The organism is Rhodanobacter aciditrophus (genome assembly GCF_050026795.1).
Classification (GTDB): Bacteria; Pseudomonadota; Gammaproteobacteria; order Xanthomonadales; family Rhodanobacteraceae; genus Rhodanobacter_A.
Map to the genome: position 1 here is coordinate 54,210 of NZ_JALBWP010000007.1, position 55,846 is coordinate 110,055.

50 protein-coding genes, 2 tRNA genes, 1 other RNA gene and 1 pseudogene (1 of these 54 running past the window's edge) are annotated in these 55,846 nt (G+C 70.2%); 37 read left to right on the plus strand and 17 right to left on the minus strand.

Annotated features, from left to right (window positions below):
* Positions 1-688 precede the first annotated feature (688 nt).
* Positions 689-1,072, plus strand: a complete 384-nt coding sequence (locus tag ACQGNW_RS00780) for a carboxypeptidase-like regulatory domain-containing protein (protein ID WP_426661161.1) — start codon at positions 689-691, stop codon at positions 1,070-1,072.
* 126 nt (positions 1,073-1,198) lie between these two features.
* Here ACQGNW_RS00780 and ACQGNW_RS00785 read toward each other — a convergent pair whose 3' ends face one another.
* Positions 1,199-2,038: an NAD-dependent protein deacetylase gene (locus ACQGNW_RS00785; RefSeq protein WP_426661162.1), complete on the minus strand. Its 840-nt coding sequence runs from the start codon at positions 2,036-2,038 to the stop codon at positions 1,199-1,201.
* 108 nt (positions 2,039-2,146) lie between these two features.
* Positions 2,147-3,214, minus strand: coding sequence for an NAD(P)-dependent alcohol dehydrogenase (locus tag ACQGNW_RS00790; protein ID WP_426661163.1), 1,068 nt, complete (start codon positions 3,212-3,214; stop codon positions 2,147-2,149).
* A gap of 126 nt (positions 3,215-3,340) precedes the next feature.
* On the opposite strand from ACQGNW_RS00790, the gene ACQGNW_RS00795 reads away from it, so the two are divergent.
* The 4 genes from ACQGNW_RS00795 (at position 3,341) to bla (ending at position 7,094) form a co-directional block, all read left to right on the plus strand.
* Positions 3,341-4,045 (plus strand): glutathione S-transferase N-terminal domain-containing protein, encoded by a 705-nt coding sequence (locus tag ACQGNW_RS00795; protein ID WP_426661164.1) that lies wholly within the window; start codon positions 3,341-3,343, stop codon positions 4,043-4,045.
* 29 nt (positions 4,046-4,074) lie between these two features.
* A complete protein-coding gene (locus tag ACQGNW_RS00800; RefSeq protein ID WP_426661165.1) occupies positions 4,075-5,103 on the plus strand; it encodes an SDR family oxidoreductase in 1,029 nt (342 codons plus the stop codon).
* Positions 5,104-5,251: 148 nt separating this feature from the next.
* The gene (locus ACQGNW_RS00805) at positions 5,252-6,082 is read left to right on the plus strand and encodes a methyltransferase domain-containing protein (RefSeq protein WP_426661166.1); all 831 of its coding nucleotides are present in this window, start codon (positions 5,252-5,254) and stop codon (positions 6,080-6,082) included.
* A 139-nt stretch (positions 6,083-6,221) separates the two neighbouring features.
* Entirely contained in the window at positions 6,222-7,094 is an 873-nt protein-coding gene (bla, locus tag ACQGNW_RS00810; RefSeq protein WP_426661167.1) for a class A beta-lactamase, read from the plus strand.
* Positions 7,095-7,774: 680 nt separating this feature from the next.
* On the opposite strand, the gene ACQGNW_RS00815 is transcribed toward bla, so the two are convergent.
* Complete coding sequence (locus ACQGNW_RS00815) at positions 7,775-9,976, minus strand: penicillin acylase family protein (protein ID WP_426661168.1); 2,202 nt, start codon at positions 9,974-9,976, stop codon at positions 7,775-7,777.
* 299 nt (positions 9,977-10,275) lie between these two features.
* On the opposite strand from ACQGNW_RS00815, the gene ACQGNW_RS00820 reads away from it, so the two are divergent.
* The gene (locus ACQGNW_RS00820) at positions 10,276-11,052 is read left to right on the plus strand and encodes an iron-containing redox enzyme family protein (RefSeq protein WP_426661169.1); all 777 of its coding nucleotides are present in this window, start codon (positions 10,276-10,278) and stop codon (positions 11,050-11,052) included.
* Positions 11,053-11,127: 75 nt separating this feature from the next.
* Positions 11,128-13,866 carry a putative bifunctional diguanylate cyclase/phosphodiesterase gene (locus tag ACQGNW_RS00825; RefSeq protein WP_426661170.1) on the plus strand — a complete coding sequence of 913 codons (2,739 nt, stop codon included), beginning with the start codon at positions 11,128-11,130 and terminating at the stop codon, positions 13,864-13,866.
* Positions 13,867-13,878: 12 nt separating this feature from the next.
* Here ACQGNW_RS00825 and msrA read toward each other — a convergent pair whose 3' ends face one another.
* Complete coding sequence (msrA, locus tag ACQGNW_RS00830; protein WP_426661171.1) at positions 13,879-14,559, minus strand: peptide-methionine (S)-S-oxide reductase MsrA; 681 nt, start codon at positions 14,557-14,559, stop codon at positions 13,879-13,881.
* Positions 14,560-14,666: 107 nt separating this feature from the next.
* Here msrA and ACQGNW_RS00835 point away from each other — a divergent pair, with 107 nt between their 5' ends.
* A complete protein-coding gene (locus ACQGNW_RS00835; protein WP_426661172.1) occupies positions 14,667-15,509 on the plus strand; it encodes an arylamine N-acetyltransferase family protein in 843 nt (280 codons plus the stop codon).
* 28 nt (positions 15,510-15,537) lie between these two features.
* On the opposite strand, the gene ACQGNW_RS00840 is transcribed toward ACQGNW_RS00835, so the two are convergent.
* The 4 genes and pseudogenes from ACQGNW_RS00840 to ACQGNW_RS00855 form a co-directional block, all read right to left on the minus strand.
* Positions 15,538-15,765 (minus strand): RNA-binding S4 domain-containing protein, encoded by a 228-nt coding sequence (locus ACQGNW_RS00840; protein WP_426661348.1) that lies wholly within the window; start codon positions 15,763-15,765, stop codon positions 15,538-15,540.
* 45 nt (positions 15,766-15,810) lie between these two features.
* Positions 15,811-16,197, minus strand: a pseudogene (locus ACQGNW_RS00845) (barstar family protein); the annotation flags it as partial.
* Positions 16,194-16,607, minus strand: a complete 414-nt coding sequence (locus ACQGNW_RS00850) for a guanyl-specific ribonuclease (RefSeq protein ID WP_426661173.1) — start codon at positions 16,605-16,607, stop codon at positions 16,194-16,196. The pseudogene ACQGNW_RS00845 and the gene ACQGNW_RS00850, both read right to left, overlap by 4 nt.
* A gap of 259 nt (positions 16,608-16,866) precedes the next feature.
* Entirely contained in the window at positions 16,867-17,646 is a 780-nt protein-coding gene (locus ACQGNW_RS00855; protein WP_426661174.1) for a phosphatase PAP2 family protein, read from the minus strand.
* 126 nt (positions 17,647-17,772) lie between these two features.
* On the opposite strand from ACQGNW_RS00855, the gene ACQGNW_RS00860 reads away from it, so the two are divergent.
* The 3 genes from ACQGNW_RS00860 to ACQGNW_RS00870 all read left to right on the plus strand — a co-directional run bounded on the left by ACQGNW_RS00860 (position 17,773) and on the right by ACQGNW_RS00870 (position 21,768).
* Positions 17,773-19,422, plus strand: coding sequence for a serine hydrolase (locus ACQGNW_RS00860; RefSeq protein ID WP_426661349.1), 1,650 nt, complete (start codon positions 17,773-17,775; stop codon positions 19,420-19,422).
* 63 nt (positions 19,423-19,485) lie between these two features.
* Complete coding sequence (locus tag ACQGNW_RS00865; protein ID WP_426661175.1) at positions 19,486-21,132, plus strand: alpha/beta hydrolase; 1,647 nt, start codon at positions 19,486-19,488, stop codon at positions 21,130-21,132.
* Between the two features lie 135 nt (positions 21,133-21,267).
* Positions 21,268-21,768, plus strand: coding sequence for a DUF3761 domain-containing protein (locus ACQGNW_RS00870; RefSeq protein ID WP_426661176.1), 501 nt, complete (start codon positions 21,268-21,270; stop codon positions 21,766-21,768).
* Positions 21,769-21,939: 171 nt separating this feature from the next.
* Here the strand turns inward: ACQGNW_RS00870 and ACQGNW_RS00875 are convergent, their stop codons facing one another.
* The 3 genes from ACQGNW_RS00875 to ACQGNW_RS00885 all read right to left on the minus strand — a co-directional run bounded on the left by ACQGNW_RS00875 (position 21,940) and on the right by ACQGNW_RS00885 (position 25,714).
* The gene (locus ACQGNW_RS00875; protein WP_426661177.1) at positions 21,940-22,359 is read right to left on the minus strand and encodes a VOC family protein; all 420 of its coding nucleotides are present in this window, start codon (positions 22,357-22,359) and stop codon (positions 21,940-21,942) included.
* 80 nt (positions 22,360-22,439) lie between these two features.
* On the minus strand, positions 22,440-23,249 hold the full coding sequence (locus ACQGNW_RS00880; RefSeq protein ID WP_426661178.1) for a helix-turn-helix domain-containing protein: 810 nt from the start codon (positions 23,247-23,249) through the stop codon (positions 22,440-22,442).
* A gap of 20 nt (positions 23,250-23,269) precedes the next feature.
* Positions 23,270-25,714, minus strand: a complete 2,445-nt coding sequence (locus ACQGNW_RS00885; RefSeq protein WP_426661179.1) for a DUF3772 domain-containing protein — start codon at positions 25,712-25,714, stop codon at positions 23,270-23,272.
* Positions 25,715-25,910: 196 nt separating this feature from the next.
* On the opposite strand from ACQGNW_RS00885, the gene ACQGNW_RS00890 reads away from it, so the two are divergent.
* Positions 25,911-27,752 carry an ABC transporter ATP-binding protein gene (locus tag ACQGNW_RS00890; protein ID WP_426661350.1) on the plus strand — a complete coding sequence of 614 codons (1,842 nt, stop codon included), beginning with the start codon at positions 25,911-25,913 and terminating at the stop codon, positions 27,750-27,752.
* A gap of 95 nt (positions 27,753-27,847) precedes the next feature.
* On the opposite strand, the gene ACQGNW_RS00895 is transcribed toward ACQGNW_RS00890, so the two are convergent.
* Positions 27,848-28,903, minus strand: a complete 1,056-nt coding sequence (locus tag ACQGNW_RS00895) for a hypothetical protein (RefSeq protein WP_426661180.1) — start codon at positions 28,901-28,903, stop codon at positions 27,848-27,850.
* Positions 28,904-28,925: 22 nt separating this feature from the next.
* On the opposite strand from ACQGNW_RS00895, the gene ACQGNW_RS00900 reads away from it, so the two are divergent.
* On the plus strand, positions 28,926-29,813 hold the full coding sequence (locus ACQGNW_RS00900; RefSeq protein WP_426661351.1) for an AraC family transcriptional regulator: 888 nt from the start codon (positions 28,926-28,928) through the stop codon (positions 29,811-29,813).
* A gap of 104 nt (positions 29,814-29,917) precedes the next feature.
* Here the strand turns inward: ACQGNW_RS00900 and ald are convergent, their stop codons facing one another.
* A complete protein-coding gene (ald, locus tag ACQGNW_RS00905) occupies positions 29,918-31,036 on the minus strand; it encodes an alanine dehydrogenase (protein WP_426661181.1) in 1,119 nt (372 codons plus the stop codon).
* A 164-nt stretch (positions 31,037-31,200) separates the two neighbouring features.
* On the opposite strand from ald, the gene ACQGNW_RS00910 reads away from it, so the two are divergent.
* Positions 31,201-31,674 (plus strand): Lrp/AsnC family transcriptional regulator, encoded by a 474-nt coding sequence (locus ACQGNW_RS00910; protein ID WP_426661182.1) that lies wholly within the window; start codon positions 31,201-31,203, stop codon positions 31,672-31,674.
* A gap of 53 nt (positions 31,675-31,727) precedes the next feature.
* Here ACQGNW_RS00910 and ACQGNW_RS00915 read toward each other — a convergent pair whose 3' ends face one another.
* Positions 31,728-32,198: a cupin domain-containing protein gene (locus ACQGNW_RS00915; protein WP_426661183.1), complete on the minus strand. Its 471-nt coding sequence runs from the start codon at positions 32,196-32,198 to the stop codon at positions 31,728-31,730.
* A 26-nt stretch (positions 32,199-32,224) separates the two neighbouring features.
* A complete protein-coding gene (locus tag ACQGNW_RS00920) occupies positions 32,225-33,022 on the minus strand; it encodes an MBL fold metallo-hydrolase (protein ID WP_426661184.1) in 798 nt (265 codons plus the stop codon).
* Between the two features lie 87 nt (positions 33,023-33,109).
* On the opposite strand from ACQGNW_RS00920, the gene pdxR reads away from it, so the two are divergent.
* The 12 genes from pdxR (at position 33,110) to ACQGNW_RS00980 (ending at position 45,242) form a co-directional block, all read left to right on the plus strand.
* Positions 33,110-34,567: a MocR-like pyridoxine biosynthesis transcription factor PdxR gene (gene pdxR, locus ACQGNW_RS00925; RefSeq protein ID WP_426661185.1), complete on the plus strand. Its 1,458-nt coding sequence runs from the start codon at positions 33,110-33,112 to the stop codon at positions 34,565-34,567.
* Between the two features lie 71 nt (positions 34,568-34,638).
* Positions 34,639-35,061 carry a MerR family transcriptional regulator gene (locus ACQGNW_RS00930; RefSeq protein WP_426661186.1) on the plus strand — a complete coding sequence of 141 codons (423 nt, stop codon included), beginning with the start codon at positions 34,639-34,641 and terminating at the stop codon, positions 35,059-35,061.
* Positions 35,061-37,661: a heavy metal translocating P-type ATPase gene (locus ACQGNW_RS00935; RefSeq protein ID WP_426661187.1), complete on the plus strand. Its 2,601-nt coding sequence runs from the start codon at positions 35,061-35,063 to the stop codon at positions 37,659-37,661. The genes ACQGNW_RS00930 and ACQGNW_RS00935 overlap by 1 nt, the downstream gene beginning before the upstream one ends.
* A 100-nt stretch (positions 37,662-37,761) precedes the next feature.
* The gene (locus ACQGNW_RS00940) at positions 37,762-37,896 is read left to right on the plus strand and encodes a hypothetical protein (RefSeq protein ID WP_426661188.1); all 135 of its coding nucleotides are present in this window, start codon (positions 37,762-37,764) and stop codon (positions 37,894-37,896) included.
* A gap of 10 nt (positions 37,897-37,906) precedes the next feature.
* The gene (locus ACQGNW_RS00945) at positions 37,907-38,071 is read left to right on the plus strand and encodes a hypothetical protein (protein ID WP_426661189.1); all 165 of its coding nucleotides are present in this window, start codon (positions 37,907-37,909) and stop codon (positions 38,069-38,071) included.
* A gap of 64 nt (positions 38,072-38,135) precedes the next feature.
* Entirely contained in the window at positions 38,136-39,425 is a 1,290-nt protein-coding gene (folC, locus tag ACQGNW_RS00950; protein WP_426661352.1) for a bifunctional tetrahydrofolate synthase/dihydrofolate synthase, read from the plus strand.
* A gap of 129 nt (positions 39,426-39,554) precedes the next feature.
* A complete protein-coding gene (locus tag ACQGNW_RS00955) occupies positions 39,555-40,634 on the plus strand; it encodes an SPOR domain-containing protein (protein WP_426661190.1) in 1,080 nt (359 codons plus the stop codon).
* Between the two features lie 25 nt (positions 40,635-40,659).
* A complete protein-coding gene (locus ACQGNW_RS00960) occupies positions 40,660-41,325 on the plus strand; it encodes a CvpA family protein (RefSeq protein ID WP_426661191.1) in 666 nt (221 codons plus the stop codon).
* Positions 41,326-41,338: 13 nt separating this feature from the next.
* Positions 41,339-42,814, plus strand: coding sequence for an amidophosphoribosyltransferase (gene purF, locus ACQGNW_RS00965; RefSeq protein ID WP_426661193.1), 1,476 nt, complete (start codon positions 41,339-41,341; stop codon positions 42,812-42,814).
* A 61-nt stretch (positions 42,815-42,875) separates the two neighbouring features.
* Positions 42,876-43,685, plus strand: coding sequence for a ferritin-like domain-containing protein (locus ACQGNW_RS00970; RefSeq protein WP_426661194.1), 810 nt, complete (start codon positions 42,876-42,878; stop codon positions 43,683-43,685).
* 164 nt (positions 43,686-43,849) lie between these two features.
* The gene (locus ACQGNW_RS00975) at positions 43,850-44,245 is read left to right on the plus strand and encodes a carboxypeptidase-like regulatory domain-containing protein (protein WP_426661195.1); all 396 of its coding nucleotides are present in this window, start codon (positions 43,850-43,852) and stop codon (positions 44,243-44,245) included.
* Between the two features lie 451 nt (positions 44,246-44,696).
* On the plus strand, positions 44,697-45,242 hold the full coding sequence (locus ACQGNW_RS00980; RefSeq protein WP_426661196.1) for a DUF3887 domain-containing protein: 546 nt from the start codon (positions 44,697-44,699) through the stop codon (positions 45,240-45,242).
* A gap of 111 nt (positions 45,243-45,353) precedes the next feature.
* On the opposite strand, the gene ACQGNW_RS00985 is transcribed toward ACQGNW_RS00980, so the two are convergent.
* A tRNA-Pro gene (locus ACQGNW_RS00985) sits at positions 45,354-45,430 on the minus strand.
* Positions 45,431-45,592: 162 nt separating this feature from the next.
* Between ACQGNW_RS00985 and hisS the strand changes: the two genes are divergently transcribed.
* The 3 genes from hisS to ACQGNW_RS01000 are packed head-to-tail and all read left to right on the plus strand — an operon-like array spanning position 45,593 to position 49,439.
* Positions 45,593-47,065 carry a histidine--tRNA ligase gene (gene hisS, locus ACQGNW_RS00990; RefSeq protein WP_426661197.1) on the plus strand — a complete coding sequence of 491 codons (1,473 nt, stop codon included), beginning with the start codon at positions 45,593-45,595 and terminating at the stop codon, positions 47,063-47,065.
* Between the two features lie 23 nt (positions 47,066-47,088).
* On the plus strand, positions 47,089-49,026 hold the full coding sequence (locus ACQGNW_RS00995) for an HAL/PAL/TAL family ammonia-lyase (RefSeq protein WP_426661198.1): 1,938 nt from the start codon (positions 47,089-47,091) through the stop codon (positions 49,024-49,026).
* A gap of 14 nt (positions 49,027-49,040) precedes the next feature.
* A complete protein-coding gene (locus ACQGNW_RS01000) occupies positions 49,041-49,439 on the plus strand; it encodes a DUF6165 family protein (RefSeq protein ID WP_426661199.1) in 399 nt (132 codons plus the stop codon).
* Positions 49,440-49,472: 33 nt separating this feature from the next.
* Here ACQGNW_RS01000 and ACQGNW_RS01005 read toward each other — a convergent pair whose 3' ends face one another.
* A complete protein-coding gene (locus ACQGNW_RS01005; protein ID WP_426661200.1) occupies positions 49,473-50,516 on the minus strand; it encodes a glycosyltransferase family 9 protein in 1,044 nt (347 codons plus the stop codon).
* Between the two features lie 60 nt (positions 50,517-50,576).
* On the opposite strand from ACQGNW_RS01005, the gene ACQGNW_RS01010 reads away from it, so the two are divergent.
* The 8 genes from ACQGNW_RS01010 to ACQGNW_RS01045 form a co-directional block, all read left to right on the plus strand.
* Complete coding sequence (locus tag ACQGNW_RS01010) at positions 50,577-51,284, plus strand: 3-deoxy-D-manno-octulosonic acid kinase (protein ID WP_426661201.1); 708 nt, start codon at positions 50,577-50,579, stop codon at positions 51,282-51,284.
* On the plus strand, positions 51,281-52,039 hold the full coding sequence (locus ACQGNW_RS01015) for an MBL fold metallo-hydrolase (RefSeq protein ID WP_426661202.1): 759 nt from the start codon (positions 51,281-51,283) through the stop codon (positions 52,037-52,039). The genes ACQGNW_RS01010 and ACQGNW_RS01015 overlap by 4 nt, the downstream gene beginning before the upstream one ends.
* A 284-nt stretch (positions 52,040-52,323) precedes the next feature.
* Positions 52,324-52,416: transfer RNA gene (locus ACQGNW_RS01020), tRNA-Ser, on the plus strand.
* An 82-nt stretch (positions 52,417-52,498) separates the two neighbouring features.
* Positions 52,499-52,595: signal recognition particle sRNA small type (ffs, locus tag ACQGNW_RS01025), an RNA gene on the plus strand.
* 209 nt (positions 52,596-52,804) lie between these two features.
* Positions 52,805-54,469, plus strand: coding sequence for a DNA polymerase III subunit gamma/tau (gene dnaX, locus ACQGNW_RS01030; protein WP_426661203.1), 1,665 nt, complete (start codon positions 52,805-52,807; stop codon positions 54,467-54,469).
* A gap of 16 nt (positions 54,470-54,485) precedes the next feature.
* Positions 54,486-54,809, plus strand: coding sequence for a YbaB/EbfC family nucleoid-associated protein (locus tag ACQGNW_RS01035; RefSeq protein ID WP_426661204.1), 324 nt, complete (start codon positions 54,486-54,488; stop codon positions 54,807-54,809).
* Between the two features lie 87 nt (positions 54,810-54,896).
* The gene (recR, locus tag ACQGNW_RS01040) at positions 54,897-55,487 is read left to right on the plus strand and encodes a recombination mediator RecR (protein WP_426661205.1); all 591 of its coding nucleotides are present in this window, start codon (positions 54,897-54,899) and stop codon (positions 55,485-55,487) included.
* Between the two features lie 204 nt (positions 55,488-55,691).
* On the plus strand, positions 55,692-55,846 hold the 5' end (the start) of the coding sequence (locus ACQGNW_RS01045) for a histidine triad nucleotide-binding protein (RefSeq protein ID WP_426661206.1). The gene runs 190 nt beyond the window's last position; 155 of the gene's 345 nt are visible here — the first part of the coding sequence; it begins with the start codon at positions 55,692-55,694; its stop codon lies beyond the right edge, outside the window.

Here is a 55,846-nt window from a genome sequence, read left to right on the forward strand (position 1 = left end):
GGTGGGGCGGGTCCTCATGATGGCGACGAACAGGCGGGCCGTGCATCGACACGGCGCGCGCAACGATTTTCCGGGCGGGCGCGTCGCGGTGGTGCGTGTCCGCGCCGCGTCCGCTGTCCGCTGCGAGTGTCCGCGGACGGATGGCTGCGGTGGGGCGATCACGTGGAAATGGCCTGGGAATGCGCTTTCCCGGGCCTCGGCCGCGTTGGCACGGTGCTTGCGATATCACTCTCGAAAGCTTCGTTTCCCCACTCGAGGAGAACCGCCATGAAATTCGAGACCCTGATGCTGCAGAGCCTGTTCACCGCGTGCATGCTGGTCTGCGTGCTGACCGTCGGCGGCATGCTGCTGGCGTGAGCGGACGGCAGCGGCGGCGCATCGCGCCGGCCGCTCTCGTCTTCGGCGCCTGATCTTCCGGGCGCATGCTTCCCTCCCGCGCTACGGTTGCCGATGTGCCATTCCGCATGCATGACCTCTTGCCCATGGGCGCGGATGTGTCGGGGCAGTAGTCTGCGCCCCGCCATCCGACGGAATGCGTTTGACGGATGGTCGCGGAGGATGCGCATCGGAAACACCCGGCACCTGCCGGTTGCGGACATTGCCGTCCGTCCCGTTTCACGGGCCTATCGCCAAACCCCTGGCAAGCCCGTGCTTTCCCCCACTGACATCCAATGGAAGTCCTCAAGTCATGAACAGCATTTTCTCGATCCACCCGGTTTCGCGTCGCCTCGCCAGGGGCCTGGTGCTGGCCGGCGTCGCCGGCGCATTCGCCTTGGCCGGGATTTCCACGGCCAGCGCGCAGTCCACCACCGGCTCGGTGTTCGGCAAGGCGCCGGCGGGCTATGCCGTTTCCGTCCACAGCAACACCACCGGCACCGGTCGCACGGTCCACGTGGATTCCACCGGCCGCTATTCCGCCAAGGCGCTGCCGGACGGCGTCTACACGGTCACGCTGAAGCAGGACGGCAAGGCCGTCGCCAGGCACCCGAACGTGCCGGTGACGGTGGGGCGCGGCGTCGAGGTGGATTTCGACTGCAGCAAGATCAACTGCGGCGGGAACGCGGACCAGTAATGCGATCCTGACGTCGGGACGGGTCGGCGTGCCGAGCGATGCGGCCGGCGGCCCGCCACCGGCACGATGCCGTCCGAGGAAAGGCCCGGTCGCCGCAAGGCGCCGGGCCTTTCTGCTGCGGCAGCTTCAGGTGCCGGTTGCGGCGGCCGCCGGCACGGGCGCGGACCGGTGCAGGAAGGCCAGCGCCTCCTCGCACGGCGCATCCACCTTCAGCGCGAGCAGCGCGTCGGCACGGGTGCGGCCCAGCGTGACGGCGGCGACGGGCCTGCCGGCCTGTGCGGCGGCGTGCGCGAAACGGTAGCCGGAGTACACCATCAGCGAGGAACCGACCACCAGCATCGCGTCGGCGTTGCGGCAGGCGCCCATCGCGGCGGCCACGCGTTCGCGCGGCACGTTCTCGCCGAAGAACACCACGTCGGGTTTCACGATGCCGCCGCAATGCGGGCAGGGCGGCACGTCGAAGCTGGCGAAGTCACGATGCTCCAGGTCGGCGTCGCCGTCCGGCGCATCGGCGGCGTCGAGTTGCGCCCAGGCAGGATTGCGTTCGACCAGCGCGAGCTGGAAATCCTGGCGCGGCGCGCGCCAGTCGCAGGCCATGCAGCGCACGGCGTCGAGCCGGCCGTGCAGGTCGACCACGCCGCTGTTGCCGGCGCGCTGGTGGAGGCCGTCCACGTTCTGCGTCACCAGCAGCTCGATCTTGCCCTGCCGTTCCAGCGCGGCCAGCGCGTGGTGCGTGGCGTTCGGCTGCGCGCGGCCAAAACGGCGCCAGCCCACCAGGCTGCGCGCCCAGTAGCGCTGGCGGGTGGCGCGCTCGCCCATGAAGGCGCTGTAGGTGACCGGCGGCGCGCGTTTCCACTGGCCGTCGCGGTCGCGGTAGTCGGGGATGCCGGAGGCGGTGCTGCAGCCCGCGCCGGTGAGCACGAACAGGCGCGGGTGGGCGGCGATGAAGGCTTGCAGCGGGGTCATGGGCAAGTGGCGGATGAGAGGTCGGGCCGGGTATCAACGATACTCCGTGCCCGGACCCTCATCCGGCGTCGCGCGCCACCTTCTCCCGGTGGGAGAAGGGGATGCACGTCAGGCAGCCTTGGCCTCCTGCTTCAGCGTGGCCATGTCGATCACGAAGCGGTACTTCACGTCACCCTTGAGCATGCGCTCGTAGGCCTGGTTGATGTCCTTCATCGCGATCGTCTCGATGTCGGAGACGATGCCGTGTTCGGCGCAGAAATCCAGCATCTCCTGTGTCTCGCGGATGCCGCCGATCGCGGAACCGGCGAGCCGGCGCCGCCCGAGGATCAGGTGGAACACGCTGGGCGACGGATGCGGCGTGGCGGGGGCGCCGACCAGGCACAGCGTGCCGTCGCGCTTGAGCAGGGTGATGAAGGCATCGAGATCGTGCGGCGCGGCCACGGTGTCGAGAATGAAGTCGAAGCTGCCGGCGTGCCGCGACATCTGGTCCGGGTCCTTCGAGATCACCACGTCGTCGGCGCCGAGGCGCCTGGCATCGGCCTGCTTGCCGGGCGAGGTGGTGAACAGCACCACGTGCGCGCCCATCGCGTGCGCCAGCTTCACACCCATGTGGCCGAGGCCGCCCAGGCCCACGATGCCCACCTTCTTGCCGGGGCCGGCGTTCCAGTGGCGCAGCGGCGAATACGTGGTGATGCCGGCGCACAGCAGCGGCGCCACGGCGGCGAGCTGCCCGGCCTCGTGGCCGACGCGCAGCACGAACTTCTCGTTCACCACGATGTTTTCGGAATAGCCGCCCCAGGTGTTCTCGCCGCCGAACACGGGGCCGTTGTAGGTGCCGGTGAAACCGTTCTCGCAGTACTGCTCCTCGCCGTCGGCGCAGGAGGCGCAGTGCTGGCAGCTGTCCACCATGCAGCCCACGCCCACGGTGTCGCCGGGCTTGAACTTCGTCACCTGCGCGCCGACCGCCGTCACGGTGCCCACGATCTCGTGGCCGGGCACGGAGGGGTAGAGCGTGTTCCGCCATTCGTTGCGCGCGGTGTGCAGATCGGAGTGGCACACGCCGCAATACAGGATGTCGATCCTGACGTCGTGCGGGCCTGGCTCGCGGCGTTCGATGCTGAGCGGCGCCAGCGGCTGGCTGGCGGAGGTGGCTCCGTAGGCGCGGGTCTGGGTCATGCGGATTCTCCGGGGATGGGGCGACGCAAGCGCTTGAGTCTACGCATTGCGGCGTGAAAGCAAAGCCATTGAAGCGCGCCGTGCCGATACCCATGTGCGAGAGATTGTCCCCACCGAGAGCCTGCCATGTCCGACCTGTCCACCTTCCCGATCGCGCGTCGCTGGCCTGCACAGCGTCCCGACCGCATCCAGCTGTATTCGCTCAACACGCCGAACGGCGTGAAGGTGTCGATCATGCTGGAGGAAACCGGGTTGCCCTACGAGGCGCACCTGGTGGACATCGGCAACGACGAGAGCCACGTTCCCGAATTCCTCGCGCTCAATCCCAACGGCAAGATCCCTGCGATCGTCGATCCCGATGGTCCGGACGGAAAACCGCTGGGCCTGTTCGAGTCGGGCGCGATCCTGATGTATCTGGCGGAGAAGAGCGGCAAGTTCCTGCCGGCCGATCCGGCGCGGCGCTGGGAGACGATCCAGTGGGTGTTCTTCCAGATGGCGTCGATCGGGCCGATGTTCGGCCAGGTGGGCTTCTTCCACAAATACGCCGGCCGCGAGTACGAGGACAAGCGTCCGCTGGCGCGCTACGTCAACGAGTCGAAGCGCCTGCTCGGCGTGCTGGACGAACGTCTCGCCGGGCGCGAGTGGATCATGGGCGACGAATACACCATCGCGGACATCGCCACGCTGGGTTGGGTGAACAACCTGATCACCTGGTACGAGGCGCGCGAGCTGGTGGAGTACGACCGCTACGGGCACGTCGATGCCTGGCTGCAGCGCGGCCTGGCACGAGCGGCGGTGCAGCGCGGCCTGAAGATTCCGTCCAGGGGCTGAGCGCCGCAAGCCGCAAGGGGAGAGCAGCGATGGGCAAGGTACTGGTGACGGGCGGCAGCGGCTTCATCGGCAGCCACTGCATCCTGCAGTTGCTGGCGGCGGGCCACGAGGTGCGCACCACGGTGCGCAGCCGGCAGCGCGAGGAGGCGGTGCGCGCGATGCTGCGGCAGGGCGGCGCCGAGGCGGGCGGACGGCTGTCGTTTGCCGAGGCCGACCTGGAGCGGGACGCCGGCTGGCCGGAGGCGGTGGCCGGTTGCGACTACGTGCTGCACGTGGCCTCGCCGTTTCCGCCCACGCTGCCGAAGCACGAGGACGAGCTGATCGTGCCGGCACGCGAAGGCGCCTTGCGCGTGCTGCGCGCGGCGCGCGACGCCGGCGTGCGCCGCGTGGTGCTCACCTCCTCGTTCGCCGCGGTCGGCTACGGCCATCCGCCGCAGGCGGCCGCGTTCGACGAAACCAGCTGGACCGACGCCGACGGCGCGGACGTGCAGCCCTACGCGAAGTCCAAGACGCTGGCGGAGCGTGCGGCCTGGGACTTCATCGCGCGCGAGGGCAGCGCGCTGGAATTGTCGGTGGTCAATCCGGTCGGCGTGTTCGGTCCGGTACTGGGCCCGGACTATTCCACCTCGATCCTGCTGGTGCAGCGCCTGCTGGACGGTGCCATGCCCGGTTGCCCGCAACTGCACTTCGGCGTGGTGGACGTGCGCGACGTGGCCGACCTGCACCTGCGCGCGATGACCGATCCCGCCGCGAAGGGCGAACGCTTCCTCGCCGTGTCCGGCGATTTCATGTCGATCCGCGACATCGCCCTGGTGCTCCGCCGGCGCCTGGGCGCGGCGGCGCGCAAGGTGCCCACGCGGCAGCTGCCGAACTGGCTGGTGCGGCTCGCCGCGCTGCGCGACCCGGCGGTGAAGCAGATCCTTCCGGAGCTCGGCAAGCGCAAGAACGCGACCGCCGCCAAGGCGCAGCGCGTGCTCGGCTGGTCGCCGCGTCCGAACGAGGACGCCGTGGTCGCCACCGCCGAGAGCCTGGTGCGGCTGGGCCTGCTGAAGGCATGAGCGGACGCGCACCACGCGCTGCGTCCGGCAGCGGGCAGCGGGGATTGCGCCTGCGACCACCGGCCGCCGTGCCATGCACGGCGAAACCGGGCGGCACCGGCAAGCGGCCGATGGCCGGGCGCGTGCGACGCGCAGGTGGGCGCGGCCGATGACTGACGCGTTGCAGGCCTTGATCGAGACGCTGGAGCGCGAACGCACGCTGGATGCGCCGGAGCGACTGCGCGAGCGCATCGAGGCGCTCGACCGGCTCGATGCGTTGATGCCGGATGGCGCGCTGGCGCTGCGCGCGCAGGCAGTCCGGCAACGGCTGGAGGCGGCCAATGCGCTGCAGTTCCAGGCCGTGCGTGCGGCGATCCGGCGCGGCCAGGGCCGCGATGCGCTGCGGCGATGGCGGCATGCGGGCGCCGCCGCCGCCATCCGCGCCGGCGACGGTTACGACTGGCGCGACGAGCTGGTCAGCGGCGTGCTGCCGTTCGGGGAGCCGGGCGAGGCATCGGCGCTGGCGCCGGAGATGGTGTTCTACCAGCCCACGCCGGCACGTCACGTGTTCGACCTGTTCGAGCGCCTGGCGTTGACCGGGGACGACGTGCTGGTCGACCTGGGCTCGGGCCTGGGCCACGTGCCCCTGCTCGCCGCGATCTGCACGCCGGCCCGCAGCATCGGCATCGAGATCGAGCCGGCCTACGTGGCGGGCGCGCGCGCCTGTGCACAGGCGCTGCGGCTGGCGAACGTGCATTTCGCGCAGGGTGATGCGCGCGAGGCGGACTTCGCCGTCGGCAGCGTGTTCTACCTGTACACGCCGTTCACCGGCACGGTCATGCGCAGCGTGCTGGACGCGCTGCGCAGCGAGGCCGGGCGGCGCGCGTTCCGCGTGTGCGGTTTCGGGCCCTGCACGGCGGTGCTGGCGGCCGAGCCCTGGCTGGCGTGCGACGACGGCCCGGCGCCCGGTCGCGTGGCGATCTTCCGCACGCGGTGCTGAGCGGGATTCGCGCGGGCCTCGCGGCGCAGGGCGTGGAGGCGTTGCCCGGGCTTCGCCATGCGGGCCACCCCGGAAAGCCCGGACGCGAAGGCAACATCGCAGGCCTGCCGCGCTGGCGGCGCAATGACCGGGGAATCCCATGGATCGACGCACCCTGCTGAAAACCGCCTTGCTGGGCGCCGCGGCGCTGGCCAGCCGTCCCGGGTTTGCCGGCCCCACGCGCGGCACGGATGCCGACGCCCGGCTGGCCGCGCTGGAACGGCGGCATGGCGGGCGGCTGGGCGTGGCCATCCTCGACACCGGCGACGGACGCCGCTTCGGCCATCGCGCGGACGAGCGTTTCCTGATGTGCAGCACGCACAAGCTGCTGACGGTGGGCGCTGTGCTGGCGCGGGTGGACCGCGGCGCCGAGCGGCTGGATCGGCGCGTGGTGTTCGGTCGCGACGCGGTGCTGTCCTGGGCGCCGGTGACCAGCAAGCGCGTGGGCGCGCCGGGCATGAGCGTGGCCGAATTGTGCGAGGCGGCGATCACGGTGAGCGACAACACGGCGGACAACCTGCTGCTGGACAGCCTCGGCGGCCCGCCAGCGGTGACCGCCTTCGCGCGACGACTGGGCGATCCGCTGACCCGGCTGGACCGCAGCGAACCGGAACTCAACGTCGGTGCGCCGGGCGACCTGCGCGACACCACCACGCCGAACGCCATGTTGGGCGACCTGCACGCGCTGCTGCTCGGCGGCGCGCTGGCTGCGGCGTCGCGCGACCGGTTGGCGGCATGGATGCGCGCCACCCGCACCGGTCTCGACAAGCTGCGCGCCGGCGTGCCGGGCGACTGGCAGGAGGGCGACAAGACCGGCAGCGGCGCCCACGGCGAAACCAACGACATTGCGATCTTCTGGCCGCCGCAACGCAAGCCGCTGCTGGTGACGGCCTACCTGGCGGGCTCGACGGCCGCTGCGGAGGCACGTGCCGCGGTGCTGGCCGAAGTGGGGCGGATCGCCGCGTCGGTCTGAGCGGGGGATTTCGGCTTGCCCGCGCGGTCACGGAGCCGGTGGCATGGCCGCCACCGGCAGCGCCGCCATTGCGCGGCGGCTGCGCCCGTCACCGTGATGTTAAACGCGTCTTCATGCGGCGACACCGGAATATCGACAAACGCCTGAGTAGGGTCGATACGCGAGCGCGGCATCACGGTTTCGCCGTGGAAGTGGAACGTGAGCTGCAGCAGCGCCGCAACGCCGCGCTCGCACCCGACCCCGCAACGGAGACCCACATATGAAATGTTCAGTCACGGCAGGGCTGTTGGTTGCGGCCGCGCTGGCACTGTCGGCGTGCGGCAAGGGCGGCGAGACGACGCCGCCCTCCCAGGCTCCCGGCAACGCGGCGAGCGCGCCGGCCCCGGCAGCGCCGCCACCGGCTTCGCCGGCCACCGCACCGACGCCCGCGGCGACCAGCGCGGCACCGCCGTCGGCATCGACCGCCGGAGGCGGGACGAATCCGCAGCAGTAGGGATATCCCGAAAATCCCCGGGCGCGCCCGTGCGGGCCATGGACGGTTCCTGCGCATGCACGCATGATCGTCGAAGGCGGCCGCATCCGGGCCGCCTTCGACGGTCATGGGAACCGGCAGGCGGCGGCTCTCCGAAGCGGTACCGGAAGACGGCGACGGAGACGGGGGGATCGGCGGGCGTGCCCGCTCACCCGCCGGGGTGGTACACGCGCTCGGTGTGGCCCTTGAGCTGGTCGGGCCAGAAATACACCGTGCGCAGGTTGCCGCTGGCGTAGCGTTCCGCCTCGTCGTCGAAGTGCGGCGAGCCGGGGTGGCCGCTCTCGCCGCCGGCGGTGACGGCGCGCGCGCTCACCCGCGGGCCGAATTCCACCACGGCGACGAAGCTGTTGCCGCTGGAGCCGTAGTACTTCTTCGTGCCGGGCCAGCGGTGCGCGCCGAACGAGGCCAGCGAGCCCCAGCGCGAGGACACGAACGGCACCGGAATGCTCGGCTTGCCGTCGTCGAAGTGCGGCTGGATCGCGTCGTCGAGGCGCTGGAAGCGGTTGATCTCGCCCCAGGCCACGCCCCAGCTGCCGAAGTCCTGCACGAGGCGGTCGACGGCTTCGTCCAGCGCGTGCAGGCGTTCCTGCGCACCGCCGTCGCGCGCCATGGTGTCGTAGGGCGAGACGCCGGCGGCCTTCGCCCTGGGCACGCTCTCGTCCCACAGCGTGTCGCCCCAGAACACCGCCAGCGAGGTGGGCATGGAGGCGATGCCCCAGCGACAGTTCCAGTGCCGCAGCAGTTCGACCGGGCCGGCCAGCTTCGCCTTCAGCGGATCGCCGGCGGGCAGCGCGTCGTAGTCCTTCGCGAGGATGGGAATCAGCTTGGCGAACTCGGGCAGGTAGGAGTCGAACGCGTCGGTGATCAGCTTTGCCTTGCTGAAGCCGCTGGCGCCGCTGAGCAGGCGCGTGGCGTGGATGCCGCGCGGGTTCTCGCCGAACGTGTCCATGTAGCGCGGGAAGTCGGCCTGTTTCGGGCTGTACTTGCCGGCGGCGGAATACGGCCAGTCGTTGGTGTTCATCGCCCAGCCGTTCGGCGGGTTCACCGCCTGCGGCAACTGGTCGAGCGGCGTGAGGCCGTGCCAGTCGGTGGCCGGGTCGCTGCCGTCCACGGGTTTCGTGTAGTCGAAGCGGTTGTCGCGCTTCGGCACGAACTGCGGCATCAGGAACGCGATCTCGCCCTTGTCGTCGGCGAACAGCGTGTTGTTGGACGAGTTGGCCTTGAGCTCGGCCACCTTCATGTAGCTCGCGTAGTCGTGCGCCCTGGTGCGCAGCCAGCTCTGCTCCAGCGCGGCGACGGGCTTGTCCATCAGCGCCTCGGCGATCCACTTGCCGTTTTCGCGCTTCACGATGGGGCCGTGGTGGGTGAAGTACGCGGTAAAGCGGCGCGTCTTCAGCGTGCCGTCAGCCGCACGGTAGCGCACGGCGATCGCGCGTTCGGTCACCGGCCGCAGCGCCTTGCCGTAGCGGTAATACGGCTTGCCGCCCTGGTGCACGATGGTCTCGGCGAACTCGTCCACCGCGTCGAGGCCGGTGGAGGTGTGCATCCAGCCGATGTGCCTGTTGAAGCCCTGGTAGACGAAGAACTGGCCCCAGGTCACCGCGCCGTAGACGTCCAGCCCGGCGTCGCTGGACATCTGCAGCTCGGAGCGGAAGTAGAACGAGGTGTGCGGGTTGATCCACAGCAGCGCGTGGCCGTCGGTGGTGAGCTTCGGCGCGATCGCGATGCCGTTCGAGCCGGTGGGCTCGGCCCAGCTCGGCGGGTTCGCCTGCGCGAGCTGCGGATGCGCGTCGCCGTAGAACGCGGCGAGGTCCTTCAGCGAGACACGCTCGATGTCGCCGCCGATGCTGCCCTCGGTGAAGGACAGCGCCATCCACGGCACGAAGTGCGCGATCACCTTCGGGTGCACGTCCGGGTGGGTGGCGAGGTACCAGTTGAGGCCGTCGGCCCAGGCGTCCATCAGCTTCCGCAACCAGGCGGGACTCTGCGCATAGAGCTGCTTCAGCGTCGCCGGATCGGTCCACAGCTGCTGGCGCAGGTCCTGCCAGATCGCGGCCTCGCCCTCGGCCTGCGCGGTCCAGCCAAGCGCGGTGAGGTAGTTCGTCTCCACGCGGTCGAAGTCGTCCTCGGCCTGGGCGTAGGCCATGCCGAACACCGCGTCGGCATCCGTCTTGCCGTGCACGTGGGCGATGCCCCAGTCGTCGCGCGTGATCGTCACCGCCTGGGCTTCGTGCTGCAGGCGCGTGCGGTCGACGACCTGCGCCGGTGCCGCGGCGGCGAAGCCCAGGGCGAGCAGGGCCAGCCAGGGGCGGGCGCGATACAGCGCGGAAGTCGGATGGCGTGCGGACATGCGGGTTCCCCGTAGCGTGGCCCGGACGACGCGGGGCTGTACCGGCTGCGTCGGGGCGGGCAGGTTGACGGGGCATCTTGCGTTGAACCGTCCGATCCGGCAAGGCGACTCATGGCCTGGCAACGCGGTTGCCTCCTGCGCGCGGCGCCCGTCGAACGCGTGACAATCGCACTTCAGCCACGAGGGATCCCGTCGCCGCACGGCGATGGAAAACGGCCGGTTTGCGGGCGCCCGGCCCCGGAGTCGACCGTCGAGCGGCAATCCATGGCCGGGCATCACGACCGACGAAGGAGATTCGCATGTATACCCGTTTTGAACGTACCGGCGCGCTGACCGAACTGGGCAGCTACCCGCAGTGGGCGCAGGACATGGTGGCCGATTGCGAGCAGGCGAAACAGGGCGTGCTCGGCCACGAGCTGTGGGCGCGGATGAGCGAGGCGCGCCTCGATCCGCTGTCCACGCGCAACTTCATGGTGGGGGTGTGGCCGGTGATCGAGCGCTTTCCGGCCTACATGGCCCTCAACCTGCTGAAGACCCGTTACGGCCGCAGCCCCGGCGACAACCTCGCCCGGCGCTGGCTGGTGCGCAACATCCGCGTCGAGCAGAACCACGCCGAGTACTGGTTGAACTGGGCCGAGGGCGCGGGGGTGGCGCAGGAGGCGGTGACGATGGGCAGGCCGCCGGCGGGAAGCCAGGTGCTGGCCTCGTGGTGCGAGGAGGTGAGCCGCAGCGGCGACCTCGCGGCGGGCATCGCTGCCACCAACTATGCGGTGGAGGGGGCCACCGGCGAATGGTCGCAGCGGATCTACGCCAGCACGGCCTACGCGGAAAGCCTGCCGGAGGAAGGGCGGGGCAAGAGCCTGCGTTGGCTTCAGCTTCACGCCGCCTATGACGATACTCATCCCTGGGAGGCGCTGGAGATCGTCTGCACCCTGGCCGGCACGACGCCGAGCGCGGATCAGGTCCGCCATCTGGAGGAATGCGTGCGCCGCAGCTACACGAGCATGTGCATCACGCTGGACCATTGCATCGAGCAGCAGGGCAGATCGGGCATGCGGGTGGAGGCTGCGGCTTGATTCTGAAGTCAATGGAGCGGGTGGGCCGGGGCGTTCTGGCGCACTTGTTGCTTTAGAATCTGCATGATGCGAAGCATGATTTCCAGTCAGCGAAGATCATTGTCGCAGCACCTGTTGCCGCTGGCGATTGCGCTGGCGTTCGTGATCGGCCTGATCCTGACCCTGACGTGGGGTGCCTTGCAGATCCAGGTCACTCTCGCCGGTTTCCTCAACGGCGAGAGTGTCTGGTCCAAGGCGCAGAAGCAGGCAGTGATCGACCTCGAGGTCTACGCCCGCACCGGCCGCGCCGAAACGCTGGCCGACTACCGGAAGAACATGGCGGTGCTCGCCTCGGACCGCTGGGCCCGCGACGCCATCGCCAGTGGCCATTTCGATCACGCCAGGGTCCGGCAGGCGTTTCGCGATGCGCATGTGATACCGGAAGCGATCGACGGCATGATTTTCATGCTGCACTACTTTTCGTCGGCGCCCTACATGAGCAAGGCCCTCGCGGCCTGGTATTCGACCGATGCCACGGTCGACGGACTGGACCGCATCGCCGAGGAATTGCAGCAGGCCCATGCCGACGGCAGCATGACGCCCGCCATGGCTTCCGCGGCACGCGAGCGCATCGCGGAAGCCAATCGTTTCATCGAGCCGCGCAGCAACCTGTTCTCCTCCCAGATCGCGGACGGCGCGGCCTGGATCGGCACCATGCTGTTCCTGACCGTGCTGGTGGCGGCGCTGGCCGCCTCGCTGCTGTGGTTGCGCATGGCGCGCCGCATCCTGCACGGCATACGCGGCAGCGAGGAGCGCTACCGCCTGCTGTTCGACAGCGCGAATGACGCGATCGTGATGGTCGACGAAGCCCGTGGCCACATCCTCGAGGCGAACCACACGGCCCGGGACTGGATCGGCTGCACCAGGGGACAGCTCGAAGGGCGCAGTTTCGACGCGATCTTCGTCGGCGGGTCGCAGCCGCAGGCCAGGCGCGGCGCGGTCGGCATGCTGCTGACCGACGACGGCAGGCAGCACCCGGTGGAGATCGAGAGCAGCCTCGTCACCTGGGGCGGCCGCCAGGTGCGGCAGGCGATCATGCGCGACGTCTCCGAACGCGTGACGATGGAGCGCGAACGACGGGTGGCCGCCGAGGCGCTGGCCGGCATCGCCGAGGGCGTGATCATCGCCGACGCCGAGCGCCGCGTGGTTTCGGTCAATACCGCGCATGTCGAGATCACCGGTTTCGATGCGCAGGCGCTGCTGGGGCGGCGTTTCGACGAGATGCGCCGCATGCCCGACGGCGAGCCGCTGCCGGAATCCATCTGGATCAGCCTCGCGGGCGGCCGCCACTGGAACGGCGAGGTGCAGAGCCGGCGCCGGGACGGCAGCGTCTATCCCGAACAGCTCAGCATCAGTGCGATCCGCGACGCGCAGCATCGCGTGCTGCACTATGTGGCAGTGTTCAGCAACATGCAGGCCGCCAAGGCGCAGCGGCAGCGGCTGGAATACATGGCCACGCACGATCCGCTGACCGGCCTGGCGAACCGGGTCGCGTTCGAGCGCCACTGCAGTGCAGCGATCGCCGCCGCTTCGCGCGCGCGCACCGCGGTGGCGGTGCTGTTCATCGACCTGGACGCATTCAAGATCATCAACGACAGCTACAGCCATGCGCTGGGCGACCGCGTCCTGCAGAAGATCGCCGAGCGGATCGGCCGGCAGCTTTCCGGCAACGACATGGCGGGGCGCATCGGCGGCGACGAATTCACCGTGCTGCTGGACCGGCTGGAGCTGCGCGAGGATGCCGGCATCGTCGCCGAGCGCCTGCTGGCCAGCCTGGCCGAGCCGATCATGGTGGAGGAGTGCGAGGTCGTGCTGAGCGCCAGCATCGGCATCGCCGGCTACCCGCTGGACGGCGGCGACGCGACCACGCTGATCGCGAACGCCGACGCCGCGATGTACGCGGCCAAGAGCAGCGAGCGCAACACGCTGCGCTTCTACACGCCGATCATGCAGGCCGACGCGCGCCAGCGCCTGCAACTGGTGTCCGAGCTGCGCCGCGCGCTGGCCAACCACGAATTCAGCCTGCGCTACCAGCCCAGCATGGACCTGCGCAGTGGCCGCATCGTGGCGGTGGAGGCGTTGTTGCGCTGGCAGCATCCGGAGCGCGGCGAGCTGCCGCCGGGCGAATTCGTCACGGTGGCCGAGAGCCTCGGCCTGATCCGCCGCATCGACGAATGGGTGCTGCGCACCGTCTGCGCGCAGATCAGCGAGTGGGACCGTGCCGGCATGCCGCCGATCCGCGTGGCGGTGAACGTGTCCGCCCGCTGGCTGACCCATCCCGCCTTCGTCGAGGGGCTGGGCCGGGCGCTGCGCGAACACCAGGTCGCCCCGCAGCGCATGGTGCTGGAGATCACCGAAGGCGCCATGCTGGGATTGGGCGACGATACCGAGCGCACCATGCGCGCGCTGCACGACCTGGGCATCGAGGTGGCGATCGACGATTTCGGCACCGGCTACTCCTCGATGGCCTACCTGAAGCTGCCGGCGGTGAGCTGGCTGAAGATCGACCGTTCGTTCGTCACCGGCCTGCCGCACGGTGCCAACGACGTGGCTATCGTGGAGGCGATGCTGGCGATGGCGCGCAGCCTCGGCCTGAGCACGATCGCCGAGGGCATCGAGCACGAGGCGCAGCACGAATTCCTGCTGAAGGCCGGTTGCGACGAGGGGCAGGGGTACCTGTACTCGTACCCGCTGCCGCCGGCCGCGCTCGAGCGCATGTTCAACCCGCGCCCCACGCCGGTGCGGCTGAGCCTGGTGCCGCCCAAGAAGCAGTGAGCCGGTCCGCGGCTAGCGGGAATACAGCACCGGGAACCACAGCCGCAGGTTGGCGACCTTGGGCGCGTCGTAGATCGCGATGTAGGGCTGGTCCGGGTGGCGGCTGGCGTAATCCTGGTGCCAGCTTTCCGCGGGATAGAAGGCCGCGAGCGGCGCCAGCTGGGTGACGATGGGTGAGGCGTAGATGCGGGCCTTGCCGAGCTGGGCGAGATAGGCGGCGGCGATGCGCTGCTGTTCGGCGCTGGTGTAGAAGATCACCGAGCGGTACTGCGTGCCGCTGTCCGGCCCCTGCCGGTCGAGTTCGGTGGGGTTGGCGGCGACGGAAAAGAATACCTGCAGCAGCTGGCCGTAGCTGACCTCGGACGGGTCGAACAGCACCTTCACCGATTCGGCATGGCCGGTATCGCCCTCGCTGACCTGGTCGTAATGCGCGGTGGCGGCGCTGCCGCCGCTGTAGCCGGCCCAGGTCCTGCGCACGCCCTTGACGTGTTCGAACACGTCCTGCACGCCCCAGAAGCAGCCGCCTGCGAACACCGCGACCTGCTCGCCGTGCGTGGCGGCGCGGGGCGCGTCCACGACGGGGGCCGGCAGCCTGGTGGCGGCCGCGGCCGCGGGCGGCAGCGCGCAGGCGCCGAGCAGGCCCAGGGCGAGTGCGGTACCGAGGGGGCGGAGGGAGCGGCGGCAGGCGGACATGGCGGACCTCGCGGTGATGTTCCAGTGGCCATTCGCCGGCGGAGCCGGACCGGTTACCTGCGCGTCGTGCGCGGTGTTACCGTGCCACCTTTGCAGCGGAGCCCCGCATGTCCCACGCGATCGACCTGGATGCCTACCTGCGGCGCATCGACCACCGCGGCGCGGTCGCGCCGGATCTGCCGACGCTGCGCGCGCTGGCGGTGGCGCATGCGGCGGCGATCCCGTTCGAGAACCTCGATCCGTTGTGCGGTGTGCCGGTGCGGCTGGAGCCGGACGCGCTCGAGCGCAAGCTGTTGCACGAGGGCCGCGGCGGCTACTGCTTCGAGCAGAACCTGCTGTTCGCCGCCGCGCTGCGCGCGGTGGGCTTTGCCGTGCACGGCCTGATCGCGCGCGTGCTGTGGAACCAGCCCGAGGATGCGGTCACCGCGCAGACCCACATGCTGCTCAAGGTGGAGGCGCGTGGCGAATGCTGGCTGGCCGACGTGGGCTTCGGCAGCATGACCCTGGCCGGCGCCTTGCGGCTGGAGCCGGGCGTGGCGCAGGACACCGCGCTGGAGCCGTTCCGCCTGCTGGAGGACGGCGGCGAATGGCGCATGCAGGCCTGCGTGCGCGGCGACTGGCTGACGCTGTACCGCTTCGACCTGCAGCCACGCGAGTTCGTCGACTACGTGGTGGCGAACCACTACGTCTCCACGCACCCGGCCTCGACCTTCGTGCAGCAGCTGGTCGCCGCGCGGACCGTCGGCGACCGCCGGCTGACCTTGCGTGGTCGCGAGTTCACCGTGCGCCGGCCGGGCATGGAACCCGAACGGCGCACGCTGCGCGACGGCGCGGAAACCTGCCGGGTGCTGGAGCGGGAGTTCGGCCTGCGGCTGCCGGACCGCGCGGCGCTGCTGCGGCGGCTGGACGCGCTGGCAGCGGACGGGCAGGCACGGCCCGTCCGCGCGTAGGCACGCAGGGGGTGCCCCTGCGGAGGGCTCAGGCGGCGCCCACCACGCGTATCTCTACGTCGTCGAGGCGCACCACCTGGCCTGCGTGGATCTTGCAGGTCTTGCGCAGCTCCACCACGCCGTCCACCGTCACCGCGCCGCTGGCGACCAGGTGCTTGCCCGCGCCGCCGCTGTCGCACAGGCCGACCAGCTTCAGCAGGTGGTCGAGTTTGACGTGGTCGCGGTCGAGTTCGAAGCGGATGGTTTGCTTGCTCATGCGTGGCCGGGGGGGCACCAGGTCGGGCAGGGTGAGGAAGGCGAAGAACGGACGGTCCGCATCCTGCGCGAAGGTGGCGGCGTCGTCCAGCACGCCGAGCAGCGTGTCGAAGTCGCGGCCGGCGCCGCGGTGCAGCTCGTCGATGTGCTCGAACAGCAGCACGTGGCCCCAGGCAGGCAGCCAGCCGAGGTCGCGCAGGCAGTCGGCCAGCGCATCCCAGTTGTGGCCGAAGTCGGCCGGCAACGACAGCGAGGCGGCAAGACGCCGCAGCAGTTCGGGCTTGCCGCGGCAGCCGGCGAGGTCGGTGCGGCAGACCGCCAGTTGCTCGCGGGAGGCGGTGGTGGCGAGGCGCGCGAGGTCGGCGTCGCCCACGAAATACACGCCGTTCTGGCTGGGGCGGGTGAGGTCGGGGTCGAGCGGTTGCGCGTTCATCGGTGCAGCGTGAAGCGGCGGAAGCTGCGGTAGTGGTCGTCGGTGTAGTAGTACGCCGCGGGCGGTGTGCCGCCGGTGATGATGCGTCGCGTGCCGCGGTTGCGCGCGCCCGGCGTTTCCACCGTGTACTCGTGGTAGTAGCCGCGCGGCTCGCGCGGCAGCTGGCCTTCGTAGTTGCCGAACACCACGCCATCCTGGCGGTACGGGAACGGGCCGCCGCGCGCGACCAGCGCCAGCGTGTCGCGTGCCTCGGGCGGCAGGAAGGCGGGCAGGGAACCATCGGCGCCATCGCGGGCCGCGGTGACGGGAGCCGCCGTGGAGCGGTCCGGAACGAAGCGCTGCGCCGGCCAGCCCCAGACGAGCGCGATCGCGAGAATCGCGAGCGCGAGCAGCGGCTTCCATGAACGCATGCGGGTCACCGGCGGTGGGCGGGAGGCGAGTCTAGCATTCGCCTCCGCAGCCGGCCCCGGTCGGGCGCGCGGCGACGGGTGTCCGGAACCTCGCGGGCACCGGCAAGCCGCGGGCGCTGACGGCCAGCGGGGGCGCAACGGGGCGGTGGCCGGCGCCGGCATGGTTGGCGGTGTTCCGGATGTGCTTCGTCGCCGCCTCTGCCATGCGGGCCGCGCCGGCATCTGGCCTCGGTGCGCGGCGCTGCCGCGGACGGGGCGGCTATCGCGGCTGGGCTCCTCGACGCAGCAGCTCGGCCAGCGCGACGCCGATCACCAGCCAGCAGGCACCCAGCGCATAGCCGGCCAGCACGTCGGAGAGGTAATGCGCCTGCAGCACCAGGCGGCTGATGCCCACCACGACCACCAGCGCCACCGCGGCGGCGACGGCGTCGCGGTGGTGGCGGGGCGGCAAGTGGCGCAGCAGCAGGTAGGCCAGCATGCCGAAGAACACCATGCTCATCGAGACGTGGCCGCTGGGGAAGCTGTAGCCGGTGTCCACGACGAAGGCGTGGCCGTCGAAGGGGCGGGTGCGCTTCACGAAATGCTTCGCCGCCTCGCCGCACGCCGCGGTACCGCCCAGCGCCACGCACCACGGCACGAACAGCCGCCAGTTGCGGCGCAGCGCAAGCCACAGCGCCACCACCGCACCGGCGACCGCCAGCAGCGCGGGCCTGCCAAGATGGGTGACGATGGCGAGCGCCTGCATGAAGGCCGGCGGCAGCCGCCCGTGCAGTGCCTGCGCCAGTGCCGCGTCGAAGCGCACCAGGGCGGTCTGCGCCCACACTGCCCACAGCAGCAGCGCGAACAGCGCGCCGAACACCGCCGTGAGGATCGCCGCGCCGCGCGGGCGCAATGCGAGATAGCCGGCTCTGCCGGTGGCGGCCAGCCGGCGGCGCCGCGCCAGGCGCCAGCCGAGGTCGCCGCCGAGCAGGGCGAGGATCAGCAGCGATGCCCACAACACCACGATGTGCCGGCCGATCCACAAGGACAGGAGTTCCATGCAGCGCGCTCCATTCGCATCCGGTCAAGAGGCGAAGCTTGCCGGATGGCGGGCATGACTTCCAGCGCTGGCCCGGTGGCGGGCAATGGCGCGATAGTGGCAGGGTTCACCTGCGTGGAGATCGTGATGTTCCAGCGAAGCCTGTCCTTGCGGCTGGCCGTCTGCGCCGGCCTGCTCGCCTTCGGCACGGCCGCCGGCGCGCAGACCGCACCGGCACCCGCCCGGCCCTCGGCCGCCCTCCCGGTTGCGGCGGCGCTGCCGGCGCAGCTGCAGGATTTCGACGCCTACATGGCCGACACCCTGAAGACCTTCAAGGTGCCGGGCATCGCGGTGGCCATCGTCAAGGACGGCAAGGTGGTGCTGGCCAGGGGCTATGGCGTGCGCGAGCTGGGCCAGCCGGCGAAGGTGGACGCGGACACGCTGTTCGCGATCGCCTCCAACACCAAGGCGTTCACCGCGGCGGCGCTGCAGATGCTGGCCGACGAGGGCAAGCTGGACATGGACGCGCGGGTGATCGACTACCTGCCCGGGTTCCGCATGAGCGATCCCTACGTGACGCACGAGATGCGCGTGCGCGACCTGCTGGCGCACCGCAGCGGCCTCAGCCTCGGTGCGGGCGACCTGCTGTACTGGCCGCCGACCAGCTACACCACCGCGGACGTGGTGAAGCGCCTCGCCAGGGTGCCGATCAAGAACGGCTTCCGTGGCCACTATGCCTACGACAACATCCTGTTCGCAGTGGCGACGCGGGTGATCGAGAAGGTCTCCGGCCAGAGCTACGCCGACTTCGTGCGCGAGCACATCTTCAAGCCGGTGGGCATGGACGAGTCGCTGATCGACTGCACCTACCTGAAGCCCGGCATGGACGTGGCCACCGGCCATGCGCCCTATGACTTCAAGGACGTGAAGCCGGTGCCGCCGATGGCGTGGCTGAACGACCCCGGCGCGGGCGGCATCTACGCCAGCGTGAACGACCTCGCCAGGTGGATGAACGTGCAGCTCGCCGGCGGCAGGCTGCCCGACGGCAAGCAGCTGTTCTCGGAAAAGAGCCACCGCGAGATGTGGTCGATGCTGACGCCGATCCCGATCGGCAAGCCGCCGATTCCGGAACTGGCGCCACTGGTGCCGCAGTTCTCCGGCTACGGCGAAGGCTGGTTCCTGTCCGACTACCGCGGCCAGAAACTGGTCTGGCACACCGGCGGCTGGCCCGGTTTCGTCTCGCGCCTCACCCTGGTTCCGGGGCAGCACCTGGGCGTGGTGGTGCTGACCAACCAGCAGTCGGGCGCGGCCTTCAACGCGGTCACCTATCGCGTGCTCGATGCGTACTTGAACGCCGCACACAAGACCGACTGGGTGGCGGTGTACGACAAGGCGGTGAAGACGGCCGAGGCCAAGGCCGACGACAGCTGGGCGAAGCATGAGGCCGTGCGCGACAAGAATGCCAAGCCGTCGCTGCCGCTGTCCGGCTACGCCGGCACCTACCGCGATCCCTGGTACGGCGACATCGTGGTCAGCAACGAAGGTGGCAGGCTGCGCCTGCGTTTCAGCCACACGCGGCAGCTGGTGGGCACCATGACGCCGTGGCAGCACGACACCTTCATCGTGCGCTGGGACGACCGCTCGCTCAATGCCGACGCCTTCGTCAACTTCGCGCTGGACGACGACGGCCACGTGCGCGAGATGCGCATGAAACCGATCTCGCCGCTGACCGACTTCAGCTTCGACTTCCAGGACCTGCGGCCGGTGCCGGTGAAGGCCACCGACGGGCAGGATTGAGCCTTGAAGCCCCTCTCCGGCAAGCGGAAGAGGGGGACAGACAGCCAACCCAAGGGGATCACCATGCGTCCAAGTCGTCCCGTCGCCGCCGCGCTGCTCGCTTGCGGCCTGTTGTTCTCCGGCATCGCGCTCGCGCGCGACGCCGCACCGGTCGCGCCTGCGCACCGTTTCTTCCATGTGCAACTGGGCGATGCCGAGACGCAGCCGGTGTCCGGCCGCCTGCTGCTGTTCGCGATCGACGCCAGGAGCGCCGAGGCCGCGGCAAGGCGGCACGCCGGCGACGGCAAGGTGGAGGAGGTGGACACCAGCCCGTTCTTTCCCACCAAGACCGCGGTGGCCGCGCGCGAAGTGAGCCGGCTGGCGCCGGGGCAGACGATCGACATCGACGCCGACGGCACCGCGTTCCCGCAGGGCTGGTCGCAGCTGCCGCCAGGCGACTACTACGTGCAGGCCGTGCTGGACGTGCACCACGACTACAACTACTCCGGCCGCGACGCCGGCGACCTGGTGAGCCCGGTGGTGAGGGTGCACCTGCCCACCGCGAGCATTCCCGACATCGACCTCGATCGCACCTTGCCCGCGACCGATCCGTGGCAGCTGGGGCGCTGGGCGACGCCGTCCATGCGGGCGGCGCTGCCCGCGGCGCGCGCGCACGAACACGACATCGATTTCGCCAGCCCCGCGCTCACCGCGTTCTGGGGCCGGCCGATGCACATGCACGGCCGCGTGCTGCTGCCGCCGGACTACGACGCGAACGCCAAGGCCACCTATCCCACCGTGTACTTCACGCAGGGCTTCGGCGGCAGCAACGATCGCGTGATCGGTACGCTGGTCAGCGTCTACGCGGCGATGGCCAAGGGCGAGATGCCGCCGATGATCTGGGTGTTCCTCGACGAATCCAGCCCCACCGGCACCACCGAGTTCGCCGACTCGGTGAACAACGGCCCCTGGGGCACGGCGCTCACCACCGAGCTGATCCCGCAGCTGGAAAAGACCTACCGCATGGACGCGCGGCCCGACGGCCGCTTCCTGCAGGGCCATTCCTCCGGCGGCTGGGCCACGCTGTGGCTGCAGACGCGCTACCCGAAGGTGTTCGGCGGCACGTGGTCCACCTCGCCCGATCCCAGCGACTTCCACGATTTCACCGGCGTCGACCTGTATGCGCCGCACGCCAACGTTTACCGCAAGGGCGACGGCACGGCGTATCCGCTGGTGCGCGACAAGGGCAAGGTGCTGGCCACCTTCCAGCAGTTCGCCCGGCTGGAGCGCGTACTCGGCCCCTACGGCGGCCAGATGGCCTCGTTCGAGTGGGTGTTCTCGCCCAAGGGCAAGGACGGCCGCCCCGAGCCGATGTTCGACCGCGACACCGGCGATGTCGATCCTGCCGTGGTGGCGTACTGGCGCGACCACTACGACATCGCGCATCGCCTCGCGCAGCACTGGCCCGAGCTGAAGCCCGACCTCGACGGCAAGATCCACCTCTACGTGGGCACGGCCGACACGTTCTACCTGGACGGCGCCGCGCACAGGCTGAAGGCGGTGCTCGATGGCCTGCACGCGAAGTCCGACATCCGCTTCATCCGGGACCGCACCCATTTCGACCTGTACGTGATCGGCAAGGACCGGCAGGGCCTGCTGAAGCAGATCAGCTGGCAGATGTACGCCGTGGCGCGGCCGCATTCGGGGCTGAGGCCGCCGGTGCAGCCCTGACGCGGCAGCGCCGGCCGCCTTGATCGGCTTCGCATCGCATCGACACCGCTTTGCGCGATAGTCGGGCGCCCCGGCGCGGATCGTTCCGCGCCGGATTGCCACCCCGACCATCACCGCGCAGGAAGGAGTCTGATGATGAAAGCGTCCATCGTGTTTGCCCTGGCGTTCGGCTGCCTGCTGGCCATTCCGGCCGTGCAGGCGCAGCAGTCCGCCGCGCCCGCGGGTTCCACCGGCCAGTGCAAGGACGGCAGCTACACCAGCAACGCCACCAGGCGCGGCGCCTGCCGCGGCCACAAAGGCGTGAAGGAGTGGTATGCCGCCGACAGCGCTCCGGCCAAGGCAGCGAAGAAGTCGTCGAAGAAGGCGCCTGCCGCGGAGGCGGCAGCGCCGGCCGCCTCCGCACCCGCCGCGGCCCCGGCAGCTGCGCCGAAGAAGTCGATGACCTGGGCCAGGCCGGCCGCCACGGCGGCGCCGGGCGGCGGCCCCGGCATGGTCTGGGTCAACTCCGGCAGCAAGGTCTATCACTGCCCCGGCGACAAGTGGTACGGCAAGACCAGGCACGGCGAATACATGAGCGAGGCCGACGCCAAGGCCAAAGGCAACCACCCCGAGCACGGCAAGGCCTGCAAGCCGTAAGCAGGAGCGCCGCGCCGCCGTGCCGGTGGCGGGAACGCGAAGGCCGGCGCGAGCCGGCCTTCCTTCGTTCCGCGATGCCGATGCGTTGGCGATCCTCGGGCGGGCCGATGCGACAGGCAGGCGGGTACTGGCCGCCGGTCGGAGATCTGCCCGGACGGTGGCTGTCCGGGATCACCGCCAGGGATCGTAGCTGCCGAAGGACCACAGATGGCCTTCCGGATCGAGACAGCTGTAACCGGCGCCGCCGTAGTCCTTCTCCTCGTAGTCGTCCACGATGACGGCGCCGGCGGCCCTGGCGCGGTCATGGTGCGCCTTGCAGTCGTCCACGACCACATAGGTGCACTGGGTGTGCCGGCCGCCGATCGCATCGGGTTGCACCATGTGGCGGCCGAAGGCGTCGTCGCGCACGCTGCCCAGCATCAGCATGCCGTGGCCGTGCACGAGCTGGGCGTGCGCCACGCCGCCGGTGTCGTCGTCGTGCACCGCGTGCTTCGCGAACCCGAAGGCGCGACACAGCCAGTCGATCATGGCGTGGGCGTCGCGGTAGCGCAGACAGGGGATCAGGGTGCTGCCGTGGGTGGCGTGCGGCATGGCGGCGTGCTCCGTGGTGGTTGATGGCCGCATCGTATGTTCCGCCGGACCGGGCGGTCTTGTAGATTTTTCCGGCCGCGTCAGTCCAGCGGCAGGTGGTTCGGGTACGGTCCGCGCCGTGCCGCGAACTCGCCCGGCGTGACGCCTGCGAAGGCGCGGAACTCGTGGTTCAGGTGCGCCTGGTCACTGTAGCCACCGTCCGCGGCAACCTCGCTCCAGCGCAGTTCGGCCAGCGGATGCGCCTGCGCCACCACGGCGCGGAAACGCAGCAGGCGCGCGAACTGTTTCGGCGTCATGCCCACCTGCCGGCGGAAGCGCGTGCCGAAGCGGTGTGCCGACCAGCCACTGTCGCGCTGCAGTGCCCCGATGCGCGCGAGTTGCGGCGCTTGGGCCAGCGCGGCAACGGCATGGGCGATCACCGGATCGGTGGCGGGTTCGGCGCGCAGGCCACGCAGCCAGCCGTCGAGCAGGGCCAGCCGCTGCAGCGGCGCAGGTGTTTCCAGCAGGCGCTGGCGCAGACGGCGGGCGGAGGCGCCGAACAGTGCGTCGAGATCCACGTCGCGCCTGCCCAGTTCGCCGACGTCGACGCCGGTCAATGCGTATGCGCCGCCGGGGCGGAAAGTCAGACCCATCACGCGGACCTGTTCGGCCGTGTCGATGATCCAGCTGCGCAGGTAGGGGCCGCCGATGATGCTGCCGGATGCGCGCTCGCAGCCGCTGCCGTCGCGCCAGACGCGGGTCTCGTCCTCGTGCAGGTTGATGATCAGCGTGGTGCCGGGCACCGGCAGGATGCGCTCGTAGCCAAGCGCGGCCGGCGGCATGTCCCAGTCCCAGATCGTCTCGATCAGGGCGCCAAGCGGCGGTGCGGGGACGATGCTGTGCCAGCCCATTGGTCTGCACCGCGCCGCCGTCACGAGGCCTGGAACGGCACGGCGGGACTATCCTCGCCGAGCGGCCCCAGCGTGCGCACCACCATGCTCTGCGGCGTGGACAGCGGCAGCTGTGCCTCGCGCAGGCGGGCCAGGATGTCGAACAGGATGTCACTCTTCACCGCACCCACGTCGCGCGGACTGCGCACGTAGGAGGTGATGCTGAAGGTCATCGAGCTGGCGTTGACGTTGTCCAGCCGCACCACCGGCGGCGGCGTGCCCAGCGTGGACGGGTGCGCCTTCAGCGCGTCCAGCATCAGCTGCCGCGCGCGCGCGGCGTCGGTATCCAGCGGCATCGGCAGCAGGATGCGCACGCGGCCCTGCGCACTGGCGTGGGTCACGTTGCGCACGTTCTGCGTGATCAGCTGCGAGTTCGGCACGATCACGGTGGAGCGGTCCCACAGCTGGATCTCGGTGGCGCGCACGTTGATGCGGCGGATGTCGCCCTCGACCTCGCTGGACAGGCTCACCCAGTCGCCCACCTTCACCGGCCGCTCCACCAGCAGGATCAGGCCGGAGATGAAGTTCTGCACCACCGCCTGCAGGCCGAAGCCGATGCCCACCGACAGCGCACTGGCGATCCACGCGATGCTCTGCAGGCTCACGTTGAGCGCGGCCAGCGCCAGTGCGAACACCAGCACGCCGCCCAGGTAGCCGAGCAGGGTGACGAGGGAATCGCGCATGCCCGGGTCCATCGCGGTCTTGGGCAGCAGCTGCTCGCCCAGCCAGCGCTTGAGCATGCGCAGGGCCACCAGGCCCAGCACGAACACCGCGATCGCGCCGAGCACGGTGCCGGGGTCGATGGTCAGTTGCCCAAGCGTGTGTCCGCTGAACAGCTGCAGCGCACGCTGCGCCAGTTCGGTCGGACCGGCATTGAACGGCACCAGCACTAGCGCCAGCGCAGCCAGCGCCAGCAGCACCCGGGTGATGCCGGTGAGCACGGTGGCGGCCTGCTCCAGCGTGCCGGGGGCAAGATCGAAGCCGGCCTGCAGGTGGGCGCCGCTGCGGCCCTGCGGCGACAGCAGCGTCTCGAACAGGTCGCGCACCAGCTGCAGCAGCAGGTACAGGCCGGCGGCGACCAGGCCGGTCCACAGCATCTGTACCGCCACGAAAAACGCCAGCGCCACGAAGCCCAGGCACACCGCCAGCCAGCACAGCGCCACGCCCGTCGCGGCGGTGAAACTCAGCAGGCCCACCCACAGCGGCCGGCGTGCCTGGATGTCGCCCGTCGCGTCGGCTTCGCGGCGCGCGCGGCGCAGGTGCACCAGCAGCATGCCGATCAACGCACTGACCAGCAATGCCAGCAGCGCGTGCAGCAGCACGGTGGCCGGCAGGCTGGAGCCGATGCTGCGGATGACCCGCTCGGTGAGGCCGACCAGCAGCGCGACGCCGCCCAGCAACCAGGGGAACTGCCGCAGCCGCCGCGCCGCGATGTCCGACAGCGGCAGCAGCCGCCACGAGGCACGCCGCGCCGACAGCAGCGCGCTGCCCAGCCCCGCCATCAGCGCGGCGAAGCAGAACGCACGCACCGCCGACGCGGCCATCGCGTCCAGGTCCGCATCCAGCGTATCGTTCCAGTCGATGCCCAGGCGCACCAGTTGCGCGGCCAGCCCGATCACCAGCGTGGTGGACAGCGCCATCGCCAATGCCGTCGCACTGCGCCGCAGGCGGCCGTCGGGCAGCCTGCGCGTGGCGACGAACCGCCACAGGCGCTGCAGCACCGGGCGGCCGCCGGCGAGCAGCAGCGCGGCGGCGGCCAGGCACAGCAGCAGCGGCTGCCGGTTCGGCGGCTGCCAGGCATCGCCCCACGCCTCGGCCCAGCGCGCGGCTAGACGCCGGAAGCGGGCCAGGTCGTTCGGCAGCGCGTGCGCCTGGTCGACCCAGAACGCGTGGCCGAGCGGCGTGTCGGTGCGCGCCGCGAGGCGCGCCTGGAACTGGTCGTTGCGCAGGCCGGTGATCTGCGCCACCAGCTGCAGCGCGTCGAGGTTCAGCGATTTCGCCTGCACGATCTGTGCGTTGAGGCTCGCCTGCGCCTTGTCCAACTGGCGGCGCTGCGCGGCGACTTCCGGCGCTTCCGGTGGCGCGCCCTTGGCCGGCGGCGGTCCCAGCACGGTGATCTGCGCCTGCAGGGCCGTCATCTGCGGCGCCAGGCTGTCGGCCAGCTGGCGCGCCTGGTCCTGCACCTGCATCGCGCTGGTGCGCAGGTCGGCCAGCGGAGCGCCGGTCTTGTCCTTCTGCGCGTTCTTCAGCGCGGCCTTCACCGCATCGAGCTGGTCGCCCAGCTGCTGCAGGGTCTGCGCCGGCGTGGCAGCAGGGGTGGTGGGGTCCGCGTCGGCGCGTGCCCAGGCGGGGGCGGTGCCGAAGATCAGCAGGAGCGCCAGCAGGATGGCCGGCAGCGCCGGCGGGCGACGGGGCAGAGTAGGCATGGCCGGCATGATCGGAGCCGTGCCGCGGGCGGTCAATCGACGGGCCCGGCCGGGCATGGCTGGCGTTCAGCCGTGAAGCGCGCAGGCATGGGTGCCGATGGCGCGCGTGCCTGATGCTCCATGTCGTCCGTCACCTTGTGAACGCGCGGGTCCGCCACCAAGCTTGGTCTTTGGCTGGCGCGGCAGGTAGCCCATGATTTTCCGCTGGTTCGAGTCCCTGATCGACGCGTTCAAGGAACCGGTCGACAGCATGCCGCCGCCGTCGGTGTGGCGCTTCTACGCGTTCTACCTGCGCCAGGTGTGGCCGGTGTTCGCGGCGGCCATCGTGGTCGGCTTCCTGGTGGCGATCATCGAGGTGTCGCTGTTCGGCTTCGTCGGCCGCATCGTCGACCTTGCGAAAGGCGTGCCCGCGGCGGACTTCTTCCAAAGGCACGGGCGCGAGCTGCTGGGCATGGCGCTGGTGGCGCTGGTGGCGCGGCCGGTGTTCAACAGTCTGCACGACCTGCTGGTGAACCAGGCCATCGTGCCCAGCCTCACCACCCGCATCCGCTGGCAGAACCACCGCTACGTGATCCGCCAGAGCCTGGGTTTCTTCCAGAACGACTACGCCGGGCGCATTGCCAACCGCATCATGCAGACCGGCAGTGCGCTGCGCGAGTCGGCGGTGCAGATCGTCGACGCGATCTGGTACGTCACCATCTACACCGGCAGCGCCATCGCGCTGTTCGCCCATGCGGACTTCTGGCTGGCCGCACCGCTGGTGGTCTGGGTGTTCGCCTACGTCGGACTGTTGTGGTTCTTCATACCGCGCATCAAGCAGCGCTCGTGGAAGGCCTCCGAGGCGCGCTCGAAGCTGATGGGGCGGATCGTGGACGGCTACAGCAACGTGCTCACGCTGAAGCTGTTCGCGCACACCCGGCGCGAGGAGGCTTACGTGGCCGAGGCGATGGCCGAGCAGACCGGCAAGCTGCGCCGCATGACCCGCGTCACCACCACGCTGGACGCCAGCATCACCACGCTCAACGGCTTCCTGATCGCCGGCACCACGGCGCTGGCGCTGTGGCTGTGGAGCCGCGGTCACGTGACGGTGGGCGCGATCGCGCTGTCGACCGGGCTGGTGATCCGCATCAACAACATGTCGGGCTGGATCATGTGGGTGGTCAACGGCATCTTCGAGAACGTGGGCACGGTGCAGGACGGCATCACCACCATCGCGCAGCCGCGCGCTGTGCAGGACCGCGCGGGCGCGATGCCGCTGGAGGTGACCAACGGCGCCGTGCACTTCCACGACATCCATTTCCACTACGGCAAGAAGGGTGGCGTCATTTCCGGGCTGGAGCTGGCCGTGCGGCCGGGCGAGAAGATCGGCCTGGTGGGGCCGAGCGGCGCGGGCAAGTCCACCCTGGTGAACGTGCTGCTGCGCCTGTACGACCTCGAAGGCGGCCGCATCACCATCGACGGCCAGGACGTGGCGCAGGTGACCCAGGAGAGCCTGCGCTCGCAGATCGGCGTGGTGACGCAGGACACCTCGCTGCTGCACCGCTCGATCCGCGACAACATCCTCTACGGACGCCCCGACGCCAGCGATGCGCAGATCGCGGAGGCGGTGCGCAAGGCGCGTGCCGACGAGTTCGTCCCGACGCTGGTGGATGGCGAGGGACGCACCGGCTACGACGCGCTGGTCGGCGAGCGCGGTGTGAAGCTCAGCGGCGGCCAGCGCCAGCGCATCGCGATCGCCCGTGTGCTGCTGAAGGACGCGCCCATCCTGGTACTGGACGAGGCCACCAGCGCACTCGACTCCGAGGCCGAGGCGGCGATCCAGGAGAGCCTGGACCTCTTGATGCAGGGCAAGACGGTGATCGCGATCGCGCATCGGCTGTCCACCATCGCGCGCATGGACCGGCTGGTGGTGCTGGACAAGGGGCGCATTGTGGAAACCGGCACGCATGCCGAGCTGGTGGCACGCGAAGGCCTGTACGCGCGGCTGTGGAAGCGGCAGACCGGCGGTTTCGTGGCGGTGGAAGACGAGCCGGCCTGAGCGGGCGTGTGCACCCCGTCTGCCGCGACCGGGCGCCAACATCGCGCCTGGCAGGCGGCCTCATGGCCCCGGGGGCGCGGAGGAACGCGCCCGGCTCAGGCGATCAGCTCGCGGTGCGGATTGCGGCCGAACGGCGCCGGGTGGTCCAGGCGCAGGGCGGCTGCGACGTAGGCCCAGAGGCCTTCCGGCGACGAGGCGTGTTCGGGCGGCGAGCCGCCCGCTCCCTGTCGTCCGGCGGTGCCGGTCCTGACGTACTTGCCGATCACCGTCGCGGTGCCGCCCGGCGCGTGGTCCGAGCCAGGCAGCGTGCGGCTGAATTCGCCGGTCAGCAGTGTCACCACGTTGCGCCGCGGCAGGGCCATCACGCGGTCGAGGAACGTGATCAGCGATGGCGTGATGGGGGCCATGATGTCGCGCGCCAGCGTCCCGGTGTCGTCGTGGTGCGTGTCGAACTGCCGGTCAGGACGTCCCGTGTAGGCCGGTTGCGCGAAGATCACGCCGGCACCGGCATGGATCATCGATTCGATGCCGGCGAAGGTCGCCCGCTGGCTGTCGATGGCGGCGCTTCCGGCCGGCACGCCGTAGGCGCTGCGGATGGCGTCGAGTTGCCCGGTCGGCAAATGCCCGTGCGCGTCGTCGAGGCTGAGGCTGCGCTCCAGCGCGACACCGCCTTCCGCCGGCGGCGTCGCCGCGACGCCGACCGGCAGGCCAAGGCTGTTCACCACCACGCAGCGGGCCGCGGCGGCAGGCATGGCGGCGGCCATGCGCAGCAGCCGGCTGCGCGATGCGCTTTCCAGCACCGCCGCACGGGCATCCGCGTGCGGGTAGAGGCCATGCCGGAAGTCGATCGAGGCCATGTGCGCCAGGGCCGTGCCAGGCAGGGCGCCCAGCGAGTGCGCGTCGACGCAGAGGCCGTTGCCGAGGTGGCGAACGTTGTCGGCCGTCACGCCGAATGCGCCGCTGGACAGAAACGAATCCGCGCTGTTGAACAGGCCTGCCGGGCCGCCGTTGAGCCATAGCACGACGAGGGTCGGCCGTTCGGACTCGTCGCGAGTCTCGGCCAGGAGGGGGGGCCTGCCCAGCGCGAGCGCTCCGGCAATGGCGGCGCCCGCCTTGAGCAGCGTGCGCCGCGAGATGGGGTGATCGTTCATCGGGTGGCCTCCGGTCTTGCCCGTGCCGTGGGGTGTCGCGGATGCGACGGCGGAATCCGGGCGCCGCGTTGCCGGGAAGCTGCCGTTCGCCCAGAATCAGCCTAGTGGTGTCTGCATATCGACAGGAGGCCATGCTGTGTCGCATTCCAGACAACGCACCGGCTCGGCCCGGGCGTGGCCGGCGACGGCGCTGGCCAAGGATTATCCGAAGGGATGCCTCATCCCGCGGCATCGGCATCAGCGTGGCCAGCTCATCTACGCCGCATCGGGCGTGATGCAGGTGACGACCCGCGAGGGCATCTGGATCGTGCCGCCGCAGCGTTCGCTGTGGGTGCCGGCCGCCGTGCCGCACGAAATCCGCATGGAAGGCCGTGTCGCCATCCGCACGCTGTATCTGGACGGGGCCGCGGGGGCGCCGCTCGGCGACCATTGCAGGATCCTGGTGGTCACCGAGCTGCTCCGCGAACTCATCCTGGCGATGGTCGCCGCACATGGGGCCAGGGACGCGCAACGCATGCGCATGATGCTGCCGCTGCTGCTGCATGAACTGCGCGGCGCCGACGAGGCGGCCATCCATATCCCCACACCGTCCGATCCGCGGCTGAGGAAGGTATGCGGCCGCCTGCTGGCGGATCCGTCGCGCGCCGACACGCTCGACCAGCTGGCGCAACAGGTCGGCGCGAGCAGCCGCACCCTGGCGCGGCTCTTCGAGAGCGAGTTGAAGATGAGCTTCGTGCGCTGGCGGCAGCACGTGCGGCTGGCCCGTGCAGTGGGCCGGCTGAACGCCGGCGCCTCGATCAAGAGCGTAGCGCGCGATGCCGGCTACGCCAGTTGCAGCGCCTTCTGCGCGATGTTCCACCGCGTCATGGGCACCACGCCCACCGGCTACGGCAGGGGGACACCCGCCTGAACCGCCGGTCCCGGGAGACCGATGCACCAGGGCCGGGCACGGCTACGCCCGGCCCTGGTGGCGATCACTCCGCGGCCATGGCGGAGTGATCGCGTCGCGGATGCTTACAGGCCGATGGCCGCTTCCGCCTGCACATACGGCAGCCCGTGCGCCTGGGCCACCGGTTCGCAGGTCACCTTGCCCTCGCACACGTTGAGGCCGTTGCGCAGGTGCAGGTCCTGCGCCAGCGCCTGTTTCCAGCCGTTGTCCGCGAGCGACAGCGCGAACGGCAGGGTCACGTTGTTGAGTGCGAAAGTGGAGGTGCGCGCCACCGCGCCAGGCATGTTGGCCACGCAGTAGTGCACCACGTCGTCGACCACGTAAGTCGGGTCGGCGTGGGTGGTGGCGTGCGAGGTCTCCACGCAGCCGCCCTGGTCGATCGCCACGTCGACGATCACCGAGCCAGGCTTCATCGTCTTCAGCATGTCGCGGGTGACCAGCTTCGGCGCGGCGGCGCCGGGGATCAGCACCGTGCCGATCAAGAGGTCGGCACGGCGCACCAGCTCCTCGATCGCGGCGCGGGTGGAGAACACGGTGGAGATCGAGGTGCCGAACTGCGCCGAGAGGCGCTTCAGCGCATCCGCGGAACGATCCACCACGGTGACCTTGGCGCCCATGCCCACGGCGATCGTCGCCGCGTGCGTGCCGGACACGCCGCCGCCGAGGATCACCACTTCCGCCGCCGGCACGCCCGGCACGCCGCCCAGCAGCACGCCACGGCCGCCCTGGGCTTTCTCCAGTGCATGCGCGCCCACCTGCGGGGCGAGCCGGCCGGCGACCTCGGACATCGGGGTCAGCAGCGGCAGCGAACCGTTCGGCGCGGTGACGGTCTCGTAGGCGATGCAGATGGCGCCGGAGGCGATCAGGTCGCGGGTCTGCTCGGCGTCGGGCGCCAGGTGCAGGTAGGTGAACAGGATCTGGCCCTTGCGGAGCTTCTTGCGCTCCACCGCGAGCGGCTCCTTCACCTTCACGATCATGTCGGCTTCGGCAAAGATCGGATCGGGGCCGTTCGCGATGGTGGCGCCGGCCGCGACGTAGTCGGCGTCGCCGATGCCCGCGCCGAGGCCGGCGCCGGTCTCCACCACGACCTGGTGGCCGTGGTGCACCAGTTCCTGCACGGACGACGGGACGAGGCCCACGCGGTACTCGTGGTTCTTGATTTCCTTCGGCACACCGATACGCATGGCTACGGTTCTCTCGCTGGGATGTGGAGTGGCGGGCCGGCCGCGACGCGTGCCGGTGGTGCGGCAGTATGATCGCAGTGTTGCGCAATTTCTCGCCAATTCTGGCTCGGTTTCAGCTGTGTTGTAGAATTTCCCACGATGAACTGCGTCAGAGACTGAATTTCATGCCTCGCCCCGATCCGGCCCTCGACGAGCGCGATCGCGCCATCCTTCAGCTGCTGCAGCAGGACGGGCGCCTCAGCAACCTGGAACTGGCCCAGCAGATCAACCTCTCGCCCTCGGCCTGCCTGCGCAGGGTGAAGCTGCTGGAGGAGCGCGGGCTGATCTCGCGCTACGTGATGCTGCTCGACGAAAAGGCGGTGGGGCTGCCGGGCACCGCCTTCGTGCTGGTGACGCTCGACCAGCAGGGGCGCGCCGCGCTCGACGCGTTCGAGGCGGCGATCCAGCGCCATCCTGAAGTCACCGAGTGCTGCCTGCTCGCCGGCAGCGCCGACTACATGGTGCGCGTGGCCTATGCCGATGCCGCGGACTTCGAGCGCATCCATACCGACATCCTCACCCAGCTGCCCGGCGTGGTGCGCGTGCAATCCACACTGGCGCTGCGCACGGTGAAGAAGACCACGGCGTTGCCGGTGTAGGCAGGCCGCCACCGGGCGGCGGGCGGAAGCGCGCCGCGTCCCGCCACGCGCGATCAGCCGAGCAGATCCAGCATCGGCAGCCCGTGTTCGCGGCAGTGGCGTTCGTAGTCCGCGCGCTGGGTGCCGGCCGAGGCGCGGAACGTCACCACGCCGCCGGGGCCGAGGAACTCGACCGTGCCCATCACGACCACCAGCGCCAGCATCGGCTCGTCGCCCACCACTTTCCACCAGTCGACGTTGCCCGGCGGCTCGTAGACATAGTCGCCGGGGCCGATCAGTTCGCCGGTGCACAGCTTGCGCGTGCCGGTGAGGTTGTAGGCGTGGATCTCGCCGGTGTGGCGGTGCAGCGGCATCACCACGCCGGGTTCCATGCGCAGCAGTTCCACGAAGCCGCGGTCGTCGGGGAGGAAGCGCAGCGGGCTGGCGGATTTGCCCGGCGTGGTGGAGGGCACCCAGGGCCGGTCGGCGGCGGTGCTGAAGCGTGCGGGCAGGTAATCGTGCAGGGACGGGGGCAGACGGTGCATGGCCGATGTTCCGGTAATGGAGGGAGTCAGGCGACCGCGGCCGCCAGGTGGTATTCGAACGAGGCGTCCACCGCCGCGCGGCCGCCGCCGATGATGTTGCGGCCCCAGGTGTAGCCGTACACGTCCTCGAATGCGCAGCCGGCCAGGCGCGCCTGCATGGCGCGTATCTCCGAGGTGGGCATCGGCAGGAAGTTAGGGTAGCTGCGCATGAAGGACACGCGGCGCCGGTTGCGCGCCACCTGCGGCGCGTCGCCCGCCAGCAGCGCGCCGCCGGGGCGCAGGCCGTCCTTCCAGTGCAGCACGGTGCTGCCGGGGAAGTGGCCGCCGCTGCGGATCAGGGTCACCGCGTCGGACAGGCGGTGGCTGTCGCCGCGCCAGAACCGGATGGCGGGCGACGGGCGGCGCACCCACTCGCGGTCCGCCTCGTGCAGCAGGATCGGCACCCCGCCTAGTGCTTCGCTCCATTCCACCATCGAGGCGTAGAAGTGCGGATGCGAGATCGCGATCAGGTCGACCCCGCCGCGCGATTTCAGTGCGGCGACGGCGTCGTCGGTGACCAGGCTGAGGCACTCCCACAGGATGTTGACGGCGCCGGTGGGCACGTGCAGCGCGCGCTGGTTGATCGCGAAGGCGGGCGACAGGCCGATGCCGAGCAGGCCGTCGTCGTCTTCCAGCCGCAGCGTGTGCGTGGTCTTCAGCGCGTCGTGGGTGGTCCAGGTCTGGCCCAGGGCGCCGACGTACTGGCGCTCGTCCTCGCACATGGGACAGTGCGCGGGCGTGTCCGGGTACTGGGTGCCGCAGGTCTCGCAGATCGACATTGTCATGTTCGGGCTCCGTGGCGCGGGACATCGTTCCGGCGGTCACTCTAGGAGTAATCTGGACCCTTGATTGAACCATTTCTGTGGAATGTCATGGAGCCAGTTTTTCCGTTCCCGGTGACCGTGCCGCGCGACCGCGGCGAGCGGGCCCGTGCGCTGCACGGGCAACTGCGTGCGGCGATCCTCGACGGACGCCTGCCGATCGATGCGCCGCTGCCCGCGACGCGCAGGGTGGCCGAGGCGCTGGGCGTGGCGCGCAACACGGTGGTCGCCGCCTACGACCTGCTGGTCGCCGAGGGCTACCTGGTGCCGCATCCCGGAGCGCGGCCGCGGGTGGCCCGGTTCGCGCGGCGGCCGCTCACGCCCGGGCCGCGGCAGGCCATGACGGCTGGCGCGGCCGCGCGCTTCGCGCCGGCCTGGCGCACGCCGTTCCTGCGCCCCTCGCCGCCGCGCGCGCTGCCGCCGCAGAACTTCCGGCTCGGCATTCCCGACCACCGCCATTTCCCGCACGACATCTGGCGGCGGCTGATGGCTCGCGAGTTGCGCCGGATCGCGCGCGAGCCGTTCGCCTACCCGCCGTCGCATGGCATCGCGGCGCTGCGCGAAGCGATCGCGCAGCACGTGGCGTTCGCCCGCGCGGTGGGCTGCGTGGCGGACGACGTGATCGTCACCTCCGGCGCGCAGCAGGCCTTCGACCTGATCGCGCGCCTGCTGGTCACGCCGGGGCAGACCCGGGTAGCGGTGGAGGAACCCGGCTACCCGCCGGTGCGAGCGGCTTTCGCCGCCGCCGGCGCGCAACTGGTGCCGGTGCCGGTGGACGACGAAGGCCTGCGCGTGGACCGGCTGCCGGACGACGTGCGCATCGTCGGCGTCACGCCTTCGCACCAGTCGCCCACCGGCGTGGCGATGTCACTGCGCCGGCGCGCCGAACTGCTCGACTTCGCCCGCCGCCGCGGCGCGGTGGTGGTGGAAGACGACTACGACGGCGAGTTCCGCTTCGGCGGTCGCCCGCTGGACGCGCTGCAGACGCTGGACCGCGAGGGCCGGGTGTTCTACGTGGGCACTTTCTCCAAGAGCCTGTTCCCGGCGTTGCGCAAGGGTTTCGTGGTGGCGCCGGCGTGGGCGCGCGACGGCCTGGCGATGGTCAAGCACTGCTGCGATTCGCACTGCGACATCGTCACCCAGTCAGCGCTGGCCGCCTTCATCCGCGACGGCCACCTCGCACGCCACGTGCGCCACATGCGGCCAATCTACGCCGGGCGGCGCCAGGTCCTGCTGGAAGGGCTGCACCGCGAACTCGGCGAATGGCTGGAGCCGATCCCGTCCGAGGCCGGCCTGCACCTGGCCGCGCGCCTGCGCGATCCCGCGGCGGCGGCGCGGTTGATGCCGGAGGTGTTGCGCCACGCGCCCGGCGCGGAGGCCATCGCGGACTACGCCATGACGCGCCGCGTGGAACCGGCGGTGACCTTCGGCTACGGGGTGATCGACGCCGCGGAGATCACGGCGGCGCTGCTGCGGATGCGGCGCGCCCTGCACAGGGTGTCGGCCTGATCCCGCCGGCGGTGGCCGGACGTGGCGTGGCGCTTGACTCTTGACCTTGATCAAGGGTCTAGACTCTGCCCATGAACACGCATGCCGCTTCCCTCACCATCGGTGCCGTCGCCAAGCGCGTCGGCGTGGCCATCGACACCATCCGCTACTACGAGCGCGAAGGCCTGTTGCCCGAGCCGCTGCGGCGCGCCTCCGGCTACCGCAGCTACGACGAGGGCACCATCGCGCAGTTGCGCTTCATCCGTCGCGCCAAGGATCTCGGTTTCACGCTGGAGGAAATCCGCGAGCTGCTGGCGCTGTCGGCGGATCGCCAGCGCGGGGTGAAGGCGGTGAAGCAGCGTGCGCAGCAGCGGCTGGCGGCGATCGAGCAGCGCATCGCCGAGCTGCAGCGCGTTCGCGATGGGCTGGCGCAGCTGGTGGCCTCGTGCCCCGGCCACGGCAAACCGGAGGAGTGCCCGATCCTGCGCGCGCTGAGCGACGAGGAGGTGCGCTGATGAGTGGCCAGGGCAGCTGCTGCGCGCCGGCGTCAGTCGGCATGGATGCCGCGGTGCGCGATCCGGTGTGCGGGATGAAGGTGGACCCGTCCAGCGCGCAGCACCGCAGCATGCACGAAGGCCGCGACGTGTATTTCTGCTGCGCCGGCTGCAAGGCGAAGTTCGACGCCGAGCCGGCGCGCTACCAGGCTGGCGGGCAGGGGGGGGCAGGCGGCTGCTGCGGATTGAAGGCTGCATCGTCGGCACAGCCGGTGCAGACGGCGATGCAGGGCGATCACGGCCACGGGCATCATGACCACGCACAGCAGGCCCGCATGGCGAAGGACCCGGTCTGTGGCATGACGGTGGATCCGCAAGCCACCGCGCACCACGCCGAGCATGCCGGCCATGCCTATCACTTCTGCTCGGCGCGCTGCCGCGGGAAGTTCGTGGCCGATCCTGAGGCGTACCTGGGCAAACGCCAGCCCCTACCGCCGGCGCCCGCCGGCACGATCTACACCTGCCCGATGCACCCCGAGGTGCAGCAGGTGGGTCCCGGCGAGTGCCCGAAATGCGGCATGGCGCTGGAGCCGATGATGCCCGCGCTGGACGAGGACGACGGCGGCGAGCTGCGCGCGATGACGCGCCGCTTCTGGACGCTTTGCGCGCTGAGCCTGCCGGTGCTCCTGCTGGCGATGGGGCCGCACCTGGTCGGCTGGCACCTGCCGGCGCCGTGGGGTGGCATCGCCGGCTGGGCCGAGGCGGTGTTGTCCAGCGTGGTCGTGCTGTGGGGCGGTGCGCCGTTCTTTGCGCGCGGCTGGCGTTCGCTCAAGCCGTGGTCGCCGAACATGTACACCCTGATCGCCCTGGGTACCGGCGTGGCCTGGGCGTACAGCGCGGTGGCCTTCCTGCTGCCCGGCGTCTTCCCGGCGGGCTTCCGCGACATGGATGGCCGCGTCGGCGTGTATTTCGAGTCGGCGGCGGTGATCGTGACCCTGGTGACGCTGGGCGATTTCCTCGAATTGCGCGCGCGCCGGCGCACCGGCTCGGCGCTGAAGGCAATGCTGGGGCTGGCGCCGAAAACCGCGCGGCGCATTGCCGGCGGCAGCGAGACCGACGTGCCGCTGGACGAGGTGCAGGTCGGCGATATGCTGCGCGTGCGTCCCGGCGAGAAGGTGCCGGTGGACGGCGTGGTGCTGGAGGGGACGAGCCACGTCGACGAATCCATGCTGACCGGCGAACCTATGCCGGTGGCCAAGGGCAAGGGCGAGCGGCTGGCCGGCGGCACCCTGAACCGCGACGGCGCGCTGGTGATGCGCGCGGAGAAGGTGGGTGGTGAAACCCTGCTGGCGCAGATCGTGGCCCTGGTGGCGCAGGCGCAGCGCAGCAAGGCACCGTTGCAGCGCGTGGCCGACCGGGTGGCGGCGTGGTTCGTGCCGGCGGTGGCCGCGGTGGCCGCGCTGGCCTTCGCGGCCTGGGCGCTGCTCGGGCCATCGCCGCAGCTGGCGCACGCGCTGATCGCCGCGGTGTCGGTGCTGATCATCGCCTGCCCCTGTGCGCTGGGCCTGGCCACGCCGATCTCGATCATGGTGGCCAGCGGGCGTGGCGCGCAGCATGGCGTGCTGTTCAAGGACGCCGCCGCGATCGAGGCGCTGCAGGACATCGACACCCTGGTGGTGGACAAGACCGGCACGCTCACCGAAGGCCGGCCCGCGCTCACCGAGCTGGTGGCGCTGGGCGGTCAGCCGCGCGAACGCCTGCTGGCGCTGGCTGCCGCGCTGGAGCGCCCCAGCGAGCATCCGCTGGCGCGCGCCATCGTCGACGCCGCCGATGCCGAAGACGTGGCTGCGCTCGCGGCGACGGGATTCCGTGCGCTTGCCGGCCGCGGCGTGGTGGCCACGGTGGAAGGCGCCACGGTGGCGCTGGGCAACGCGAAGCTGCTGCAGGAGCTGGGCATCGTGACCGACGATGCAACGAACGCGCGCGCCGATGCCTTGCGCGGGCAGGGCGCCACGGTGATGCACCTCGCCGTCGACGGCGCGGTCGCCGCCCTGCTGGCGGTGGCCGACCGCGTCAAGCCGGAGGTCCCGCGGATCGTGGCGGCGCTCAGGTCGGCGGGCCTGCGCGTGGTGATGCTCACCGGCGACAACGCCACCACCGCGCGGGCCGTGGCCGGCAGGCTGGGCATCGACGAGGTGCACGCGGAAGTCTCGCCCGCCGACAAGGCGGCGGCGGTGAACGCGCTGCGCGGCGAAGGACGCAAGGTGGCGATGGCCGGCGACGGCGTCAACGACGCGCCCGCGCTGGCCGCCGCCGACGTGGGCATCGCGATGGGCAACGGCAGCGACGTGGCGATGGAGAGTGCGCAGGTCACCTTGGTGAAGGGGGATCTGGGCGCGATACTGCGCGCCCGCACGCTGTCGCAGGCCACCGTGCGCAACATCCGCCAGAACCTGTTCTTCGCGTTCGTCTACAACGGCATCGGCGTGCCGCTGGCGGCGGGCGTGCTGTATCCCGCGTTCGGCATCGTGCTCTCGCCGATGATCGCGGCGCTGGCGATGAGCCTGAGCTCGGTGTCGGTGGTGAGCAACGCCTTGAGGCTGCGCCGCGTTCCCCTGTGACGACTGTCACCGGCGATGCTTGACGGACGCCGCTGCCGCGCGCCGCGCCATCGGAGGAGCATCTCCCCCGCACCCGATCACGGGTCGTAGGAGATGTTCCATGAACACGATTGCCCTGGTTCGCATCGCCATGGACCGCCTGGCCCCGCTGCTGCTGGTGCTGTTTTCCAGCGCCTCCATCGCATTCGGCCTGGCCTGGTCGCTGCACGCGGTCATCCATCCGCTGGCGTTTTGAGGAGATGGCCATGAACACCGTCAACGACCCGCGCGGCACGCTGGAGAAGCACCTGCCGCTGCTGCTGGGCATCCTGGTCGTGCTGCTCTCGGCACGCGCGCTGAAGAAGGCGTTCTGGACCCTGTTCGGCATGTACATGGCGCTGCACTACAGCCACATCCATCCCTTCGGCTGAGGGCGCCACTCCGTGCGGAGCGGTCGGGGAAGCTCTAAGCTGCGCGCCTCCCGTAGTACGCGAAATCCCGAGCATGTCCCGCACCCTCGCCGAATGGCTGGCCTACCAGGAACACGTCCACCCGCGCAGCATCGAGCTGGGCCTGGAGCGCGTGCGCGGCGTGTGGCAGCGGATGGGCGCGCCGGCACCGGCGCGGCGGGTCGTCACCGTGGGCGGCACCAACGGCAAGGGTTCCACCGTGGCGCTGCTGGAGGCGATGGCGCAGGGAGCGGGCCTGCGCGTGGGCGCGTTCACCTCGCCGCACTTGCTTGCCTACAACGAGCGCGTGCGCATCGACGGCCGCGACGCGGATGACGCGGCGCTGGTGGCCAGCTTCGAGCGCATCGAGGTCGCGCGCGGCGACACGCCGCTGACCTATTTCGAATACGGCACGCTGGCGGCGCTGGACCTGTTCGCACGGGCGGATCTCGACCTGGCGGTGCTGGAGGTAGGCCTGGGCGGACGGCTGGACGCGGTGAACATCGTCGACGCCGACGTGGCCGTGATCACCACCGTGGACCTTGACCACATGGAATGGCTGGGCCCGGACCGCGACAGCATCGGTCGCGAGAAGGCCGGCATCGCCCGTGCCGGGCGTCCGGCAATCGTCGGCGAACCCGATCCGCCGCAAGGCCTGCTCGATGCGCTGGCTGCCGCCGGCGCGCGGGTCGAGCGGGCCGGCGTGGACTTCTTTGTCGAGCGGCACGCCGGCGGCTGGCGCTGGTGCCACCGCGACGGCACCGCGATGGAGCTGCCGGCACCCGCGCTGGCTGCGCCGGTGCAGTACGCCAACGCCGCCGCGGCGATCGCCGCGCTGCACGCGCTTTGGATCGAAGGCGGTCTGCTGGCGCCACAGGACAGCTACGCCGCGGTCTGTAGCGGCCTGCGCCATGCGCACGTGGCCGCGCGCCTGCAATCGCTGGGCGGCGATCCGCCGCTGGTCGTGGACGTGGGCCACAACCCGCAGGCCGCGCGCGCCCTGGCCGCGTGGCTGGACGCTCAAGTGCCGGCGCGCACCCACGCGGTGTACGGCGCGCTGGCGGACAAGGACGTGGCCGGCGTGGTCGCCGCGCTGGGCGCGCGCATCGCGCACTGGCACCTCGCGGGCCTGGACGGCGCCAGCCCGCGCGGCCTCGCGGCGGAGGCGCTGGCGGGGGTGCTGCGGCAGACCCTGCCGCTGGCGAAGGCCGACCGGCACGCCGACGTGACCGCTGCGCTGGCGGCGGCGCGCGCGGCGGCGCAGCCGGGCGAACGCATCCTCGCGTTCGGCTCGTTCTTCGTGGCGGCGGCGGTCATGGCTGAACGCGGCAGCTAAGCGTGCGATCCATTTCTCCGCAGGCTGCGTGGAGATTTTGAACGGGCGCCCGAGCCGCGGGCGGTGCGTGGAGCGGGGCAGGTATAATCACCGGACCGCGGGCCGTGCCGGCCGCCTCGGAGCGAACTCTTGAAAACACGTCTGCTGGGGGCCTTCGTCCTGATAGCCCTGCTCGTCATCTTCGTGCCGATGTTCTTCTCCAGCAATCCGCCGCCGGCCACGGCGGGCGACCAGTCGGTGAGCCTGGCGATTCCGCCTGCGCAGGACAGCAACCTGCAGACCCGTACCATGAGCCTGAGCCCTGGGGCACCGGCGAACGCCGGTACCACCGCCGTACCGACGCCGGCCGCCGCCGGTACTGCCGCCGCAACGGTGGCGCCGGGGCAGGGAAACCAGCTTGCCACCGTGGACATCGCCTCGCGCCGCCCCACCGATGTCGGCACCGACGCCGCCGCACCCAAGGCGCAGCCGACCGGGCCGGTGATGGGCTCCGGCGCCTCGCCCTCGCAGCCGGTGATCCCGCTGCAGGGCAGCGCCGCCGCCACGCCGCCGGCGACCAGGACGCCCGCGAAGGTATCCCCGGTTCCGGCCGCCGCGCCGCCTGCGGCGCCGGTGGCCACGCCGCGCGCGGCGGGCGCCTCGGCGGACCATGCGCTGTACGTGCTCAACCTCAGCGCCTACGCCAACGCGGGCAGCGTGGATCGACTGGTGCGCCGCGTGCGCGGCCTCGGCTATCCGGTGCTCACCCGCGTCATCACCCAGGCCGGCAAGCAGCTCACGCTGGTGACCGCCGGTCCGTTCGATTCGCGCACCACCGCCGAGGCGGCGCGGCTGAAGATCACCCAGTCGATCCCCGGCGTGCCGGCGAAGCTGGTGGAGGGGCTGGGCCACGCCGACTCCAATATCGCCACGGCTCCCGCCAAGGCAACCGCCACGGCTGCTGCGCCGCCTGCCGCGGCTGCCGCTCCGCGCGCTGGCGGCTACGCGGTGCAGCTGGCCGCGCTCGGCAACGAGGCCGAAGCGAATGCCTTGCGCGACAAGCTGCGTGCGGGCGGTTTCGACGGCTTCGTGGACACGGTGAGCGTGGGCGGCAAGAAGCTGTGGCGGGTGCGGGCCGGACCGCAGACGCGGCGCGTCGACGCCGAGCGCGTGCGCGACCAGATCAAGGCGAAGTTCGGCATCGGCGGCAACGTGGTCGGCGTCCCCTGAGCGCCGCATCGGTACAGGCCCGGGCATGAACTGGATCGACTACACGATACTCGGTGTGCTGGGCCTGTCGGTGCTGGTCGGGCTGTGGCGTGGCCTGGTGTCCGAGGTGCTGGCGCTGGTGATCTGGATCGCCGCGTTCTGGGTGGCCTGGCTGCTCGGGCCGGCGGTATCCGAGCGGCTGCACATGATCACCCTGCCCACGCTGCGCGTGGTCGCCGGCTACGCGCTGTGTTTCGTGCTGGTGCTGGTGCTGGGCGCGCTGCTGCGTTTCCTCGTGCAGCGGCTGCTGGTGAGCACCGGCCTGTCGGGCACGGACCGCCTGCTAGGCATGGTGTTCGGGCTGGCGCGCGGTGTGCTGCTGGTGTGCGTGCTGGTGTTCCTGTGCCAGTTCACCGAGTTCACCCGCGCGCAGCCGTGGCGACAGTCCATGCTGCTGCCGCCGTTCCAGAACGCCACGATCTGGCTGGGCCAGCAGGTGCCGCCGGGCGTGCGCGAGCATTTCCGCCCCGCGGCGGTGTCGGACTCCTTGCGCAAGCACCTGGATCCGTCGGCGCTGTCGGGCGCGCTGAAGGGCAAGCTCGATCCCGCGGCCCTGCCCGAGGCATTGCGCAGGCAGCTGCCGGCCACCATCTCCACGCCTGGCGCGGCACCCGCGCCGGCCGCCACCGTCTCTCCCTCGAATCACCCGTAGCAGGCTATCCATCATGTGCGGAATCATCGGCATCGTCGGTACCACCGAAGTGGCATCGGCGCTTTACGACGGCCTGACGGTGCTGCAGCACCGCGGCCAGGACGCGGCCGGCATCGCCACGGTGGAAGGTGCGCGGCTGCGCCTGCACAAGGGCAACGGCCTGGTGCGCGACGTCTTCAACCAGACCTCGATGAGCCGCCTGCGCGGCCGCATCGGCATCGGCCACTGCCGCTACCCGACGGCGGGTTCGGAGGGCGCCGACGAGGCGCAGCCGTTCTACGTCAACTCGCCCTACGGCATCGCCTTCGCGCACAACGGCAACCTGGTGAACACCGAGGCGCTGCGCAAGGAGATGTTCGAGGACGACCGCCGCCACATCAACACCGATTCGGATTCCGAGGTGCTGCTGAACGTGCTGGCGCACGAGCTGCAGATCCAGGAGCGCATGGCGCTGACGCCCGACCACATCTTCAAGGCCGTGGCCGGCGTGCATGCGCGGGCGCGCGGCGGCTATGCCTGCCTCGCGCTGGTGCTGGGCTACGGCCTGCTGGCGTTCCGCGATCCGCACGGCATCCGGCCGCTGGTGCTGGGCGAGCGCGTCACCCCGGAAGGGCGCGAGTACGCGGTAGCGTCCGAGTCGGTGGCGTTCGACGTGCTCGGCTTCAAGCGCCTGCGCGACCTGGCTCCCGGCGAGGCGGTGTTCATCACCGACGACGGCCAGCTGCACACGCGCCACTGTGCGGATGGCGCGGTGCATGCGCCGTGCATCTTCGAATACGTGTACCTGGCGCGGCCCGACTCGATGATCGAGAACGTGTCGGTGTACAAGGCGCGCCTGCGCATGGGCCAGAAGCTGGCCGAGAAGATCCTGCGCGAGCGACCGGACCACGGCATCGACGCGGTGATCCCGATTCCCGACACCGCGCGCACCGCCGCCAGCGCGTTGGCCGAGGCGCTGGGCGTGCCGTTCCGCGAGGGTTTCGTCAAGAACCGCTACGTGGGCCGCACCTTCATCATGCCGGGGCAGGGAGACCGCGTGAAATCGGTGCGCCGCAAGCTCAATGCGATCGATCTGGAGTTCCGCAGGAAGAACGTGCTGCTGGTGGACGACTCCATCGTGCGCGGCACCACCTCGCGGCAGATCATCCAGATGGCGCGCGACGCCGGCGCAAAGAACGTGTACTTCGCCTCCGCCGCGCCGCCGGTGCGCTACCCCAACGTGTACGGCATCGACATGCCCTCGGCCACCGAGCTGGTGGCCGCCGGCAAGACCGAGGCCGAGGTGCAGCAGATGCTGGGTGCCGACTGGCTGATCTACCAGGAGCTCAAGGACCTGGTGTGGGCGGTGCAGGACGGCAACGAGGCGCTGAAGCATTTCGACGCCTCCTGCTTCAACGGCGAATACATCACCGGCCTCGATCGCCACTACCTCGAACAGATCGAGATGCTGCGCTCGGACGACGCCAAGGCCGCGCGCCGCAGCGCGTGATGCCGCAGGGCTTTTCCCCCTCTCCCCTCCGGGGAGAGGGGTCAATCTTGCGACAAGCCCCATGACCGACCTTCACGCCGCCGCCAAGGCCTGCCTCGATGCCACCGACCCGGCGGAAAAACTCCGCCTCACCCATGCCGCCTGGGCCGCGCTGCAATCGGGCGAATTGCGTCCCGACGGTGCCGCTTCGCCGCCCGAGCCCATCGGCGCTCCGGGGCGCCCCGCCAGGCCGCAACTGGTGAGCGCCCGCCAGGTGCCGCAGCGTGGCCTCGGCAGCGCCGAAGGCCGCGCCGCGCTGGTGCACGCGGTGGCGCACATCGAGTTCAACGCGATCAACCTCGCCTGGGATGCGGTGTACCGCTTCCGCGGCATGCCCGGCGACTACTACCGCGACTGGACCCGTTGCGCCCACGACGAGGCGCGCCACTTCGCGCTGCTGTCCGCGCGGCTGGCGGAACTCGGCCATGTCTACGGCGACTTCGATGCGCACAACGGCCTGTGGGAGATGGCCGAGAAGACCGCGCATTCCGACACCGCACGCATGGCGCTGGTGCCGCGCGTGCTGGAGGCGCGCGGACTGGATGTGACGCCCGGCATGATCGAGCGCCTGCGCCATGCGGGCGACGAACGCACCATCGCCGTGCTGGAGGTGATCCTGCGCGAGGAAGTCGCCCACGTGGCCGCCGGCACGCGCTGGTATCGCTGGTGCTGCGAACGCGACGGCGTCGACCCCTTCGAGCACTTCTTTGGCCTGCTGCGCGACCACCTCGGCGTCAGCCTGCGCGGCCCATTCAACCGGCCTGCCCGGCTGGAGGCGGGCTTCGTCGAGGCCGAGCTGGACCGGCTGGCGGCGCTGGGCGCGGCGGGCTGAGCGCGCCTGACCTGCTCCACTTGTGAAAAGCCGCCGCATGCCGCTAGGTTGCAGAACCGCCCGAGGGTGAGCAGGAACCGGCATGGCCGGTGGGGCGGGAACCGGGATGCCCAGTCCACCGTTGCAGGCGGGCTCCCATTCACTGGATGTCTAGGGAGGGGAACATGAGGAACATCGAGCACGCCAGGCACAGCCTGCGCGTCACCCGGACCGCGCGCGTGATGTCCCGGCTGGCAGTGGTCGCCGGAATGGTGGCGACGGGCGGCATGCTGCCGCTGTCCGCCGGCGCGCAAGGCACGACGGCACACATCTTCGGGCAGGCGCCGGCCGGCGAAACCGTGTTCGCGCAAAGCAGCACCGGCCTGCATCGCCGTGTCACCGTCGATGCCAAAGGACGCTACAACCTGGGCAACCTGCCCATGTCGACTTATACGGTGTCGTTGGAGAAGGACGGCAAGACCGTCGATACGCGCGCCAACATTCCGTTGATGGTGGGGCGTGGTGCGGAGGTGGATTTCGCCTGCCCGAACGACCACTGTGCCGCGGCGTCGGACGGCTGAGGGAGAACGCCCCGGCGGTGATGTCGATCGGTCGATCCCGTGCCGCAAATCCGAAACGACAACGGCCGCCTCATGGGCGGCCGTTGTCGTTGAAGCATCCGTCGGCGGAAACGGCAAAGACGGTCCCGGCCGGATTCGCGATGCGGAGCAGGCGCCATGGGCACGCAGGGTAGCCACCAGCTGCTTCGACCCGCCGGGCCGCCTGGCCGTCCTGATCGTCACGGGGCGAACCCGTGATCGATTGAACACCGGAAGCTCACCTTGCTGAATGATCACGAGCGCGCGGTTTGACAGGGACATCCGGGCTCACGAGGATGGTGAGGCGCCGCGCAGACGGCGCTCCCTCCGCGACGGCCCTGGCCGCTTCATCGCCGGCACCGCGCCTCGGTCGATGCGCCCCCTGACTGACACGCTTGCCGTCGCGCTCCCATCCCCACGAGGAGGAGACGACATGAAACAGGCGATCCCTTTCATCCTTCCGGCCATGTTGATGGCCTTCGGTGCCGCCCAGGCCCAGACGGCTCCCGGGCAGCAAACCCCGCAGCAGATGCCTCAGCAGGAAATGCAGCAGCAACAGGAGCTGCAGCAGCAGGAGATGCACCGGCAGGAGCTGCAGCAGCAGAAACCCCAGCAGGCACCGCGGTCGACACCGGCCTCGGCTGCGCAGACGACGAGTTGCGGTGGCGCGGCGAACAGGGCGATCACCGCCATGAACAAGGGAGACTTCGATGGTGCGATGCAGTCGTTCGACCCCGCGCACAAGCCGGCAAGCGACAAGCTGCAGGAGGCCTGGGGAAACCTGACGAAGCAGTACGGCAACGCCAAGTCGATCGGCGGCGCGAGCCAGGGACAGGTGACGCAGGGCTACGTCGTCGTGCTGGTTCCGTTGCAGTTCGACAAGGGACAGCTTGGCGCCGAAGCCGCCTGCGGCGTGAACGGACAGCTGGTGATGCTGCGTTTCGGCCTGATGCCGAATGCGGCGGCCTCGAAGTCCTGATGCCGGCTTCGTTCCAGGGGCGATCCGCGCGCGCTGTCCGGAAAACAAGAAAGCCGCCCGGAAGGGCGGCTCTTCTGTTCCTGGGATCCGTGGATCCGGGAGTTTGGATCTTGGTCGGGGAGACAGGATTTGAACCTGCGACTTCTACGTCCCGAACGTAGCGCTCTACCAGGCTGAGCTACACCCCGCGGGAGCCGCATATCCTAGCGACGGCCGGCGGGCTTGGCAACAGGTTCCCTTGCGCGTCTTTCCGGGCGCCGCGGACGAGGCGGGCCATCTGTTAACCTTGGCGGCTGCCGCCGCGCGGCGATTTGCCGGCGGTGCGTCCATCTCCGTTCACAGAGGTTTCCATGGCGCTTACCCCGGCCCGCACCATGCCCGGCGTGCTCGAGCTGCTGCCGCTCGACCAGATCGCGTTCCAGCGCATGCTCGACACGATCCGCCGCAACTACGAGCGCTTCGGCTTCCTGCCGGTGGAGACCCCGGCGATCGAATACGCTGACGTGCTGCTGACCAAGACCGGCGGCGAGACCGAGCGGCAGGTGTATTTCGTGCAGTCCACCGGCTCGCTGGAAAGTACAGAGGATGAGGTCGTGCGGAAGATGGCGGCTTTGGCCTTTGACTCCAGGGCTGAAGACTCGGCGGAATCCCTTGCGCGCAGGATGCACGAACTTGCATTCCCAACCCCGGATCTGGCGTTGCGCTTCGACCTCACCGTGCCGCTGGCGCGCTACGTGGCCGAGCACGAGCGCGAGCTGAGCTTCCCGTTCCGCCGCTACCAGATGCAGCGCGTGTACCGCGGCGAGCGCGCGCAGCGCGGCCGCTTCCGCGAGTTCTACCAGTGCGACATCGACGTGATCGGCAAGGACAGCCTGTCGATCCGCTACGACGCCGAGCTGCCGGCGGTGATCTACAGCGTGTTCCGCGAACTGGCGATTGGCCCGTTCACCATCCAGCTCAACAACCGCAAACTGATGCGCGGCTATTTCGAGAGCCTGGGCGTGGCCGATGCCGAGCAGCAGATGCTGGTGCTGCGCGAGGTGGACAAGCTCGACAAGCGCGGCGCCGGCCACGTGCGCGACACGCTCGTTGGCGATGGCTTCGGTCTTTCGCCCGAGGCGGTGGACAAGATCCTCGCCTTCGTGCAGGTGCGCTCGACCTCGCTGCAGGACGCGTTCGACAAGCTCGACGCGCTGGGCGCCGGCCCCGAGGCGCTGGAGCAGGGCCGCGCCGAACTGAAGGAAGTGCTGGGACTGATCCACGCGTTCGGCGTGCCGGAGACGCATTACGCGCTCAACCTGTCGATCGCGCGCGGCCTCGACTACTACACCGGCACTGTCTACGAGACCACGCTCAACGAGCACCCGCAGATCGGCTCCATCTGTTCGGGCGGCCGCTACGAGAACCTCGCCGGCCAGTACACCAAGTCGCACCTGCCCGGCGTGGGCATCTCCATCGGCCTCAGCCGGCTGTACTGGCAGCTGCGCGAGGCCGGCCTGGTCGCGACCGCGCAGAGCACGGTGGACGTGCTGGTCACGCAGATGGACGAGGCGCAGCTGCCGGCCTACCTCGCGCTGGCCGGCGAACTGCGCAGCGCCGGCATCGCCACCGAAGTGGTGCTGGAGGGCGGCAAGCTGGGCAAGCAGTTCAAGTACGCCGACCGCGCCGGCATCCGCTTCGCCGTGGTGCTCGGCGAGGACGAGCTGGCGAAGGGCGTGGTCACCGTGAAGGATCTGCGCCGCGGCGACCAGTTCGAAGTGGCGCGCGCCGAACTGGTCAAGACGCTGCGGGTGGAGCTGGAGCAGGCCGCGGCGATGGGCTGAGGTCGCCGCCGTCGCGCCGCCGGATGCGGCAGCCGTTGCATCAACCTGTTGGAGCACTTGTGAGCAAAACCATTCTTCTCGACGGCGGCAGCCTGACGCGGGCGCAGCTGGTGGCGGTGGCGCGCGACGGCGCCAAGGTGGCGCTGGACGCGAAACAGCTGGAGCGCGTGCGGCGCGCGGCGGATTTCCTCGCCGACAAGGTCAATTGCGGCGAGCCGACCTACGGCGTCACCACCGGCTTCGGCAGCAACGCCGACAAGCTGCTGGGCGCGCACCGTGTGCGCGACGAATTGCCGGGCAGCCGCACCGGGGTGCCGGAAGGCACGCTGCTGGAAGAACTGCAGCACAACCTGATCACCACCCATGCCGTGTGCGTGGGCAAACCGTTCGGTGCGGACGTGGTGCGCGCGATGCTCGTCATCCGCATCAACACGCTGATGCGCGGGCACTCCGGCATCCGCGTGACCACGCTGGAGGCGCTGGCCGCGATGCTCAATGCCGGCGTGGTGCCGGTGGTGCCGGAGAAGGGCTCGGTGGGCGCCAGCGGCGACCTCGCGCCGCTCTCGCACCTGGCCATCGTGCTGCTGGGTGGCGGCGAGGCGTTCTACCAAGGCGAGCGCCTGCCGGGTGGCGAGGCGCTGCAGCGTGCCGGCCTCGAGCCCGTGCGCCTGTCGTTCAAGGAAGGGCTGGCGCTCAACAACGGCACCGCGCAGATGCTGGCCACCGGCACGCTGGCGCTGCACGACCTGGAGCACTTGCTCGACGCCGCCGACCTCGCCGCTTCGATGACGCTGGACGCCTTCGCCGGCCGCAGCGGCGCGTTGCGCCCGGAGGTGCACGAACTGCGTCCGCATCCGGGCCAGGTTGCGGTGGCCGCGCACGTGCGCGAACAGCTGCAAGGTTCCACCTTGCTCGACATCCCCTACCACCTCGTGCCGCGCTTCAAGCCGTGGACCGCCGACGCATGGAGCGAGCCGGACGACCAGGCGCTCAGCTTCGACATCGGCTGGGACTGGGTGCCGGCCAACCAGCGCCACGGCCGCGAGGCGTTCTACGCGCGCTTCCTGCCGTTCAAGGGCGGCAAGAAACACCAGCCGCAGGACGCCTACTGCCTGCGCTGCATGCCGCAGGTGCACGGCGCCGTGCGCGACGCGTGGGCGCAGGCCTGCCGCGTGTTCGACATCGAGCTCAACGCGGTCACCGACAACCCGCTGATCTTCCCGGATGCGGAAGGTGCGCGCTTCATCGAGGAGCAGGTGATCTCCGCCGGCCACTTCCACGGCATGCCGCTGGCGCTGGCGATGAGCTACGTGAAGGCGGCGATCCCGGTGCTGGCCTCGATCTCCGAGCGCCGCCTCAACAAGCTGGTCGACCCGGCGACGAACGACGGCCTGCCGGCCTTCCTCAGCGGCAACGAGGACGGCACCGACTCCGGCTTCATGATCGTGCAGTACACCGCCGCGGCGCTGGTCAATGACCTCGCCACCCGCGCGCATCCGGCCAGCGTGTATTCGGTGCCGACCAGCGCGAACGCCGAGGACCACGTCTCGATGGGCGCCAACGAGGCGCGCCACGTGCTGGAGATGATCGAGGACCTCGGCCACGTGATCGCGCTGGAGCTGTACACCGCCGCGCAGGCGCTGGACTACCGCCAGGAGATGCTCAACGCCGCGCGCCGCCTCGCCCAGCGCGGCGGCTGGCAGGCGCTGGCGGCGAAGGTGTCCAATGCACCGCGCGAAGGCCAGCCGCACCACGAGCAGTTCGTCGCCGAGGCGCAGCAGCTGGCCGGGGCGCTGGCCGCCAGCAGCGACTTCCACGCCGGCGCCGACGTGCGCCGCGCCCATGCCGCCTTGCGCCAGCACATCGACTTCCTGCACCGCGACCGCGCGCTGGACGGCGACGTGCGCACCATCTGCGAACTCGTGCGCCGGGGTGTCTTCCATCCCGCCCACGCCCACTGAACCTGGAGTACGACATGAGCCTGATCCAGACCCCGGTGTCCTACGGCGAGCTGATCGACAAGATCACCATCCTCGAAATCAAGTCGCAGCGCATCGGCGATCCCGCCAAGCTGGCCAACGTGCGCACCGAGCTCGACCTGCTCAACGCCACCTGGGCGGCGCACCCCGCCTCGAAGGCCGACATCGCCGACGAACGCGCGCGCCTGCTCGCGGTGAACGAGGCGCTGTGGGACATCGAGGACGCGATCCGCCTCAAGGAAAAGGCGCAGGCCTTCGATGCCGAATTCATCGAGCTGGCGCGCTCGGTGTACTTCCGCAACGACGAGCGCGCGGCGGTGAAGCGCGAGATCAACGTGAAGCTGGGCTCGCAGCTGGTGGAAGAGAAGTCCTACCAGGACTACCGCGCCGTCTGATGTCGCAGCCCCTCTCCGCGCGGAGAGGGGCTTTCAGGCCAGGCCAAGCTCGCGTGCGGCCGCCTCGAAGCGTTCGACCACGTCGTCGACGCCGATCAAATCCATCACGCCCGGCTTCTCGATCTTGCTGCCCCAGGCCAGCTCGCTGGCCGGCTTGCCGAGGAAGCGGCGTGCGGCCTCGTCGTATTTGTCCACGCACCAGCGGCGGTCGGAGTAGGGGCCGGAGCGGTGCGGGTTGCTGGCGGCATGCAGGCCCAGCACCTTGGTACCCACCGCGTTCGCCATGTGCATGGGGCCGGAATCGGGCGTCAGCAGCAGTTGCGCGCGGCCCAGCAATGCCAGCAATTTCTTCAGCGTGTCCTTGCCGGTGAAGTCGAGCGGCGCATGCCTGCAGGCGGCGAGCACCGCATCGGCCATCGCGCGTTCGCCCTGCGAGGGGCCGCCGACCAGCGCGATGCGCCAGCCGCGCGAAGCGGCATGGTCCATCACCGCGGCATAGCGCTCCGGTCGCCAGTTGCGCAGCGCATGGCTGGAAGTGGGGCTCACCAGCAACGTGGACGCGTCGCCCGGCAGTTGTTCCGCGGCCCAGGCCTGCGCCTCGTCGGGAACCGGGATGTCCCAGCGCACTGCGGTCTGCTTCAGGCCCAGCGGCTCGGCGAAGCTGCCGATGGCGTCCAGCACGTGTTCGCCCGTGCGCGGGGGGATGCGCTCGTTGACCACGAGGCCGTGCAGATCCTTCGCGCGCGCCGCGTCGTAGCCGATGCGGCGATGCGCCCTGATGCCCAGGCTCAGCAGGTTGGAGCGTAGCGCCACCTGCATCTGCAGAAGTGCATCGAAGCGCTGGCCACGCAGCGACGCCCACACTTCGCGCATGCCGGCCCAGCCGGCCGCCTTGTCGAAGGTGACGAACTCCACGCCGGGCAGGTCGCCCACCAGCCTGCGTTCCAGCTTGCCCACGATCCAGGTGAGCCGGATTTGCGGCCATGCCGCCTGCAGCGTGCGCGCCAGCGGCACCACGTGGGTGACGTCGCCGATGGCCGAGGTACGCAGCAGGCAAATCGAGGCGGGAACGGGCATGTAGAATCGCAGGAGTTGATCGGGTGAGGGACGGCCGCATCGATGCGGGAACAGCTGCACATGGATGCCGATGGCGCGATTCTGTTCGACGCCGAGGCATCACCACAAGTCGATGACGACTGGTTCGCGCCGGACTACTGGCGCGAACGCGGCGCGCTGCGCTCGCAGCCGGGCGGACGCGGCGGCGTGCAGCTGATCGCCACTCCAGTCGGCGAGTGCGTACTGCGGCACTACCGTCGTGGCGGCCTGGTGGCGAAGCTGATGGGCGATCGCTACCTGTGGCGCGGCGCCGATGCCTCGCGTTGCGTTGCCGAGTTCCGCCTGCTGGCCGAGATTGCGCGACTGGGCCTGCCAGGGCCGGCGCCGGTGGCTGCACGCTATCGCCGGCATGGTCTGTTCTACCGGGCGGACCTGGTCACCCGGCGCATCGCCGATGCGCAGACCCTGGCCGAATGCCTCGCCGCCGGGCGGCTCGATGCCGAACTGGCGCGTGAAGTGGGCGCGCTGGTGGCGCGTTTCCATCGCGCCGGGATCTGGCACGCCGACCTCAACGCGCACAACGTGCTGGTGACGGGCACCGGGCTGTACCTGATCGATTTCGATCGCGGGCGTCTGCGCGCGCCGGCCGAGGGCTGGCGGCTGGCCAACCTGCGGCGGCTGCATCGTTCGCTGGTGAAGCTCTCCCGGCCGGGGCACGACATCGGCGTGTTCGAGCACGATGTCTGGCAGCCCCTGCTTTACGGATACGAACGGACCTTCAGCGCATGAACTGGCATCTGCACTTCCTCGGCACCGGCGCAGCGCATGCGATCAGCGAACTGGGTTCCTCGGCGGTGGTGCTGGAGCGCGACGGCGTGCCGGTGCTGCTGGTCGACTGCGGCCCGGACACGCTGGACCGCTACCTCGACGCCTACGGCGCGCTGCCGCCCGCGCTCTACGTCACCCACACCCACATGGACCACGTGGCGGGGCTGGAGCGCCTGTTCATCAAGCTGTGGTTCGACGAGCACCTGCGCGGCACCACGCGGCTGTTCGCGCATGCGGCGTTGCTGCCGTGGCTGCAGACGCGGGTGGCCGACTACCCCGGCGTGCTGGCCGAGGGCGGCGTGAATTTCTGGGAAGCGTTCCGGCTGGTGCCGTGCACTCGGGGCTTCTGGCTCGATGGCCTCTGGTTCGACGTGTTCGCCAGCCGTCACCACCGCCCCAACACCTCGTTCGGCCTCGCGCTTGCCGGCAGCTTCATCTACACCGGCGACACCCGGCCGATTCCCGAGATGCTGGCGTCGCACGCCGGTGGCGAACTGGTGATCCACGACTGCGGGCTCGTCGGCAATCCGTCGCACACCGGCATCGACGACATCGAGCGCGAGTACGACGCGGCGCTGCGCGCGCGCCTGCTGCTGTACCACTACGGCAGCCAGGCCGATGGCGCGGCGCTGGCGGCGCGCGGCTACCGGGTCGCCGCGGCCGGGCAGCGCGTCGCGCTGGCGTCGCCGCTGGCACCGCATGCGGACGCCGGTTGAGCGCTGCCATCCCTTGTCAGTGGCCGTGGTGGCGGCTATCCTTCCGCCTCTTCACCTGCCGCGGTTTGGCTGGTGGAAGAGTTTTGCGTGCGGAGAGGTGTCCGAGTGGTTGAAGGAGCACGCCTGGAAAGTGTGTATACGGCTTACCCTCGTATCGCGGGTTCGACAAATTCGTCGGGAACGAATTTGGACAGCCGCCAGGCTGGCCCCTCGCGCGGCGAGGGGTGAGGCCCAGGATGGGCCGAACAATCCCGCCCGTGGTCGTGGTGCGAAAGGGTTTATGCGGAGAGGTGTCCGAGTGGTTGAAGGAGCACGCCTGGAAAGTGTGTATACGGCTTATCCCCGTATCGCGGGTTCGAATCCCGCCCTCTCCGCCAGTTTCTGAACAAGCTGCGACAGCGTGAAGCTGGCGCAAGAGCAAGAGCAGCAAGCGTAATCGCTTGACGTCCATGGTGGCCCCGTCGGTCCCCCCGCGACGATAGTCCGCAAACCCCGCCAGGTCCGGAAGGAAGCAACGGTAGTGGATGATTCGGGTGCCGGGGTGTGGCTGGCGGGGCCGCCGCCCATCTGGCGTCAGCGTTTCTTCGAGCCGGAAACCATCCGTTCGCCGATGGCCGGCAAAAGCGAACCCACCCGGCACGTTTGCTCCCTCTCCCTACAGGGGAGAGGGTTGGGGAGAGGGGCTGGGCTCGCGTCAATGACACGCTTTACTGACTTGTAGCCCCCACCTTGGCACAATCGACATTCGCTCCAAGGTAGCCGCGCATGTCCTATCAAGTCCTCGCCCGCAAATGGCGCCCGCGCAAGTTCGCCGAACTGGTGGGGCAGGAACACGTGGTGCGCGCGCTCACCAACGCGCTGGACACCGGGCGCATGCACCACGCCTACCTGTTCACCGGTACGCGCGGCGTGGGCAAGACCACCATCGCGCGCATCTTCGCCAAGTCGCTGAACTGCGAGCGCGGCGAATCGGCCGATCCCTGCGGCGAGTGCGCCGTCTGCACCGCGGTGGACGAGGGCCGCTTCGTGGACCTGCTGGAGATCGACGCGGCCAGCAACACCGGCGTGGACGACGTGCGCGAGGTGATCGAGAACGCGCAGTACGCGCCGTCGCGCGGCCGCTTCAAGGTGTACCTGGTGGACGAGGTGCACATGCTCTCCAAGCCGGCGTTCAACGCGCTGCTGAAGACGCTGGAGGAACCGCCGCCGCACGTGAAGTTCCTGCTCGCCACCACCGACCCGCAGAAGCTGCCGGTGACGGTGCTGTCGCGCTGCCTGAAGTTCAACCTGAAGCGCCTGTTGCCGGAGCAGATCGCCGGCCAGATGCGGCACATCCTGGGCGCCGAGAACATCGCCTACGAGGACGCCGCGATCGAGGAACTGGCGCGCGGCGCCGACGGTTCGCTGCGTGACGGCCTGTCGCTGCTCGACCAGGCCATTGCCTACGGCGGCGGCACGCTGCATGCCGACGACGTGCGCACCATGCTGGGCAGCGTGGCGCGCGGCCAGGTGCTGGGCGTGCTCGACGCGCTGGCCGACGGCGACGGCGCGCGCCTGCTCGCCGGGTGTGCGCAGATCGCCTCGTACTCGCCGGACTTCGGCGGCGTGCTGGACGATCTCGCCGGCGTGTTGCACCGCCTGCAGCTCATCCAGCTGATCCCGGGCTATCGGCTCAACGAGGAAGGCGCCGACGGCGAGGTCCAGCACGCGCTGGCCGCGCGCATCGCGCCGGAGGACGTGCAGCTCTACTACCAGATCGCCATCGGCGGCCGCCGCGATCTCGCGCTGGCGCCCGACGCGCGCACCGGCTTCGAGATGGCGCTGCTGCGCATGCTGGCATTCCGGCCCGGCGACGGGGCGGAACATCCGGCGGCGGAGCGGGCGGCGCCCGCGTCTCGCACCGCCCCGGCGCCTGTTCGCGGCGCCGGGGCGGCATCACCGCCCGCGCCCTCGGCGCAGCGCGTCGCGCCGGCGCCAGCACCGGCGGTCCGCGAGGACGCCGCGCCCGTCGCACGTGCCGTGTCGCGCGATGCCAATGGCCTGCCGCACTGGGAAAGCCTGATCGAGCAGGCCGGCCTGCGCGGCCCGTTCAGCGTGCTGGCGCAGAACGCGGTGCTGCGCGAGCGCGACGGCAATACCCTGGTGCTGGCGCTGCAGCCGGCGCACATGAGCATGGCGGTGGAGCCGATGGTCAGCCAGATGGAAGAGCGCATCAGCGGTGCGCTGGGCGAGCGCATCAAGCTGCGCTTTGTCGACATCGACAAGTCGGCGGCGTCCGCCACGCCGGCCGCGCGCGCCACGCAGGCGCGCAACGAGGCGCAGGCGGCGGCGGAGCAGTCGATCGAGGACGATCCCTTCGTGCAGTCCATGAAACGCGACTTCGGTGCCCGTGTGGTGCCGCAGTCGGTGAAACCCCTGAACAGCCAGTAGAAGACGGAGCAGTGCGATGAGAGGTCAGATCGGCCAGCTGATGCAGCAGGCCCAGCGCATGCAGGAAGACATGAAGCGCGCGCAGGAGGAGATCGCCAAGCTGGAAGTCACCGGCAGCGCCGGCGGCGGCCTGGTGAGCGTCACCATGAGCGGCGCGCACGAGGTGCGCAAGGTGCAGATCGACCGGCAGACCTTCGCCGACGACCCGGAGATGGCCGAGGACCTGGTCGCCGCCGCGATCAACGATGCGGTCAACAAGGTCGCCGAGGCCAGCCGCGCGAAGATGGGCAACGTCACCGCCGGCATGAGCCTGCCGCCGGGCTTCAAGATGCCGTTCTGACATGCCGATCCCTCGGCAGGATCCCGGCCATCCCTGGCCGGACTCTTCAACAACAGCCGCTTCGCAGCCAGGTACCGTCGAAAGTTCATGAGCAAGCTGCTCACCGACCTCATCGAGGCGCTGCGCTGCCTGCCCGGCGTGGGCGGCAAGAGCGCGCAGCGCATGGCGTTCCATCTGCTTGAGCGCGATCGCGAGCGCGGCCTCAAGCTGGCCGACGCCTTGCGCGAGGCGATGCAGCGCATCGGGCATTGCGCGCGCTGCCGCAACTTCAGCGAGGAGGCCTTGTGCGCGATCTGCACCAGCGCCAGCCGCGACCGCCAGCTGCTGTGCGTGGTGGAGTCGCCGGTGGACCTGGCTGCGATCGAGCAGGCCACCGGCTACCGCGGCCGGTACTTCGTGCTGCATGGCCGCTTGTCGCCGCTGGATGGCCTGGGGCCGGAGGAACTGGGCCTGTCCCTGCTCGCGCAGCGACTGGGCGAGGGCGAGGTGGAAGAACTCATCATCGCCACCAATCCCACTGTGGAAGGCGAGGCCACCGCGCATTACCTCGCGCAGCTTGCGCGTGCGGGCGGGGTGCAGCCTACCCGGCTGGCGCACGGCGTGCCGCTGGGTGGCGAACTGGAATACGTGGACCGCGGCACGCTGGCGCATGCCTTCGGCAGTCGTCAACTGCTCTGATTCGGCGATCACCCGCGATCGCGGGAATCAGACGGGCGGCGATCCTTGGCCGCGCCCATCCAGACTTTGCGATCATCCATGATCGCGAGAATCAAACGGGCGGCGATCCTTGGCCGCGCCCATCCAGACTTTGCGATCATCCATGATCGCGAGAATCAAATGGGCGGCCATCCTTGGCCGCACTCTTCGAATCGGGGCAACACCATGACTGACACCATCTTCGGCAAGATCATCCGGCGCGAGATCCCGGCCGACATCGTCTACGAGGACGACGAACTGCTGGCCTTCCGCGATGTGAATCCGCAGGCGCCGGTACACGTGCTGTTCATCCCGAAGCGAACGATCGCCACGCTGGACGA

Bases quoted from the DNA above. Each gene is read 5' to 3' on its own strand.
- ACQGNW_RS00780 (WP_426661161.1), top strand. From the start codon at position 689: ATGAACAGCATTTTCTCGATCCACCCGGTTTCGCGTCGCCTCGCCAGG.
- ACQGNW_RS00785 (WP_426661162.1), bottom strand. From the start codon at position 2,038: ATGACCCCGCTGCAAGCCTTCATCGCCGCCCACCCGCGCCTGTTCGTG.
- ACQGNW_RS00790 (WP_426661163.1), bottom strand. From the start codon at position 3,214: ATGACCCAGACCCGCGCCTACGGAGCCACCTCCGCCAGCCAGCCGCTG.
- ACQGNW_RS00795 (WP_426661164.1), top strand. From the start codon at position 3,341: ATGTCCGACCTGTCCACCTTCCCGATCGCGCGTCGCTGGCCTGCACAG.
- ACQGNW_RS00800 (WP_426661165.1), top strand. From the start codon at position 4,075: ATGGGCAAGGTACTGGTGACGGGCGGCAGCGGCTTCATCGGCAGCCAC.
- ACQGNW_RS00805 (WP_426661166.1), top strand. From the start codon at position 5,252: ATGACTGACGCGTTGCAGGCCTTGATCGAGACGCTGGAGCGCGAACGC.
- bla (WP_426661167.1), top strand. From the start codon at position 6,222: ATGGATCGACGCACCCTGCTGAAAACCGCCTTGCTGGGCGCCGCGGCG.
- ACQGNW_RS00815 (WP_426661168.1), bottom strand. From the start codon at position 9,976: ATGTCCGCACGCCATCCGACTTCCGCGCTGTATCGCGCCCGCCCCTGG.
- ACQGNW_RS00820 (WP_426661169.1), top strand. From the start codon at position 10,276: ATGTATACCCGTTTTGAACGTACCGGCGCGCTGACCGAACTGGGCAGC.
- ACQGNW_RS00825 (WP_426661170.1), top strand. From the start codon at position 11,128: ATGATTTCCAGTCAGCGAAGATCATTGTCGCAGCACCTGTTGCCGCTG.
- msrA (WP_426661171.1), bottom strand. From the start codon at position 14,559: ATGTCCGCCTGCCGCCGCTCCCTCCGCCCCCTCGGTACCGCACTCGCC.
- ACQGNW_RS00835 (WP_426661172.1), top strand. From the start codon at position 14,667: ATGTCCCACGCGATCGACCTGGATGCCTACCTGCGGCGCATCGACCAC.
- ACQGNW_RS00840 (WP_426661348.1), bottom strand. From the start codon at position 15,765: ATGAGCAAGCAAACCATCCGCTTCGAACTCGACCGCGACCACGTCAAA.
- ACQGNW_RS00850 (WP_426661173.1), bottom strand. From the start codon at position 16,607: ATGCGTTCATGGAAGCCGCTGCTCGCGCTCGCGATTCTCGCGATCGCG.
- ACQGNW_RS00855 (WP_426661174.1), bottom strand. From the start codon at position 17,646: ATGGAACTCCTGTCCTTGTGGATCGGCCGGCACATCGTGGTGTTGTGG.
- ACQGNW_RS00860 (WP_426661349.1), top strand. From the start codon at position 17,773: ATGTTCCAGCGAAGCCTGTCCTTGCGGCTGGCCGTCTGCGCCGGCCTG.
- ACQGNW_RS00865 (WP_426661175.1), top strand. From the start codon at position 19,486: ATGCGTCCAAGTCGTCCCGTCGCCGCCGCGCTGCTCGCTTGCGGCCTG.
- ACQGNW_RS00870 (WP_426661176.1), top strand. From the start codon at position 21,268: ATGAAAGCGTCCATCGTGTTTGCCCTGGCGTTCGGCTGCCTGCTGGCC.
- ACQGNW_RS00875 (WP_426661177.1), bottom strand. From the start codon at position 22,359: ATGCCGCACGCCACCCACGGCAGCACCCTGATCCCCTGTCTGCGCTAC.
- ACQGNW_RS00880 (WP_426661178.1), bottom strand. From the start codon at position 23,249: ATGGGCTGGCACAGCATCGTCCCCGCACCGCCGCTTGGCGCCCTGATC.
- ACQGNW_RS00885 (WP_426661179.1), bottom strand. From the start codon at position 25,714: ATGCCTACTCTGCCCCGTCGCCCGCCGGCGCTGCCGGCCATCCTGCTG.
- ACQGNW_RS00895 (WP_426661180.1), bottom strand. From the start codon at position 28,903: ATGAACGATCACCCCATCTCGCGGCGCACGCTGCTCAAGGCGGGCGCC.
- ald (WP_426661181.1), bottom strand. From the start codon at position 31,036: ATGCGTATCGGTGTGCCGAAGGAAATCAAGAACCACGAGTACCGCGTG.
- ACQGNW_RS00910 (WP_426661182.1), top strand. From the start codon at position 31,201: ATGCCTCGCCCCGATCCGGCCCTCGACGAGCGCGATCGCGCCATCCTT.
- ACQGNW_RS00915 (WP_426661183.1), bottom strand. From the start codon at position 32,198: ATGCACCGTCTGCCCCCGTCCCTGCACGATTACCTGCCCGCACGCTTC.
- ACQGNW_RS00920 (WP_426661184.1), bottom strand. From the start codon at position 33,022: ATGACAATGTCGATCTGCGAGACCTGCGGCACCCAGTACCCGGACACG.
- pdxR (WP_426661185.1), top strand. From the start codon at position 33,110: ATGGAGCCAGTTTTTCCGTTCCCGGTGACCGTGCCGCGCGACCGCGGC.
- ACQGNW_RS00930 (WP_426661186.1), top strand. From the start codon at position 34,639: ATGAACACGCATGCCGCTTCCCTCACCATCGGTGCCGTCGCCAAGCGC.
- ACQGNW_RS00935 (WP_426661187.1), top strand. From the start codon at position 35,061: ATGAGTGGCCAGGGCAGCTGCTGCGCGCCGGCGTCAGTCGGCATGGAT.
- ACQGNW_RS00940 (WP_426661188.1), top strand. From the start codon at position 37,762: ATGAACACGATTGCCCTGGTTCGCATCGCCATGGACCGCCTGGCCCCG.
- ACQGNW_RS00945 (WP_426661189.1), top strand. From the start codon at position 37,907: ATGAACACCGTCAACGACCCGCGCGGCACGCTGGAGAAGCACCTGCCG.
- ACQGNW_RS00960 (WP_426661191.1), top strand. From the start codon at position 40,660: ATGAACTGGATCGACTACACGATACTCGGTGTGCTGGGCCTGTCGGTG.
- purF (WP_426661193.1), top strand. From the start codon at position 41,339: ATGTGCGGAATCATCGGCATCGTCGGTACCACCGAAGTGGCATCGGCG.
- ACQGNW_RS00970 (WP_426661194.1), top strand. From the start codon at position 42,876: ATGACCGACCTTCACGCCGCCGCCAAGGCCTGCCTCGATGCCACCGAC.
- ACQGNW_RS00975 (WP_426661195.1), top strand. From the start codon at position 43,850: ATGAGGAACATCGAGCACGCCAGGCACAGCCTGCGCGTCACCCGGACC.
- ACQGNW_RS00980 (WP_426661196.1), top strand. From the start codon at position 44,697: ATGAAACAGGCGATCCCTTTCATCCTTCCGGCCATGTTGATGGCCTTC.
- hisS (WP_426661197.1), top strand. From the start codon at position 45,593: ATGGCGCTTACCCCGGCCCGCACCATGCCCGGCGTGCTCGAGCTGCTG.
- ACQGNW_RS00995 (WP_426661198.1), top strand. From the start codon at position 47,089: ATGCGGCAGCCGTTGCATCAACCTGTTGGAGCACTTGTGAGCAAAACC.
- ACQGNW_RS01000 (WP_426661199.1), top strand. From the start codon at position 49,041: ATGAGCCTGATCCAGACCCCGGTGTCCTACGGCGAGCTGATCGACAAG.
- ACQGNW_RS01005 (WP_426661200.1), bottom strand. From the start codon at position 50,516: ATGCCCGTTCCCGCCTCGATTTGCCTGCTGCGTACCTCGGCCATCGGC.
- ACQGNW_RS01010 (WP_426661201.1), top strand. From the start codon at position 50,577: ATGGATGCCGATGGCGCGATTCTGTTCGACGCCGAGGCATCACCACAA.
- ACQGNW_RS01015 (WP_426661202.1), top strand. From the start codon at position 51,281: ATGAACTGGCATCTGCACTTCCTCGGCACCGGCGCAGCGCATGCGATC.
- dnaX (WP_426661203.1), top strand. From the start codon at position 52,805: ATGTCCTATCAAGTCCTCGCCCGCAAATGGCGCCCGCGCAAGTTCGCC.
- ACQGNW_RS01035 (WP_426661204.1), top strand. From the start codon at position 54,486: ATGAGAGGTCAGATCGGCCAGCTGATGCAGCAGGCCCAGCGCATGCAG.
- recR (WP_426661205.1), top strand. From the start codon at position 54,897: ATGAGCAAGCTGCTCACCGACCTCATCGAGGCGCTGCGCTGCCTGCCC.